This window comes from Candidatus Woesearchaeota archaeon (genome assembly GCA_016214075.1).
Lineage (GTDB): Archaea > Nanobdellota > Nanobdellia > Woesearchaeales > DSVV01 > JACRPI01.
Genome location: JACRPI010000024.1, coordinates 1 through 42,817, shown reverse-complemented (window position 1 = coordinate 42,817; position 42,817 = coordinate 1). Strand labels below are relative to the sequence as shown.

Sequence of the window (42,817 nt, the reverse complement as noted above, 5' to 3'; positions counted from 1 at the left end):
TACTGGTCGAAAGTCAAGTTCATCTACAACTTTACGTTTAAAATCTCTGGTAAATGCTCTGCGTGACCCCATTTTCAGACCTCCATACTTTGGTAGAAAATAGTAACTTAACTATGTGTCCTTTTTTAGGGGGTCAGTCCATCCATACTGTATATGTTATGGTTTATAATACTACTAATTATAAAATAGGATATACAAACGATTTGAATTCAAGACTTATTGAGTTAAAAATGAGATATCCAACAAACAGACTAGTATATTTTCGAGAGTTTTCTAATGAAACCCAAGCAAGAAGATTTGAAGCTTGGCTCAAGACATTAAAAGAGAGAGATTTGTTAAAATTTATTTCAGGCTTTCAAGATAAAGTTAAGAAGATAGAATTATTATCCTAAGCAAATAAGACTTACTCTTCTTCCGCAAACAACGAATAAATATCAATGCTGTAGAGCACAGTCGAAATCTCCGCTTCTTTGACAAAACTATCAGAACTAAAAGAAACAAGCCCTTGATCAACAGCGTCAGAAATCTCCAAATCCCCTTGCTGTAATAAAACAAGCGTATCATAGGTCGTCGTCATTTCAAAAGAAGGATCTTCTTGCTCGCCGTTTTCAAGTTCAATAAGTTCCCCCGCATCAAGCACAGCATAAAGATGATGATCAAGATCAGTAAGGTAAACATTCACCACATCATCGCCAAAAAAAGTAAAAAGAATATCAGGAAGTCCGTTAGCTTTCTCATTATACGTCTCTTTGTAAGTAGAAAGAAGATCATTGGTAAAAATCTCCTCAGCAGTAACCGCGCCAGTAACCCCATTCATTCCGTTTGCGACACTGACGATATAGAGTCCAAGAAGAAAGATACCAAAAAAGAAAAATGCTTGAATATGTTTTGGCTTTTGCTGTTTCTGTTTTTTTGCCATTTTAAACCTGTTTACCGCATTTTATCTATATATAGCTTTGGATTTTTAGTGCCATCCTATCTTTCGAGCGAGATATTGTTTTTCTTCCATTTCTAAAAAATACCCCATTCACCGAATTTCTCTTCCATATTTCTTTTTTTTCATTCGTTATAGTGAACGCACCAAATTATTGTAATAAAAATAGTGCGTTCACTATTCCGCAGACGCAAACAAGTGATGATAATTTATTGCGTCTGCTATACTTCGGTTCATGGGTCCCCCTGACAGTAAAAAGTCTTGTTGGTGCGTGTATTTTTTTGTTGCTGAGCAAATAATCGCCTTACAGTCCTTGAAAATCCCTATGTATCCTTATTTTTTATGAAAAGTAGATATTTTCATTTTCTGAATCAGATGACACTTGAAGAGGCAAACTATATATACGACAAACCAAAACAAAGAAACATGGAACTCGTCTTTTTAGGAACAAGCGCGATGGTGCCCACAAAGGAAAGAAATCATAGTAGTATCTTTCTCAAATATGAAGGAGAAGGAATATTGATTGATTGTGGAGAAGGCACCCAGCGGCAGTTCAAAATAGCAGAAGAAACCGCAACAAGAATAACAAAAATTCTTATTAGCCATTGGCATGGAGACCATGTGCTTGGTCTTCCAGGATTGTTACAAACATTGAGCGCGTCAGAGTACGCAAAAAAAGACAGTACATTAGAAATTTACGGACCAAAAGGCTGCAAAAAACAGATAGAAGCAATGCTTATCGCATTTCCGTTTGACAACAAGCTCAACATGAGTATTAAGGAAGTAAGCAATGGAATATTCATCAAAACAGAAAATTTTGAGATAGACGCGTTTCCCATGGAACACAGTATTCCCTGTCTTGGATTTAAGTTCAGAGAGCGAGATAAAAGAAGGATTGACATTGCAAAAATAAGAAAGCTGGGAATTCCAGAAGGACCATTACTTGGAAAGCTCCAGCAAAACAAAGCAATAACACAGGGAGGCAAAAAAATTTCTCCGAAAGACACCACATACATTGTACCAGGAAAACATATTGGGTTTATTACAGACACAGGGCAGTGTAAAAATTGTCTGGAAATTGCAGAAGGAGTGGATGTCTTAATCTGTGAGGCAACCTTTATGGAAAAAGAAGCGGAAAAAGCAGAGCAGTATAAACATCTCACCATCAAACAAGGAGCATTGATTGCGCACACCACAAATGTAAAAAAACTCATCCTCACCCATTTCTCACAGCGATATAAAGAAAAAGCAGAGATTGAAGAAGAAGCAAAAGATGTTTTTCCAAATGTTATTCTCGCGTATGATGGAATGAAATTGACTGTTTAAGGACTTTTCAATGCAAGCTTCACATCGCCTGCCTTAACTGTTTTTCTTCCTGCGTGATGGGCAAACTTGATTGCGTAGCTTGCTATTTCAGTTGCCTGATTCTCTACTATTTTTTTGAGTGCCATTTTCGCGTCATCGCTCACTCTATCGGCGCCTGCTTTTTTGATGAGGACGTCAATTGCTGCGAGAGGAATGCCACGTTTTGTCATAGTGCATAAAAGAGCGAACAGCTATATATAATTTGTTGAAAAGAACAATAAGTATGTAAAGAAAGTGAAAAACCAAGCAAACATGGATGTTGAGATAATTTGCCTAGAAGAAGCAATTGCGCTTGCACAACGCGACAGTAAATATTGGCTACTCCTTGCGCATATGTATGGAAAGAGTATTTTTGATCCAGAAGGAGCAAAGCTGATGAGAGCCGCGTACTTTTTCTGCAGACATATCGATGACGTTCTTGATGGAGACAGAAAAATAACAGAAGACCCAAAAGGATATGTAGAAGAAATAAAAGACGCAATGAAAGGAGGAAAATCAAAAAACAAAATAATAGAATTATACAAATATGCAATAAAAGGAATAGAGAAAAGAAAGAGAGGAGGAGACAACCCTGAAAATGAGTTTGAAAGAGTAACAGATGCAATGTTATTTGATTATGAAAGAAGTCAACGCACACAGTTCCTTTCAAGAGAAAGAATTGAGCAATATTACGACGATACATTTACGCCAGTAGTAAATATCTCATTAATGATTGCAAGAGCGAGTGTTCGAGGTGATGAAATTCCTGAGATAGTATATAGTATGGGACATTTATATTCTATAAGAGATATGGAAAGAGACATTAGCGAAGGAATTGTAAATATACCGTATGAAGAAATAAGTGCTGGAAGATTTGATGTGAGAAGAATCATTTCTTATGAGAGAGTAAGAAGAAACCAGAACGTGAGACACTGGATGGATGAAGAAGTAAGAACATATGGGCAAGAAATAAATAAGTGGAAAAAAGAAGCAGGAGAAGAGATGGATATAGGAACAAGAAGAGTGTGTCATCCTTTAATAAGAGGAATGGAATCCTTTTGTAAAAAATACTGGAAAGAAAGCACATATAAATAAGAAAAACAAGAATAAGGAGATGAGCAGAAAAAGCAAAGGTATTTCTTATGAACGAGAGCTGATCCATCTATTCTGGGGAACAAAAGAGTGGGCAGCAGTGCGAGTAGCTGGCTCAGGAAATACACAATATCCTTCTGCGGACATTCTTGCGGGCAATGCGTTAAGAAAGTTAGTTATTGAATGTAAAAGCGTCAAAAATGAGTCTGTATACATACCAAAAGAAGACGTCGAACAACTCCAAACATTCGCAAAATTATTTGGCGCAGAACCATGGATTGCGGTCCGTTTCGCAAAAACTGCGTGGCATTTCATGAGCATGGAAAATTTAGAATTAACAGAACGATGCGCGGTAATTACCACAGAGAATATTAAACTCAAAGGATTACTGTTCAACGAAGTGATAGGAAAGTTCGAGTAAAAAACAAGAACAGAAAAAATAGGAAGCACTAAATAATCTTCTTCTCAAGTAACACAGGCAAAATCTTATTGCGAATAATAGGAGAAAGAATAGTGGGATCATCGCCTTTTCCAAACCAGCGCTGTTCTTCAATTTCAGAAGAAATATGAGGAGCACCAATAATAGTGCCTAAGTAGAGATTGATGCAAACAACAGTATTAAGCTCATTTGCTGCAACATCTTCAAAGGATCCAAAGAAAGAAATACTCTTAGGAACTACTGTGCATTTGTGTTCTTCTTTAATTTCACGAATAAGGCACGCTTCAACAGACTCTCCTTGTTCAGGTTTGCCGCCAGGCATTAAAAATAATGTGGTTCCTTTTTTTCGGTTAATGAGAAATTTGTGATCGCGGACGATGACTAACCCATATTTCATTATTTTTTTCATAAATAACCGATGCCTAAGCACAATTATAAATTATTGCATCCAATTATACTTCTTCTTCACATCTTTCAAAAACACAGAAGGAGATTGCACACCAAGCTCTGTAATAAACGCCTTCACATCAGGCAGGATAATTGCTTCAAATGCAGGATCTTCAACAACAACCCCGCGAGGAGCATCCTGCCAAATCTCGTAAGGTGGTCGCATTTCAACCACTTCCTTATGCCGTTTGCTTGCGTGGCTGTCAAATTTCCATGCATCCGAACAAATATAAAGAGGAATTTTCCGTGCAGTTAATAATTCAGCAAAAATACCTGAACCAATTTTATTGTACACTGCGTACGAAGTAATCGCGTCGCTTCCAAAAAGCGCGAGGTGTGCTTCTTTCATTGCAATCCCTGCTGCGCTATCCACAAAATATTTGACAGGAATACCTGCTGCAACAAGCTCTGTTGCAGTTTTTCTTCCCTGAAAAAGAGGTCGTGTTTCTGTGTTATGAACAGTAAATTTTTTCCCTTGTTTTTTTGCAGCAAGAAGTATAGCAACAACAGTGGAAGAATGACAATGTGTATACACAATACTCTTGTGTCGAATCTTTGCGGCACCAAGTTGTGCTATTTTCTGTTTTGAGGTATCGAAAAAGAGAATAACCTCATTGATACGCTGCGTAAGCATTTGAAATAAAGAATGGTGTTCATCGTAAGAATAAATGTTATGAAAAACATAAGCGAGTGCGTTTCGCAGACAAGGCTCTGTTGGTCGTGCAGCAATAAGTTGATCACGAGCATGATAAAGCTCTGCAAGAACTGCTTCATGAGTGACTGCGTGAGACTCTTTTAAAACAAGAAGTAATGAACGTACTCCTTCGCGAGCTACCCCTTCTGCTCCTTGAATCCGCAATGTTTTAATGTCCTTAACTACTTGAGTAAATTTCATAGTGACCGCCTGAGCAAAGTAAAATAAATAAAAAGAGTAAAAAGAAGCAAACTATTTTTTCTTTTTGGATTTTTTTCCTACTTTGATGCCAAGCTTTTTCTCAATAACCGCTTCTTGGTGTTCAACGAGCAATGCGCCGTTCGAGAAGAACAAGAATGCGCAAACTGTAGACAATTGCTGCAAGCGTTCCAACAATAATAGCAAGGATAATGACTTCTAAAGATACTGCTTCTGTTGCCATAACGATAAACACCTCTTTCTAAAACCCGCTTAATATTTGTTTTTATATATAGTGGTATATAAAAAGCTTTCTTTTTACTCAACAAAGGTAACGAAAAAGGAGAAAAAAGAGAAAGTCTTCTTTTTGTAGCCCCTCACCCCATCATTTCTTATGGAAATACTATTTCTAAAAAAGAAAGTGGAATAAAAAAGAAAGAAGAGAAAGAAGGAAGGAAAAGAAGAAAAAGGAGTAATTGTGGTTTTGTCGACGAAAAAAAAGAAATAAATAAGAAAGAAATTAAAAATAAAAAGTGCTAAACAAAATAAAAAACAAAGAAAATTTTGATAATAGAGTTACGTTCATTATTTTTGTTTTCCATGAGAAATCAAGGATAATATAATAATATAATTAATTTCTATATAGAAAATAATAATAATATAATAGAATAATAAATAATAAAATCAATAGATGATAAAATTAATAATATAATAAACAATAAAATAAAATCAATAAATATAAAATTAATAATAAATAACAATAAAAATATAATAAAATAAATAGAATAATAAATAATAAAATCAATAGATGATAAAATTAATAATATAATAAATAATAAAATAAAATCAATAAATATAAAATTAATAATAAATAACAATAAAAATATAATAAAATAAATAGATAATGAAATTAATAATGAAAAAAGAATTATAGTGAAATTGTTAAATAATAGAAGTAAAACAATAAAATAATATTAACTATAAATTAAGAGTAACAAAAAAGGCAAAATGAATTAGATTATTTTTTGTTTGTTGTACTTTACTATTCTTTCATAATTTGTATAATGCTTCTTCGTACGTCTATCTTGTATATCTACACCACGTATCTATTTCATATATTTAATATTATCAACAAAACGCACCACCTCTAAACCGCGCCTTCTAAACAACACCTTCGAACCTCTCTAACTCCTCAACTTCCATCTCCAGTAGAAATCAAGGGGGGAGGGCCCATTACCTATTTTCCACGCTCTTGTTATCCTCGATAAGTTGTTGTGGAAAAGGGGTAAAAAAAATGAATTAAAAAACTATATAAACCTTGGTTTCCTATGGAATTATATGGAAGAAAAGGGGTTAAACAATATATTTGAGAAATTTTTAAGTCAGGTGTCTATTTTCAAAGATAAAAAAGTATTACAATCTTCTTATACACCAGATGCGTTGCTTCATAGGGATGAAGAAATCAATCAACTTGCAAAGATTCTTGCTCCCGCGCTGCGCATGGAACGACCATCGAATGTTTTTCTTTATGGAAAAACAGGAACTGGGAAAACAGTCACTGCGATATATACTGCGGCAGAAATAAGAAGACTCTCAGAGGAGCGAAACATTCCTTTAAAGACAGTATATATTAATTGTAAGTTGAGTCGAATTGCGGATACAGAATATAGGGTTATTGCGCAGCTTGCGAGAGAGTTCAATAAAGATATTCCGGCAACAGGACTTCCGACAGATGAAGTGTATAAAATATTTTTTAGTGCAGTGGATGACAAAGAACAGCTCATCATGTTGATTTTAGATGAAATAGATCAGTTAATAAAAAAAGTAGGAGATGAAATTATCTATAACCTAACGAGAATTAATACAAATCTCAAAAAAAGCCAGCTGTGTATTATTGGAATTTCTAATGATCTTGTTTTTACAGATCATTTGGATCCACGGGTAAAATCTTCTTTGAGTGAGGAAGAAGTAATTTTTGCGCCATATAATGCGCTTCAGCTTCAAGATATTTTACGGAGAAGGGCAACGCACGCATTTAAAGAAAATATTATTGAATCAGGGGTTTTGGAAAAATGTGCAGCGTATGCGGCACGAGAACACGGGGATGCGAGAAGAGCTCTTGAGTTGCTTCGTGTTGCGGGAGAAATTGCGGAGAGAAATGGAGAACAGACAGTAAAGATAGCGCACATAGACAATGCAGAAGAAAAAATTGAAAGAGATAGAGTTATTGATATTGTCAAAACGCAGCCGCGGCAGCAGCAGACCACACTCTATGCGATTTTTTCCTTGTATAATGAGAAGAATGCTATTATTTATACAGGGGATGTGTATGATGTCTACAAAACATTGTGTGTGAAAGTAGGTTTATATCCATTAACGCAAAGAAGAGTTTCTGATATTATTGCGGAGTTGGATATGCTTGGAATTATAAACGCGAAAGTTGTTTCAAAAGGAAGATTTGGAAGAACGCGCGAGATTTCTGTTGCTATTCCGCAAACAATTAAGCCAAAAATAATGACTATACTTCAGCAGAGTTTAAATGTGGAGTAGCGCATTTAGTGTAGTGTGAAGAAAATGACGACAAAAAAAGAGCTTGTGCAATTACTTCTTGCGAAAAAAATTCTTGTGACAGGAAAGCTCATGGCAATGATAAAAGAACAGAGTGACCAAAAAACAGAAAAATTATATGCAGACATACAAAATAAAGATGATGACAATATAAGGAAAATGATCTTCTCTTATTTACAACAAGAAAAACAAAAAGAACAAAGAACTACTTCCGCAGAAAAAGAAAATAACACGAACTCGCCGCCCGCTGGTACCCCAATCGCAGCAAGCTGCGGGGTATTTCCAGCTCGCAATACGGCGAGTTCGCGGGATTACGAAATTGGGTCACAGCAAGCTGTGGGGTATTCGACCCAATTTCGAAATAAAGAAGCAGACGTAGAAGCAACCACTCTCAACCAAGAAAAAAGTGAAGTACTCCTGGATGCCAAAAATGAGGAAGAAACAAAAGAAGGAATAGTCACAATTGTTTCAAGCTTTACCGCAAAGGAAGTAAATAAAGAGATTCAGGATTTTGTCTCTTATTTTAATGAACGATACAAAACACTTGAGCGGCTGTTGCGTGGAAGGCAGGAATTAGATAATGTCACTGTCGTCAAGCGCGCGTTGCAGAAAGAAGAGAGGGAGCCAGTAGCAGTCATTGGTCTTGTTAAAAAAATTGAAGAAACTAAAAATAAGAATATTATTATTGCATTAGAAGACAGCACAGGAGAAATAAAAGCGCTCATTTCAAAGAGTAAAAAAGAACTTTATGAAGGGGGAAAATCATTAGTGCTTGACGAAGTGATTGGAGTGGTAGGAGTTGCAGGAAAAGGAATTATTTTTGTCGAAAAAATAATCTGGCCAGAAGTTCCTGTCTATAATGAGTTAAAAAAATCACCTATAGAAGAGTATGCTATTTTTCTGTCTGATATTCATGTAGGGTCAAAACAATTTCTTACTGCGGCGTTTGAAAAATTCCTGAAGTGGATCAACGGCGAGATGGGTGATGAAAAGCAACGTGCGTTAGTAAATAAGATAAAATATATCTTTATTGTAGGAGATATTGTTGATGGAGTTGGAATTTATCCTGGGCAAGAAAATGATTTAGAGATAACTAATATTTATAATCAATATGCAGCATGTGGCACATTGCTTGCGCAAATTCCAAAACACATGAAAATAATTATGTGTCCTGGCAATCACGATGCAATGCGCTTGGCAGAGCCGCAGCTTCCGCTGTACGAAGATATGGCAAAACCATTGTATGATCTTCCGAACGCAGTGATGGTGAGTAACCCTGCACTAGTTAATGTAGGAAAGACAGAAGGATTTCCAGGGATTACTGTGCTGATGTATCATGGGTACAGTTTTGATTATTATATTGCGAATGTGGATGAAATTAGGAATAATGGGGGGTATGATAGGGCGGATCTCGTGATGAAATATCTGCTACAGCGCCGCCATCTTGCGCCGACCCACGCGTCGTGTATGTATATTCCTTTTAGAGATTCTGATCCTATGGTGATTGGAAAAATTCCAGATATCTTTGCGACAGGTCATCTGCATAAAACATCTGTTTCAAATTATAGAAATATTACATTGATTTGTGGAAGTTGTTGGCAGGGGAAAACAGCGTTTCAGGAAAAAATGGGGCACAATCCAGAACCTGCGCGAGTTCCACTAGTGAATTTACAAACAAGAGAAGTAAAAATCCTTAGGTTTATGGAGTAAGTACTATGACAGCAACATCAGAGCGCATGCAAAAATATTTTGAAAGTATTGAAAAAGAAGTTCTTTATGAGTATGATAAAGCGAAAGCTGCGAAAGAAATGGGGTTTGATGCTGATGACAGAGTAGACATAAAACTTGCAAAAAATATGGCAGAGCGGGTAGAAGGACTCATCAGCGTTGTTGCGCAGCAGCTCGTAGGTTCAGGAGTCACAGAGCGAATTATCGAGCTGGAAAAAGAGTATGAACCAATGGACTGGCGTGTTGCGCTCAAAATTGCGCTGGAAGTAGCGAGCGAAAAATTCTGCAAGTTCAAAGATAAGAAAGAAGCGATGGAAGTAGGAATAAGAACAGGTTTTGCGTATCAGACAGCAGGAATTGTTGCAGCACCGCTCGAGGGTTTTACAGGATTAAAAATACGACAGACATATGATGGGAAAGAATACTTTGTTCCTTGTTATGCAGGACCAATTCGTGGTGCAGGAGGAACAGCAGCGGCATTCTCATTGCTCTTGACAGATTATATTCGTGTGCAGATGGGTTATGCAAAGTATGATCCTTCAGAAAAAGAAATAAATAGATACAAAGGAGAGATCTATGATTATCATGAGCGAGTCACCAACCTCCAATATCTTCCTTCTCTGGAAGAACTTGATTTCTTAATGCGTCATTTACCAGTGCAAGTAGATGGGGAGCCAACAGAAACAAAAGATGTTTCTAATTACAAAGATACACCAAGAGTAGAAACAAATAAAATTCGTGGAGGAATTTGTCTTGTTCTCGCAGAAGGACTCTCACAGAAAGCGCCAAAACTCTGGAAGCGTCTCGAAGAATGGGGGAAAGATTTTGGAATGGATTGGGATTTTCTGGGAGAATTTCTCAAGTTGCAGAAAGACATTAAGGCAAAAAAGAAACCTTCGGGAGGAGAACAAAAAAAAGAAAAACTTTCTCCAAACTATACATTTATTGCAGATATGGTTGCAGGTCGTCCTGTCTTGACATTTCCTATGGCGAAAGGAGGATTCCGTTTGCGGTATGGAAGAGCGAGAACATCAGGGTTTTCTGCAGCAGCAATAAATCCTGCAACAATGCTTGTGCTTGACAAGTTCGTTGCGATTGGAACACAGTTAAAAGTAGAACGTCCAGGAAAAGCAGCAGCAATCACAGCATGTGATATGGTCCATGGGCCAGTAGTGTTACTTGAAGAGGGGTCTGTGCGAATTATAGAAACAATAGAAGAAGCAAAAGCATGCAAGGACAAAGTAAAACAAATTATCTATATAGGAGATATCTTATTTAATTATGGAGATTTTTCAGAAAATGGTCATGTGCTCGTTCCTTGTGGATACAATGAAGATTGGTATGTGCAACAGTTGCGAAGAGAAATGAAGAAGCAGCAGGAAGATCTTTCAGAAGAAATGCGAAATCATATCAGAGATCCAAAGCAGCAGAAAACATGCAAAGATATGATTGCGCTCAGTAAAAAGTATAATGTGCCGCTGCATCCTCGCTATACATATTATTGGACGCAAATAACGCAGGAGCAGTTTGAAGAGCTTGTGCATGCATTGCCAGAGATGAAAATGCTGGAAGAAAAAGTGACAATAAAAAACACCCCCTCTATAAAACAGACAATCGAGCTTCTTGGGATTCCTCATATTCTTGTAAATAATGAATTTATTGTGATAGAAAAAGATGACGCAGCTGCATTTTTATTTTCATTGGGAATAGAAAAGTATGAAGACATTGAAAAGACGCAAAAAGCGTATGACAAAGCAAAAACAGTGCTCGAAAATATTAACTTCTTTGCAAAAATAGAAATGAAAGATAAAGCAGGAACAACTATTGGTGCGCGAATGGGCCGCCCTGAAAAAGCAAAGATCAGGGAGTTAACAGGATCTCCGCATGGATTATTCCCTATAGGCAGTGAAGGAGGCAGGTTACGATCATTTCAGGCTGCCTTGGAAGCAAAAAAAGTAACAGCAGATTTTCCAGTATTTGTCTGTTCTTCTTGTGAGAAAGAGAGTGTTCATGGGTTTTGTTATGCATGTAACAAAAAAGCAAAACAATTTTTCTTTTGTCAGCTCTGTGGAAAAATTCCTGAGCCAATCTGCAAGGTTCATGGAAAAGCAAAACAGTATAAAAAAATAGAGCTGCCTATCGAACCAGAATTTTCAACTGCAGTAAAATATATGCAGTTGGAGAGTGTCCCTTCGTTGATCAAAGGAATTAAAGGAACAAGCAACGAAGATCACGTTGTTGAATATATAGGAAAAGCAATTCTGCGTGCAAAGCACGATGTCTATGTCAATAAGGACGGCACAATCCGTTATGACATGAGTGAATTACCTCTTACTCATTTTAAACCAGCAGAAGTAGGCACTTCTGTGGAGAAACTTCTAGAAATGGGCTATGAAAAAGATATTGATGGAAAGCTGTTGGAAAATCCTGAGCAAGTGCTTGAACTATATCCGCAGGATGTTGTTCTTCCTGCAGCAACAGATGCGCTTAATGAACCAGCGGATGCAGTATTATTTAGAACTGCGCAGTTCATTGATGATTTACTAGTGCGAGTCTATAAGCAGAAGCCATTTTACAAACTCAGCAAAAAAAGTGATCTTGTAGGTCATTTAACCATCTGTCTTGCGCCGCATATTTCTGCAGGGATGGTGGGGAGAATTGTTGGCTTCTCTAAGACGCAAGGATTCTTTGCGCATCCCCTGTTTCACGCTGCGCTGAGAAGAGACTGCGACGGCGATGAAGCAAGCGTCAGTCTGCTGTTAGATGGTCTTCTCAATTTTTCAAGAAGATATCTTCCTGCAAGAATTGGCGCACGAACAATGGACGCGCCACTCGTGCTTACCTCTCGCCTAATTCCAACAGAAGTAGATGATCAGGCGTTGGGGCTTGATGTGATGTTTGAATATCCTATTGAGTTGTATGAAGCAGCAGAAGAGTATCAAAGTGCAAAAGCAGTCAAAGTAGAGCAAATAAAAAATAGAGTGAACACGCCGCTGCAATATGAAGGAGTGGGATTCACGCATGGCACAACAAGTATCAACATTGGAATAAGTTGTTCTGCGTATAAGGAGCTTCCTTCAATGGAAGATAAAGTAAATGGTCAGATGCAGCTCGCGGTGAAAATCCGTGCAGTGAGTGAGCGAGATGTTGCACGATTAGTTATTGAAAAGCATTTCTTGAAAGACACCAAAGGCAATCTGAGGAAGTTTTCTCAGCAAGGATTTCGTTGTGTGAAGTGTAATGAGTCTTATCGCCGTCCACCATTATTAGGAAAGTGCCTAAAGTGCAGTGGGAAAATTATTTTCACAATTTCAGAAGGTTCAGTGATTAAGTATCTTGCGTTAAGTATCAAGCTCGCAGAAACCTATGATGTTTCTCCGTATCTCAAGCAAACGTTGGATTTGTTGCAGCGTAGAGTTGATGCAGAGTTTGGTAAAGACAAGGAAACCCAAGAAGCGTTGGGGAAATGGTTTGGGTGAAAGGATCGCAAGAATAACTTACTATCCCTTAAACTCGCTAAGGTTCTCCATTACTCGCTTAGCAAAGTCCTATAATACAATTCATCTATTTATTATAAAATAAGAAAGAGATAAATTGTGATCAAACAAAAGGCGAATAAACAGGAGTAAGGCGATTAAGAAAAAGTGATTAAATCATATCTTCGCATTGACACTCTGTCGTGCACCACATGCCATGCATTTCATGAAAACAAAAGCGCCTTCTTTGATTAGTTTAGTGTCTGGTTTTTTACATTCTTTGCACAAAACAAATTCTTCAACGTACTGTTCAATTTTTTCATTAATTCGGGAAGCAGCAATCTTTGTTCCCATAATGACTCCATTTTTTTTCAACTCACCTGGAGCTGCAAGTTCTTTGAGAATATATTTGAGAATGTGTTGTGGTTTTCTTCCAAGTGTATCTGCAATCTGATGAAAATTACTAATAATTGTTCTGTTTCCTTGAAGATGCCCGCGAACTTTTGGAACAGTAAATCGCTCTTCTTTCACAACTGTTTCAGGAAGCACTTTATACGCTTTTTCAACTAATTTTTCATATCCTTCAACCATACACTAAGAAAAGAGGGTTTGTTTTTAAACATTTCGAATTCAAGGAATGTTCTAGCTGTAGTGAGCAGTTGCACTAACAATAATCCACTTGTAATCTGTTTCATCAGGGACCATTGCAGCAAAATAGAGTTTCAATGCGCCATCTTCAAGCAAAATAAATTTAGGGTCATTTAATGAACGAACTTCTAAATCTGAATAATCTGTATAATCTAAAATTTCTCCTCCTTCTGCAAATGTTCTTCCTCCATCAGTGCTTATGAAAAGATATAATGTTCCTGTTTTTCCTAAAGGAGGTTTGGGTCCAGGTTTTTGATGCATAGTAATAAGTAAAATTGTTCCATCTTCTAATACAATTGCATGTGGATCAGCAAAACTTAGCGGGATTCCATCACTGTTTTTTATTTCAAGAACATCGTCGTCTTCAAAAACAAAATCTTCTCCATTGTTCTCTGGTTCAGAATATGCTCTTCGAACATAAATAATTTCATTCCCATTTTCATCTATAACATCACTGTTATACAAAAGAACAACCCCTCCTTCTGCATCAACAAAAAAAGTTCTTACTCCCATCCGTCCTTGATCATATTCATTTAAATTATATCGTGTTCCTGCATCTTGATAAAAAGAAAGACCATCTGAAGAGCTTTCACTCACAACATATCCTTCATTATTTTCCCTGTATCTTTTATATGTTCCATCAGCAAGTTGAATAAATGGTCCACGAGATTCTTCTGAAGTAAATCTCCTTCCTTCTGAAAATTCTAAGCCATCCTCTGTTGTTGCGAGATATCCCCTTTCGCTAGGAGCATTTTTTAACTCTTTTGTCTGATACTCATATCCTAAACTTAGAATCCCATCTGTGTAACCCATAATTAAAGGATTTGAGGCATAATCTATTCTAAACTCAGGATCTGGGCTAAATTGATATTTTTTTGCAAGTTGTTCTCCTCTTTCTTTTAATGTTTGATAAATAAGATCTTCTGCAGATCCAGATTGTGAGTCAACTATTTTATTATCTGTAATTTTTATTTGTTTTTCAATCTCTTGGTTGGAACAACCAAAAAGTATAATTATAATCAAAAAAAAAGGAGTTAAACTTTTCATAATTTGAAAATAAAATAAGATCATTTAAACTTTTCGCTTTATTTTTTAATCCAAAAAAATGTGAACCTTTAAATACTTGGAGCAATAAAAAAGAACAATGGTTCTGGAATCATTAGTAACCCCATTGACTGCAGAAGAGCGGCCATGGCAGATGTTTTTTCTTGGCATTTTATTCTCATTGGTGGGTATAGGCTTCAGTGTCTGGGTGTTTGAAGGACAATCCTCATTAGTCATGGTTTTTCTCATAGTCATGGCATCCATCCCTATTGTTTTCAATACCATGCGATTGGAAGAAAGAAAAGATGAAATGGACTATTCAGAAACGTATTTGTTAAAAGAGCACGCAAAAGCACTCTCTTTGTTCATGTTCTTGTTTGCGGGGATTGTCGTTGCAAGTGCTGCGGTGTATGTGTTTGCTCCGGAAGAAAATTTAGATGCCTTGTTTAATGTGCAGACACAGGCAATTATGGATGTAAACAGCAGAGTATCTGGAAGTGTCATAAATCCTGATGCGCTTCCATTAATATTCTTGAATAATCTCAAAGTCCTCATCTTTTGCATCTTGTTTGCGTTTGTGTATGGTGTCGGTGCAATTTTCATTTTAGTGTGGAATGCAACAGTTATTGGTGTGGCGCTGGGGGATTTCATCCGTTCGCAGCTAGGTTCAGTTGCTTCTGTGTTTGGCTACTTGAGCACTGCGCATTATTTCCAAGTTATTTCTTTGGGGGTTCTGCGCTATGCAACACATGGAGTCTTAGAAATTCTTGCGTATTTCATTGCAGGGCTTGCGGGAGGGATAATCTCCATTTCTGTCGTTCGCCATAATTTCGGAACACCAAAGTTTGATCGCGTTTTGTTAGACTCAGCAGGATTAATGATTATGTCTTTAGTCGTGCTGTTTGTTGCCGCAGTAGTGGAAGTCTATGTAACGCCGTTGTTCTTTATTTAATCAAGCAACTTAACTCGTCCTGGACGTATCTCGAAAATTTCTCCTGTTTCAAGAAGGTGATGAATGAGCTTTTCGCTGTCAGAACCAAGCAGTTCAATAATGTGTTCAATCCCTGCGCCATCTCCTATATCAAGTTCCTTAATCTTGGAAATGACATCATCAAAAGGAGTATGTGGTGTACTGTCATCAGCATCAATGGGGATTTCATCAACAGCTTCAGCAGAGATGATTTCTTCTGATGCAAGTTCAGTAGTAGGAACAGAGTGTCCCGGAAGTACATGTTCCTCATGCGCTTCAAGAAATTGAAGTGCAAGCTTGTGAAAGGTCACAAATTGCTTGTTGGTTATTTTCTTAACAATTTCTGGGATAAGGTATTGCTGTTCGTTAAATGCGCGAACTTTTCCAATAACGCGGACAATGTCGCCAAGATTAAATGGAGAAAAGAGCGTAGGGTTGTCAAAGCTTCTGCAGGTAATTTTCCCAGAACCGTCGTCAAGTGTTGCTTCATTCCCTTCTCCAAATCCAACGATTACTGCAATGATATGAACCCTGCTCATTTCTTTTCCAGATGCAGTGCGCAGAAAGCTTGGCTGCATATGCGCTTCTGCTTTGATAAAATTACCGTTAAGAAGCGTGCTTATTGTGGTAAGGTATGCAGTTTGTCGTTCAATTGTTGTTGCCATGCTTTCACGTCGTTACTAATTTATTAGTCAACCAAGTCTTGATATAAATCCTTTTCGCGGTTCAAAAATATCTCCGCTTCTTTTGAGTTTTTCTATAGATTCATTGACTTTCTCATCGTTGAGTCCTTTTTCTTGTGCTACTTTAATAATTTCTTCAATAGGAATTTGTTTTGTGTTTAGTTTTTGTTCAAGTTCTCCAATAATTTCACGAATACCAACGATTTTTGCGCGTTCTGAAGTAGTAATCCCTGTGCTGATTCTGTCAATATCAATTTTCCCTGTTTCAGGATCAAGCCCAATCTGTTCAAGGCAATAGTGAAGCAGGTTGATTGCGTTTCGCGCGTCTTTTCTGGTGATGGTGGAGGAAAGCCGGACTTTTGCGCATGCCTCTGAAAGTCGAACAAGTGCTTCAAGTTGTCGTGCAGAGATAGGGATTGCTTTAAGACCTTTGTCATCTGAAGAGCCAGAAGAACGCATTTTCACATAATATTCTTTGATTTCTTCAAGTGCCTGGTCAGTAAGTCGCGGAACAACTTTTTGACGTGCGTAAATAAGATATTTTCGAAGAAGCTCTGTTTCAATTTCAACATTCTCTGTCTCATGTTTTTTGTGCATCGTGAGAATAAAATGCGCAAGTTCTTCATCTTTTTCTTTGTCAGGAAGATCTTTGATGCTAAAGATAAGATCAAATCGGTTGATGAGTGCAGGAGGCATGTTAATCTGTTTTGCAATAGGCTCGTAGGGATCAAAGCGTCCAAGTTTCGGGTTTGCTGCAGCAAGAACAGTGGTTTCACAGCGCAGCGTTGCTTGAATGTTTGCTTTGGAGATAGAAATGGTATTATGAAGAATCATGTTTTGAGAGACAAAAGTGTGGTGAGGTTCAACAGTGATATCGTAGCTCCATTCTTGATTATGGTTATGAATGGTGCGAACGTTTCGTACGCTTTCAAAACCAATTTCTCCGAATGCAAGTTTCTTCAAAAAAGAAACTTTTTCTACATCTTCATCTCTTGTCTTTTTTTCAAGTAAAACAACAATCTTTTGGAGGTGTCTTCTTGAAATATTTCTTTTTCGTTTAAGGTAATCATGTTTCATCGTTGCGAGAGTATTTCTCCCTACTAATGTGATATTGTGCTTTTCTAAAAGAGTAATAATTTCTTCTTGTATATTTGGGATTAGATCTTTAACAGTTCGTATAATTTCTCTATTGTTTGATGAAACATAGTCCTCAATTACACTATTCTTCCGTTTTGTAATGAATCCAATGCTATGATAAAACCTAAATATATTTTCATACCCTGTAATGAGGACTTTCCATACTTTTTTATGTTCAATAAGATTACTTCGTACTTTAAATCGTAATAATAAATCTTGAATTTGTTCACAAAGTATTTTGCTTGTTGAGGTATAGCCAATTCGAATTGTTCTTTGTTTTTTTGTTGCATGGCCATCTCCTTCAAACATACAGGAAAGCATTGTCGCAATGTCCTCTTTTCGCCCTTTCATACAAAGCGCAGGAATTTCTTTTTCCCTTGAGTGACGAAGTGCTTCAGGCGTAGTTTTTTCTAAAAATACAAATAACTCTCGAGAAACATACCTTGTCATCCAGCAGCTCTCCCCTTTTTTAGTTGTTTTCTGAATATAGGGGTGAATCTTGAACACATCATAAACAGCAGCATTAAAATCTTTTATAAGGGAGAAATCATTGTTGGTGAAGTTAATTCCTATAGGTTTACCTCTATTTACTTCTTTAGACCCTTCTGCAAGAAGATAACCAATCATTTTGTAGAAATTTTTGTCATTGTGCATAGGAACAGCAATGTGTTGTGTTGCTCGTGCATTATAGAATTCATTCTCTTGAACATTGAAGAGTTGCTCTTCTCCTAAAATAGGAATGTTTAGGGGAATAGGAAGCCAATCAGTTTGAGTAATATCCTTTGCTTCTTTAGTAATGATTTTGCCTTGTTCTATACAAAAGACTGGATGTTCAGGGGTGACAATAATTTTTCTGCCATTCATAAGGTTAATCTCAATGAAAGAAGCTGGTGCAAGGTGTTTGCTTACTCTGTCTATTGAAGTTTCCATAATCTTTTCCCAATCTGTAGTCAGCATTTTTTTATCAAACGCGCTGAGTTTAAGGATAAAACAATCTTTTCCCTTGACAACTTTTTCAGGATGTTTCTGGAAGAGGGATTCAATGTACTCCCCTATCTTCATCTCGCTGCCATCTGCAAATTGGAAAAGAGTGTCGTAGTGGAAACTCTGCTGTTCCATTCCTTCATGCATTGCGCTTCTATCTTCGTCAGTCATTTTATCCATCTCATCGATCATAAGAATTCCTTTGTTTGCAAGAACCATTGCTCCTGCTTCTAAACTCCAACCCTGAAGAAATTCATCTTTGACAACAGCAGCAGTAAGTCCGGCGCCGCTGACTCCTTTTCCAGAAACAAACCGTGCTTTTGGTGCGACAACTGCTGCGCGCTTCAACAATTGGGAGTTATGAACATAAATAGAGTTTGCAATGAAGTTATGGGTTTCCGCAACCTCAAGATCATAAATGTAAGGTTCATTTGTGTGATAAGGTTCAATAGATACTATTTGATCCCAGAAGATGTTTGAAGTAGAAAGAAGTGCAAGATTGTTCAGTTGTTTGAGAAGAATTTCATCATCAAGAAGAGTAAACACTTTCTGTTTCAATGTTGTGTAATCAAATGCTTCCTGTTGTTGCATTTTATTCGTTTCGTAGTGTGAAACAAGAGTTTGGGAACAGCCAAGGATACTGCTCATCTCTTCTTGACTTGCGTTATAGAGTTCTCTGTTAGAAAAGACAGAAATATCATCAGCTTTTTGTAAAACAAGAAGCAGTTCGCAAACTCTAATTTGAAGACCAGCGACTATTCTTTGAAGAGATGTTCGTGATGGATTTCTGTCTCCTCTCTCAAAATGCTGATACGTGCTTCGTGGAATATTCATTTGAAATTGTGTCATCCGTAGTTTTGCACGAACTGTTTTGAGAACTGAAGAAAGCTGAGGAATGACATCAACGTTTGTATTTTCCTCTAAACTCCTTATTTTTTCCAAAGCTTCATTCTTTCTCATTGATAAAAAACCTATCTCTTTGCCAAAGATTCGTGCATTTGTTCCATAAATGAAAAGTTTCCAGTAGGTCCTCTTTGTTTTTTTTGCGGTGTTTGTCGCGCACTTTGTAACAGCAGCACAATGAGAGATAATGCCAAAGCGAAGAAGAAGGTGCTGAATTTGGTCAATCATCTCTTTGCTTGCGAGGGTTATTCCTACTCCTTTATTTTTTTCAACATAGCCATCACATTCAAAAAAAGCAGCTAAAAAAGAGGAAATAATTGGAAGAGGGGAGCGCATGATGAAGGAGGGGATTTTTTTATTGAAAGAAGTTGTAAAAATAGCAGGCTCAAGACTATAAAACGCTTTTAAGATATTTTTATTCATGAAATATATCTTTTTACAGCTCTTGTTCTTGTATTGTTTTGTCTTTTGTCCAAATAGTGTTTCAGAAAGGGAAGCAAAATCAGAAAGAAGAGCGTCATCAGTATTTGTAAACTCAATAACATATTTTCCTTTATCAGGTGCATAGACTGCGTATGATTCAGCGAGAACGTATGCAAAGAAACGCGCAACAGCAGGGGTAACAACAATAGTTTTTCCAGAGATAGAAAGTGTTTGTTCTTTGCAATCGAGAGAGATTTTGCGTGGAAGAGCAATCCAGTCCTGACGAGAAAGGTCTTTTGTTTTTGTTACTTGAACATATCCCGATGACGTAGTAAAAAGGGGATTTGTTTCAGTGCAAATCAGTTCTTTTCCTGTTTTTGTTTTTATTTTGTATAATGCAGTTGCTTTTCTCTTCCAAAGTCCAGTAATAGGATTATTGATTTCTAGTCCAAGCCCATTGAGACTTGGCACTGAATTTACCGTTCCTGAGTAAGTAGAGTATTCGTCAGATCCTTTAAAAGATTTTTCTACAAAATCTTTAATGCGACAATAAGTCCCGTCAGAAAGAACGATCTTACTGTCACCATGAATCGTTTTCCCCGATCCTGGATCACCAATCAATAAAATGTGAATATCCCCTCTGCTCATGACTCCATCATTTTTAAGTTTCTTAACTCCTCCGACAAATTGGAGAATAAGTGCTTCTTTGATTTTTTGATGACCATAAATCCCTGGCGCAAGTGCAGCAGCAAGTTTTTGTGCGATTTTTGGATCCTCAGAAAGCTTTTTGATTTGTTCTTCTTCTTCTGGTTTGATTTGAATGTTACTGTAGTCTTCTTCAAGAGGAATAATGTTATTTGCCTCAATAAGGAGATCATATTTTGTGGATTGTCCGCCGCTGCGAAGAATGATGGGAATTTCTTTCAATACCCCCACTATTTGGAGTGTTGTTCCAGGATTTGTCTTTTTATCAGACATCGGACTAACAAGATCTTGTTTGAGAAGAATGTTCATGCGTTTTGGCTGCGCGCCACCTTCAAGATCTTTTGTCGCTTCTTCAAGAACAATTCCCTGAACATCGATAAGTTCTTTGCTGAGAAGCCTGAATTTTCCTTTTCTTCCGCAGCCACATCTGCTCGGTTCTTTGAATTTGCTGTCTAGCTGGAGAACATTCATGACATTTCCACAGCTGGGGCATTCAAAGCGTGCAGAAGTAACTTGTGGTCGAACATCAGATTTCTGTCTGATCGTTCCTTCAATAACGAGAAGTTTGTTGAGATGTTCGCTTCTGATGTTTCGAACAAACATTTTATGTTGGTCAGGAAGATTCCTGAAGCGAATATGAAAGTTTTTTATTTCTTTAGGAAGGTCAAAGTTGGAAAGAGAAAGTTCGCAAGCCTTAGTCACTTCTTCTGGCTGTTCAAGGAGCAAATCCGCAAGTTCAGGGGAGTGTTTGCTGAGTATGGCAAAATCAATGTTAAAATGCGTCTCTCCAACGCGGACTGCTTCTAGGAGGTCTGCTAAGTAGTGAATCTCGAGAAATTCCTGAAATACCTTGATTTGTTCTGTTACTTCCATAGCGCTCCCAAGAAAAAGGGTTTTTCTGCCCATTTAATGTTTTGTGTTTAGGCGTTGACAAAATGTATAGTTTTTGGCAATTATAGTGAAGTTCTTCGCAAAGAGTTTCATATAATGGGTGTTTTGCGTAATTTTTTTGTCACCTTATTGCACAACTTTCTCGATGAGTTTTTGCTCTCCCATACAAAGCTCGAGCAAAAGAAAACTATGTTTTCCCCCTCTTCGAGAAAGCAGGGGATAAATCCGAAAATCTTAACATTGGCGGCTTCGTTAAATCTTCAAACAAAACAACCAAGAAATGCTTCGGACTATCCTCTAACGTTGATTTAATGGCTCGTTTCACTCGACTAAAATTTTTCAGAGTTAAATAAAACACTAAACAAAATAAGGGCAAAAATTATTTATGACGAATTAATCTATCAGCAAAACTAGCAACTTGGGAAAGTTCTTCACAAATTATATCTTTAACTTTACTTTGGATTGATGAAAAATATCTCTCATTGGTCGTTATTAAAGCGGAGACATTTTGAGGGTCATCTATTGGCTGTCCAATTCTGGAGAGTAAATAAACCTCTACATTTTCTACCTGTGGTAACTCTCTCACAATTCTTTCGGCAATTTCAAAAGCAAGAATGGAATAAATTTTTCCAGTATGACTCACTGGATTCTTACCAGCAATCGCTTCGAGTGTCATAGGTCTAAATGGAGTAATTAAACCGTTTGCTCTATTCCCTCTTCCTACACTACCATCATCACCCATTTCAGCACTTGTTCCACTTACAGTCAGATATATTGATCCTGCCTCTACACTGTCAGCATGATTTACTTTAACATAAACTTTCTTATCTGTTTGAGTTTGAGCAAATCCAGTCGCTTCTTTTTCCAGTGTTCTTTTAGCTTCAATATAATTCTCCAAACTTCCAATATAACGAGAAATTAACGCAACTGCTACTGTTAACTCAATTGCATCATTAGTCCTTAGACCCATAACTTTTATATCTTCTCCTGTCCATGGATATTTTGCTTTAAATGCAGGAGAATTCAAATATTCTTCAATCCCTAAAACTAATCTTTCTGTATCGGTTAATGGCGCATATCCTATTCCAAAACTAGTGTCATTAGCCAGAGGAACCCTAGATCGCTCTGTTACTTCATTCCAACTTGGCCAAATTTCGGTGATTGTAGATTCTACTACTACATCTGTATCAAGATTAAGATGAGGAACTGCTCTTCTCAGGTAATCACGTGCTGCTCTTTGGGCAATTTCTTCTATTGAAATTCCACCATAAGCACGACCACTTAATATTACTTTAATTGGCTTGGTAAAATGACCCCCACCAAATTCAACTTTCGTGGCTCCTCCACAGAGAAGTCCTTTATCTACATTATGATGTCTTATTTTTCCATACTTTACTGAATATTCCTGACTTAAATATAGGCTTACATTTTCCATAATTCCATCTATTAGCGTATCGGGATGACCTCTCCCTTTTCTTTCTACCATTTCTACAGGAAAATTCTGTACGAGATATTTCTTGGATTCCTCAATAATTATATTTTTCATTCTCTCTTTTCTCCTGACTCGTGAATGACCATAAATGACCTATTCCTTCCAAAATAGACATTAACTCGCAAAGTATTATCTTTTAGTACTTCAGTATAATGTAACATTCCTCTTTCTATTCTTTCATAATGCAAGCCCATTCTTACAGGCCCATCATCCTCTATGTAAAAATTCACAACGGCATCACAACCAAGCTCGGCTATTGTTTCGACTGCTTTTGAAGCTCTTGATGGACAAATTCTGGCATTGCAAGCATCACAATAACATAATTCAGCCTCCAAACCAACTTCATTAAAGATATAGCTTCCAGTGTTTCTCTGCGTTCCTTGTTTCAGAAGACCTCTAAAAGTACCTAATCTTTCGTGATACATTTCTATAAGTTTTACTCTATCTAATCCATGTTTAGAAGCAATCTTTTCATAATCTTCCGTCAGGTAATCATCTAAACATAAAGCAAGCAATGGTTCGACACCTTTTTCTTGTGCACAATTTGCCAATAAAAGCCCTATATTAAACATAAAATTGACTGTTCTGCAATAATATCTGGCAAAGTCTAATCTTGATATTCCTGAATCGCAATCCGTCGAAAAAGCTCTAAAGATTATAGCCTCATCTTGGCTAAGCTGCTGATGAGCTTCGATCTTATCTTTGGCAGTTTCATATATTCTTTTATACCTAATCAAATCCAATTGTCTGGGGAGAGACGGATTTGCTGCTTGAATTCCTAATTTAGTTCCAGAATTTATTCTATCTAAAACCGGTTCCAAGTCTGTAGCTCTGACTTCACATGCTCTTTTGAATTGGAAATCCTTATCCACCATAGCAGAAGTGTGTGTACTCAAAGTTTCTTCTAACTGTTGTGAAGAAAGAGAATCTAAAACAGCACCAAGTATCTGTGGAGAAAAAAGATACTTTAATTTTGCATTAGGACTTTCTTCTTCTACAGGACCTTGTTTTCCAAAGCAATAAACTCTTATCTTTCCATCTGCACAGAGTTCTCTTGATTTTAATACTGCTTCAGCTAACCCCATATTGCACCCCTTAGAGTATGATTCTCATCAAAATAAATTCCAGAACCGCTATTAACTACCAAAACAATCTCATTTTCAGGAACATTTATCTTTTTGGCAGCAGCAAATGCAACTGCCGCACTCGGTTCAGCTTTAATTCCACATTGCTGAAGAGCAAAATAAGTCGGCATAATTTCTGTTTCTTCTACAACGATAATCTCTCCGTATTCACCAATGGCTCTATTTATTTTTGGAAACAATTCTGAATAGGGTGTTACTAATTTATCTGCAATTGAATCTTCTTGTGTTCTACCCCCATACACACTCGCTTTAATTGTTGCTGCGATTAATCGTGGTACTTTCCTTCCAGTCTTACTAATGGTTTGGAAAAGATTCAAAGTTGAGTTTATTGCTTCCCCACCACCTAATGGCATGAAAACATAATCGGGACTACAAGCTAAGACCTCTTTAGCGAGTTGATTATAACTTAAATCGTAATTTTCAATATCAATACAGTCTCTTTCTGTTTCTCCAACTGTCTTAAGAACTATTTCTCTTATCTCTTCTCTTGAATAAATTCTATCACTTAAAGAAATTTCAACTAATTCTGAACAACCAGCCAATAATCTTTTAACTCTTTCATCTAATCTTTGGTCAATTATACTCATTACTTTAACTCCGTTCTCTCCATCCATGCCATTTAGCTGATTGTATTCTCGTGCAATATTTCCTAAACTATAGCCTGCTGTAGTATAAACGATTGAATATAAAACAGGATCTCTTTCTCCAAAATCATTAACCAATCTTGAACTACGATAATCTTTGAATGTTCCAGAAGAAAAACCATCCAGAGTTCGTACTTTACTGCAATCTTTAATTAATACATTCCGTTTCCTACAAAAATCATCAATTGTTCTACTTTTAACTATGGGTGCTGGTTCCAATATAATATTTTCTCGTACCATAAATTTTTCCACGTGTTAATTTAATTACCACTATATAGTTAAAATCATAAAGAGTATATTAAATGTTTTGGGAAAAATCGTGCAATAAATGGAAATACTTATAAATTAAACCACTTTTGTCAGTTAAAATGACTTATAAATTAGATTTAATAAACAGAAAAATTTTATATGAACTAGATAAAAATTGCCGAATTAGTGATAACCAGCTAGCCAAAAAAGTAAACTTATCACGTGAATCAATAAGAAACAGAATAAAGAAATTACAAAAAGAGGGCATAATTCAGGGATTTATTACCTCTATTAACCCTAGTAAATTTGGTTACATGTTTTTCAAGCTTTACTTCCAATTGGCTAATAATCCAAAAGAAAGAGAAAGATTTTATGAATACTTCAAGAAAATCCCTGGTCTTTATTGGTTTGGAGGTAATGATGGAGTCTGGGATTTTCATTCAACAATTTACGCAAGAAATGTTAAAGAATTTAATGATCTTAAGAACAAAATTTATACGGAATTTAGGGGTTTGATAATAAAAAGAGATGTTGGGATTCTAGTTAATGTTCGTCAATATACAAAAAGATACCTCCACGAGAAATTTAAAGAAATATCTGAACCAGCAATCTTTGCTGATGATATTATCGATAATAAGCTGGATGAGTTAGATCAAAAAATTTTAAATAACCTTGCTCAAAATGCCAGAATTGGTTTAGTCGAATTATCTAAAAAAATAAAATCTACAGTGGATATCGTGAGAAACAGAATTAGAAAAATGGAGGAGAAAAAAATCATTCTTCAATATCGTATTGCAGTTGACCATACGAAATTAGGTTATGATATGTTTAAAGCATTTATTTATTTTAATAATTTATCCGAACAGGATGAAAAAAGATTATTTGAATATGCAAAACAAAATAATAAAATCCTCTATCTAATACGACAACTATCCGCTTGGGATATTGAACTAGAGATTATGGCTGAAAGTTATGAGGAATTTAGCAGTCTTATGGACGAGATTAGATTAAAATTTGTGGATTCATTGAGAAACTACGAATTTGTATTAATGAGAGAAGATATTTGGGTCTTTGGTGAAAAAGACATTTTCTAAATTTTTACCCCCATTACGCGTAAACGGGGGAAAATCTTTGCTTTCAGGACTTCGTTAAATTCCAATGTTATGTCCAATTGAAAACAGGCAAATCTGTGGTAGGGGTACTGCTAAAAACCAAAACTATTTATATGGGTAAGTTACACCTTACTTTGGTGGTAATATGGAATACGCAATAGCAAAAGTAAGCACAAAGGGGCAAATAGTCATCCCTTCATCTTTAAGAGATGATGTAGAAACAGGAGATGAATTTCTCATGATAAAAGATGATGGAAGGTTTATACTAAAAAGTATGAAATCCCTTGCTTCAAATCTTCGAGAAGACCTTGCCTTTGCGGAAGAAGTAGAGAAAGCATGGCAAGAATATGACAATGGAAAATTTCAGAGAAAATCTAAAGAAGACTTTCTTAAGGAGTTACGTGCATGTTAGAAATAGAACATAGAGAAAATTTCCTTAAGAAAGTGAGCAAGATAAAGCACCGAGCCACTAAAGAACAAATCAAAAAACAAGTTGAGAAAATAATAGAAAACCCCGAAATAGGAAAACCGATGATGTATAGCAGAAAAGGAACTCGTGAATTATATGTGAAACCATATAGATTAGCATATGCATATTTCCAAGAAGAAGAAAAGATTGTCTTCATTGATTTATATCATAAAGACGAGCAGTAGCTTCCTACTCTCTCTTCTTATGCTTAAGAGAACTTTGTTCTTGAGAGCATTTGACCCCTTCGCAACTTCTCGGTTTAATGTTTTCACTTCGTTCAAACTTAAACCTCAATCCTAACGGACGACATAACAGCGGATAAAGAGTTCGGCAAATACTTCGTGTTTCACCACTACATTTATAGGATTAATCTTCTTTTATTTATTATATGAAGCGATTTACTGAACGCAAGACAGAAGAATACTATGACGCAGAGGATAAAATTTATTTATCATTTTGGGATGCGAAGGGAACGTGTCATTTTGGGCTTTTTACCGATGATGAAAGTCATATTTTGGCAGCTGAGAACTTAACTTATTTTATGATCAAAAATGCAAGTATTAACGCACATTCTATTGTTTTGGATGTTGGGTGCGGGGATGGTGAAGGAGATGTTCAAGTTGTAAGAAAAACAGGATGTAAGCTCGTTGGTATAGATGTAAGTGGTGTTCGTATAGCGCATGCAAAACAGAAGGCGAAACAGCAAAAACTGGACCATGTGCTCAAATTTTTCAAATCATCAGCAACAGACCTTAAATATAGGGATAATAGTTTCACTCATGTCATAAGTCAGTCGAGTATTTATCATGTTCATGATAAGATAAAAGCGTTGGGCGAGATATATAGAGTTTTGCAACACAAAGGCATTTTTGTATTTGATGATTTAATAAAGCCCCAAAAGCAAATAAGCAAAGATGCGCAAAAATGGGTGTATGAACGGCTTCTCTTTGATACTCCTTTTTCTTTTACGTCATATCAAACACAATTAAAAAAGACAGGTTTTGAAATTATTCAAGCGATGGACATATCACAACACATGAGTAAGACATATAAAAAATTAATAAAAATACTTCAAGATAAAATTGCTAACGGAGAAAACAGCAAATATCATGAGAGGTATGCGTATCTTATAAAAGCGTATCAAAAAACAATTGAAGCAACAAATAAAAAAGAAATAGGGTGGGCAATCTACGTTTGTAGAAAACCATAACGCATCGAACATTTTCATTTTGAGTCTTGCACCAAGACCTCATCCCAACTCCTTCAACAACAAAATGTTATTAAAATAGCGAAACTTTTATATAGTAACTCATAGTTTCTATGTGGTAACTTAATGTTACCATGACAACTTTAACTCAGAATGAACGAAAAATTGTGCTGATCCTATTTAAAGAGTACACTGTTTTTTACAATGCGAATTCAATAAGTAAAGTTTTGAATATCAGCCACGTTGGCGCCCAAAAGATATTGAAGAGACTTCTTCAGGAAAATCTAGTAATTAGTAAAACAATAGGGAAGTCCATAATTTACAAACTCAATTTTAATGATCAGTATGTCAGCCAGCTGGTCGCTTTTTTGCTCGCAGATGAAGCCAATAAATTCAAACGATGGAAAGAAGAGTTTAAAGAACTTTTTAAGAAAGAGAGAATAGTCCTGCTTTTTGGCTCCGCTGTTAAAGATTATACTCATGCCTATGATATAGATATAATGATAGTTATAGAAAATAAAGAAGTCAAAGAAGTAAATGCTATCTTAAAGAAAAAAGAAGAAATACTTCCTAAAAAGCTTCATGATATTAAATTAACTCAGCAGGATTTATTGGAAAATCTTAAAAAGAGAGATAAAGCATTCGTTGATATTATCAAAAATGCAATTATTCTTTATGGTCAAGATACATATGTGGGGATAGTAAAAAATGTCGCAAGCCTCTAAGCATGTTGAATGGTGTTTGAGCAAAGCTGAGAAAGAGATTGAAGAATGTAAAAAACATGGCAAGAGAACAAAACATAGAGGATTGGTAAAAACCTACTCCAACATTGACGAAGCTAAAAAACATCTTGCCAAAGCGGAGCATAATCTTAATGGAATAACAAAATTCAAAGAAATTGGTTTTTCTGATTGGTCTATGTCAGCTGGCTTTTATTGCATTTATCATTGCTTTTTGGCCATTGCCGGCAAATTCGGCTACGAATCCGCAAATCAAACCTGCACAATCTCTTTAATGAGATTCCTCAAAGAAACCAACAAAATACAGCTTGGGGAAAAATTCATCGAGTTGTTGGAATATGAAGAGATAGAAGAAATCAAAGAGAACAGTGTTATTGACATGAGAGAAAATTACACATATGGTGTGCAAATTTCAGTCAAAGACGAAGCAAAGATCAATGAATTGAAAAAGATCTGCAAAGAACTTATTGATATCACTAAAGAAATAATATACAAATAGTTATGCTCCCAACTCCTTCAACAACATACACGCCTTGCAATACTCCCCAACACAAGGTTCATCACAGGTCTGACAATGACGGAGTAAAGGAACATTGCGCAATTTCTTTTTCAACAACGGCAATCGTGAAACAAAATGCTTGAGCAACCGCGCCTTCCCTCCTGGATACAATCTCTCAAGATCATTCAGCGTATCTCCTACTTTTGCTCGATATGCGCCAACAGCGTTCGGACATTCTACATATCGCACTCCTAATCCTTGCAAAAACGCGTACGCAGCAATTTCTTTTTCTGTCACAAAATACAGGGGCTTGATCCGTGGAACAAAAGCGGTATCTTTCACCATGCCTGTGATGGGACCAAGGCGAGGCAATAAATCAACTTGATGTTTCAATAAATTCATCAATACCGCCTGTGATTCATCATCAAGGTTGTGCCCAGTGACGAGTTTTGTCGCGCCAAGTTCGCGTGCTTTCTTATTCAATAAATATCGACGAAATGCCCCGCAGATTGTGCACGGCTTTTCTTTCAAAAGCACTTTCATTTCATCAAGCGTTTTGCCCAATGCTTCTTTATAGGAAACAATAGTATAAGGCACATGATATTTCTCACAAAATGCTTTCATATCTTCAATAGTGCTTGGTCGGTAGCCTGCAATCCCTTCATCAATGCAGACAGCGATCACTTTATATTTCCATTTTTGAAGTAAATAGAGGATAGTGAGAGAATCCTTGCCTCCGCTCACTCCAACAACAACTTTATCTTTTGCAGTAATGAGTTTATGTTTCTTGATAGTGTCCAATACTTTTTTCTCAACAGAAGCGATAAAGTGTTTTTTACAAAGAGAAGAAAAAACAACAGGTTGTTTGCATGTGAGACAGCGCATTTAGCCACCAGAAATAACAGAAAGAATCTTAATGCTATCACTATTTCTAAGTTTCTCTTGTTCTGTAACGAGTTGATCATTTCGTACCACGAGAACAGTTTCAGGATTGAGTTTAAGGTGCTCTAAGAGTCCTTGTGCTTTTCCTTGATAAGTCAGTGTAAGCTTTTTACCCGTTCGTTCTATAAAAACATCCATAACAGAAATAAGTGATCCTCATTTATATATTTTGATCTCAGGAATCTCTTTGTACAAATCAGGAGTCGTTGTAAAAAGAGCATAATTGTTTCTGGCTGCAAGAACGCCAATGAAGATATCGCGCAAATCCACTTTTTTCCCTTCTTTTTGAAATCGAGTAAACATCTTTGCTGCTTCTGCGCACGCTTCTGGTGTCCATTCCAGCAGGGTCATCCGATGAAGGAGATCCCAGACAGCAGCAGTGTTCTCTGTAGGCTTTTCTGATGCTTCTGCGATGCAAAAAAGTTCAAACAAAACAAAAGGTGCAACTGCGATGTTCGCAGTTTTCTCTATCTTTGCAATCTGCTCGACAATCTCTGTTTTATTTGCGAGAAGATCGCAGAGTATTTCTGTTGTCACACATACTTTATCCATTGTGCACCTTTATTATTGCTTCTTTGGTTCTGCTTTCTGAGGAATATAACGGAGACGCCAGAGCTTCCAGCGATCTTTGAGTTCTTTAGTAGTTCCAGAAATCTGTTTTTCAGATTCTTTCCACGAGCCAGCAAGTTCACTAATGTTCCTGCTTTTGTGAAGAGAAGTAACTGCAGAATCAATAGAAACAGGATGTCCTGCTTCATGTTGGAGTTTTCCAGCGATTTTTGTGAGCCAAACATAATTTTCATCGCTGATTTTGATCGTTTTTACCATAAGTTACTAAGTAGTAAAAGTGGTATATAAAAGTTTTGTTTTTGAGGATTTCTGTTGAAAATGGCGTTATTTATAAACAAAAAGAGATAACTTTAAATATAAAATGGGTCAATGAGATTACTGATCATACAACATATCTAGGCTAAACATATGATCAAATCAAACAAATGTGAGCATCCTGCTTACATTTGCTTTTTTTTATTTTTTAATTCTCTTGTTTTTAATGAAGGCAGAGCAAGTTCTAACTCCAAAAAACAGGTCGACGTGTTTTCTTCCAAGAGAAGCAGATGTACCTCTTTTCAGTGAGAAGAATAAATCCCTCCTTCCTCTGAAAATAGGTCTTTAAAAAAGAAGTATTTATAAATAAGAACTATTTATATACTCTAATTAGGGGTTTATATATAAGTGAGGGGGAGATTATATGCCAAAAGCAAAACCAACGAAAGCAGCAAAGTCGAAAGAATCTATTAAAGGGACAGAGCCTGCAAAACGCGATATTCAGATAGTAAACATTGTTGTTTCTACTTCTTTGGAGCATGACATTCCATTAGAGAAGATGGCTGCGACATTGAGTAATACAGAATACAATCCAGAACAATTTCCAGGTTTAGTCATAAGAATTAGAGAGCCAAAAACAAGTGCGCTCATCTTCAGTTCAGGAAAAGTAGTATGCACTGGCGCTCGAACATTGGAAAAAGTAGAAGAATCCTTGCAGCAAATTATCAAGAGCCTTGAAAAAATTAACATTAAAATCAAGATCAAGCCAAAAATCAATGTGCAGAACATTGTTGCGTCAGGCAGTGTGGGTATGGATCTCAATCTGAACGTGCTTGCGATGAAATTGGAAAACACAGAGTACGAGCCAGAACAGTTCCCAGGTCTTGTTTACAAGTTACCGCAGGCAAAAGCAACCTTCTTATTGTTCAGTAACGGAAAGATTGTCTGTACAGGAACAAAGAGTGAAGAGCAGGTTAATGATGCAGTGGATAAGCTCATCGAAAACTTGAAGAAGACAAAAGGGAAGTAAATTTTTGTTTTTTCTTATATTTTTATTTCATTTCTAATACCATTATCATTTCTAAATAGTTGTATTTCTCTTTACATAAAACCCCATTACTGCGGTAATGGGTCCCCCTGACATTTTTTGCTTTTGCTGGTGCGTGTATTCGCCTTGCAGTGCTTTTGAATCCCATTGTCTTTTTTTGAATAATTTATTGAAACTTTCGAAAGAAACAAAATGAAGGGGAGTTTTTTAAAATTTTCGATAAGAACTTTTAAATAGGAGAAACACATACAATCATTCATGGCAGAAGTAATCATTGACCAAAAAACGAGACATGGAAAGCCAGTAATTAAGGGAACTCGAATTACAGTAGATGAAGTGCTGGAAATGTTAGAGACAGGAATGACGTATGAAGAGATTCAAAAAGAATATGGTTTGACAAAGGAACAAGTTCTTTCGGTCATACGATACACTTCTTCAATAATTTCAGGGGTAGAGGTTCATAAAATCCCTGCATAAAATGAAGCTTTTTCTTGATGAGAACATATCTTTACTATTAGTTTTTGAACTTCAGAAACTTGGATTTGAAGTGGAGCATGCAATCAGTGTTGGATTAAGGGGTGCAAAAGATGGAGAGATAGCACAATATGCAAAAAAACAAAAAGCAATTTTAGTAACAAAAGATATTGAGTTTGGGAGCTTGCTTTTATACCCAAAAGGCACTCATTATGGTTTAATCATATTACGGTTTCCTTGTTACTTCACTACTCCTCTTATTCTTAAACATCTTAAAATATTTTTAATAAATGGAGAAGAAAAAGATTTAATGGGGAAGATGGCTATTGTTGAGATAGGAAAGTATAGAGTGAGGGACATAGAATGAAATCCATCGACATCGTATTCCCTAAAAATAACGAAGAAGCGTTTATTAAAACAGCGAAAGCGTTGGGAACAAAAGAGTTGATCTTCCTTTACCCTTTCACCGCATATCAGGCAAAGACATTCAATGAAAAAGGCATTACTATAAAAACAGGAATTTGTGCGCTTCCAAAGCAAGTCCGCGACGCGCAAAAAAAGGCAGAAATAGTAGTCGTCAAAGCAGCAGGAGAAACAGATTTACATACATTGGAACATTTCCCACCCACTATTATGTATGGCTTTGAATTCTCAGAAAGAAAGGATTTCATGCATCATCGAAATAGTGGGATGAATCATATGCATGCGGCAATGATGGCAGAGAAAAACGTTACATACGCATTTCCAGTTTCGCAATTAATCAGTGCAGAAGAGAAGCTCAAAGGAGAGATAGTGGGAAGATTGCGGCAGAATATCGAGCTTGCGAAGAAGTATAAAGTAAAAGTAATTCTTGCGTCCTTTGCGGCAGAACCAACAGACATGAGAAATGGGAAAGATGTGTGGTGTTTGGTTTAGAAAGAAGAAATAACCTATTTACTAATAGTCACTTGTTGCAGAGTCATCAATCGTATCTTCTTCAGTATCTACTCCTCTGATTACAATAACACCGTCGTTATTATCATCACGATCAGTTTCATCACTCCCAAAGATGTAACAAGTAACAACAGCTGTATTGCTGTATCCATCACAACTATTTCTACCATCATCCGCGCATGCGTCAATCTCAATATATTTACCACTGCATGCATTATAATCTATTGCATGATGATAATGGTGTGTAATCCAGTTTCCTTCGCCATTGATACTAAATGTAGAGTCGCTTTGGAAAATAAGGGGGAAAAAAGGAGTAAGGCCCACTGCACCATAAGCAGTAAAACTTTTCATAAGATTGCTCCCAAAAACACTGTCATATTCATACCAAGGGAAAAAACGAAGTTGAGCAGTTCTCCGATGTGAACCTTCATCTTCATAATCAGAATTTTTATTAAAATAATAAACTTCAACAGGTTCATCATTGTTACTATCCACATATTCTAGATACCACCTGCTTGTGGTGTGATCATTAGTGTTATCAAAAACAGTTGCAGTAATCTCTGCGCGAAGTGTATATTCAATATCTGTGTTAGGATCAGTGCAGGTGACATAACATTCATCAGTACCTATCGTTGCAATATCATCTTCATCATCATCTGCGCCAGTTTCTCTGGTTGTCCACTCATCTACTAAAAATTCTGTGTAAGTTATCGGATCAAGACCTAACCCAACACTAAAAGGCAGTAACAAAAGGAAGAGTACGAAGATGGAAAAAAACCGATTGAAGTGCATTGCAGATCTCCTCTTTATTTAGATTGAATATTCTTATTTAATAATTTATCTATTTTTTCTTTTTCATCATTTATAAACACTGATCCAAACAAATCTCTTCTACTTTATGACAAATTTTTACCAAAATAAAACTTCTGGATGTAGGTATGTATCGTCATCAATAGTATCTTCTTCAGATAATTTTAGAAAAAATCACCTGCTAAAACTTAAAAAAATGATTTTTTCAAAATTCTCTAAAATAATAAACTTTAACTGGTTCATCATTGTTACTATCCACATATTCTAGATACCACCTGCTTGTGGTGTGATCATTGGTGTTATCAAAAACAGTTGCAGTAATTTCTGCACGAAGTGTATATTCAATATCTGTGTTAGGATCAGTGCAGATGACATAACATTCATCAGCACCTCTCGTTGCAATATCATCTTCATCATCTGCACCAGTTTCTCTCGTTGTCCACTCATCAATAAGATATTTTTCTAATGCTAATGTAACAGAGGAGAGAGATATAAAGAAGAATAAACAAAATACAAATAATTTAATCAAGTGCATTACAAATTTCCTCTGAGGTTGTATCGCATCCAAGTATTTCTAAACAAGTAGTTTTTTTATTACTTTCAGCAATCGTGATACAAAATGTTGTATTTTGTGTTTCATAAACTATTGCAAAAAGGCAGAAATCATAAGCATCTAGCCCGTATGTATTGAAGAGAGAAGTATATTCTTGCGATAATGGGTTCCAGAACTCACAGGCAATGGGTTGTTCTTTCTCAACAGCAAATTGAAGTATATTTTCTGCAGTAGCACCAAGTTCAACATTCTCCAACTTTTCTGTTAAATATGCTCTAATTTCATCTGCTGATGCGTTAGGATTGTAACCACAATAAAGGTCTTGTTTACTGCAGTATGTTGCATCTCCAGTAGAATCATAAAAAAGGAGAATACATTGATCTTTTTTTGACTCTTCAAGCTCGAGGCATAATGTAGCATCATTTTTTGCAACAGCAAAAGCAGCTGTGCAATATGTTCCTTTTTCACAAACAGTAATATTATCTTGTTGTAGTGCAAGCTGTGTAATGCAAAATCTCCGATCTTCTGCAAATCCACAAGAAAAGATTTCTTCTTCAATGCCTTCTGAAATAATTAAGGATCCTTTTTCCCCTATGCTTTCCATATCCCCTTCATACAAATAAATCAAATACCCAAAGACAAGAACAAGAAGAACTGCTAAAATCCCAAACACCCATCTACTCCATTTGAGGTGAAATTCCATGTGGGGCATTTCAATAGATTTTCGTCTTAATAATGGTTCAGCGCTCTTCAAACTTTGGAAGCTCTCACTGATTTCTTGTTGACTATAGCCAGCCTGCAAAAGCTTCTTACTAATCAAATCTTTAGAGAAACCTTTATCGAGTTCTTTTTGAATATAGTTTGTCAGCTGAGACATAACAGAAAAACCACCACTTTATCTTTATAATCCTTTGTTTTCACTAAAGGGGAGTATGCTTGGTTTGTCATTTTTCATCTTGTTTCTTCTTTGTTCTCTATTTTAGGTATTCAAATAAAAATAGATTGCGTAGACAGACAAGGACTTTGCTGAGCGAATAAACAATAAACCAGGGAGTCGCTCGGTCTCAAAAGAATCGCCAAGCAAAAGTCCTACAACACAATTTATCTCTTTATATTTAGGTGTAGGAATATAATCGACTAAAACAAGCGAGTCTAAAAAAGAATAACTCAACACCCAACAGTGCTCTGGTTCGTCAAAATCAAGAAGTTGCAGTAATTCTTGTTCCAGACCTCTGTTTTGCATTCGTATTTCATCACTTTGCTGGTCATATTCGTGCAAAAAGAAGTATCTTGAGTAAATGCTGCAACTTTCATTAAACAGCGTTCTTTGTCGCGATGACTGAATATGCTGCAATCGCTTTCTTGCTGTGGTTCAACAGCAACAGTTTTTTCAGAAGGAAATGCGTTTTCCAAAACTGTTGTCCAGTCAAGAGAGAGAAGCAGCGTCACGATGAAGAAAACAGTAAGAATAATAAAAAGCACAGCAAGGATTGCGAAAAGCCATTTATGTTTTGCTTCTTCTTCAACAATTTTGTCGATGAATTTGTGATAATGCTGTTTGGTGTGATAATCGCGAAGGCCGAACGCAATCTCCTGTTCACTATAGCCGGACTGCACGAGCTTCTCTTTAACAAGGTCTTCGGAGAATCCTTTTTTAACTTCTGTTTCAATATATTTGACAAGCGGATCCATGCAGATTCTCTACATCTGCACTTATATAAACCTTTGCCGACGCAAGCTTTATATACAATAATGCTACAAAAAAAGGTAAACTGACGTAGGGCATATTTCAAGTTTCCGTCTTCAAAGAGAAAATGTAGCGAGGTAGATGATGAAAAAAAATCTTTTAATCATACTTTCTTTTATGGTGTGCATTTTTGTTATTACAGAAAGTGCCTCTGCGTATGAGTGGGGTGGCGGGGGCTATAATTACGATCCTTCGAGCACAGGAGGAGATTCCGGAACAGACGGGGGAAGCGATATTCCTGATGAAGGGGATTCTGAATTTACATTAGAAGAATGGTGTCTTGATAACCATAATTGTACTATTGTTCGAATAGATACAGGGATTGCATGCTACAGGGGAGCGAGAGATGATTTAAACACAAGAAAAGTTTTGCAAGATGTAAGAAGTTATTATGGCTATGGCTTTGAATATGAAGAAACAGATACATCCTCAGGGTATAAAATAAGTGATATTGTTCCAACAGAGATTTTAATTAAAGAAGCATTCTTTGGGGGTATAACGTATAATTCAGGCCTTGCTGATTTAGATGCAGTTCTCCCTTATACCGCAGATTGCAGTGAGGACGCAGAGAGTGGCTATGACTGCTCTTATGAATGGAGTAGTGTTCACGAGTATGCAGCGTACATCCCGTGGATTATTCATAGCGAAGCAGATGACCCAAGATTGTATAGGTATGAAGGCCAAGGTATAGAAGGGGATGATCGTTTTAGTGCAAACATGGGTTGTAGGGCGTATGGGGGATATTTTGTTAAATATGATATTGCTGGTGTTCCTGTGGGAATGGATCAGAATAAAGAACAGTTTTATTCAGGGTCAATATTCTCTACAGAAGATATGTTTTCTATTCCCTCATGGGATGGTACATTCGCAGACTATGGGACTGATGTAGTTTGGGATGAAGATCCAGTGGACTGTGCAAATATAGGGGGGACATGGTCTGAGGATGAAACATATGGAAACCAACAGTGTTGTGGGGATGACTATGTTTGGGTTATGAATCGACCGTTGACAGAAGACGAGAGGGGAAATTCGTATGATTTAGAGTATCTTGATGAACAAAAAGAGAGTTTAGCAGAAGATGATGTAGAAGGGTTAATTGCACTTTCAGTTAATTATTGTCTTTATGGAACAAAAGATGAAACTACTGGAGACGCATTAGAACCAGTGAATATGGGGTTGTATTATACTTGCCCAGGAACAGAATTTGATGCGTATGATGATGATGTAGAAGATGCAGCTGCATGGTCCGCAGCAAATGAAGATACTTGTTATGATGATGAAGGAAACCTTCTTTCAACGTGTGCATATCAGATTGCAACAGTAATAGATCCGCAATCAGATGAACAACCCACAGATTTAGGAAAATGGAGTTCTCTCGATGGTACTACTTCAAACCCGCAAGTTTGTTATGTTGAGACTGATTTGGAAGAAACAAGTACAATCCCTGCATTTGCATGGGCTGATGTAAATGATGTGGGTGATCTTGCCATAACAATAATGGGAGAAGAAGTCACCGAACTATACAAAGAAGAGAACCGAGCAACAACCATCTGTGAAAAATATCTTGGGGGAAAGTGGACAGGAGGCCATTGCTGCGGAAACAAGTATGATTATGGCGGCGATTTTGGAACAGTGGGATATTATGATGAATCTTTCTCAGAAGCAACACCTATCACGTATGATACAGGAGATGTAGTATATCAATATGCATGCTTGCAAGGAGAAATTTATGATGGAGAAGGTGCTGGAACTCCTGCACGCTACACAAAAGACAATGGCACAACAGTAGAACTTCTCAATGCAGAAGGAACATGGTATGGTTGTAATATGGAATATATTAATGATGCAGGAGAAGACTGGTATAAAGTACAAAATGGAGAAACATCCACTTCATTAATCACAGATACCACAAACATCGCATCGTGCACAGTGCAAGGAAGTTATCTCTGTAATTATAACTACACTGATTCGGATGAAGATGGTACGCCAGAGAGCGAAGAATGGGAATGGTACTCTCTTAACATAGGTGATGAAGGAGACTATGTCGAAAACGTTTTAGGCTACAAATCAGGAGACACATTCACCTCAAATCCTCCAGTAACGCCGTGGGCAGAAGATGAAGGATTACAGCCATACGGTTGTTGCGCGGCAAATCGTTGTTGGGATGGCACAGCGTGTGTCGATGAATATTCAGAATATAGTTATGATGATGATGCTGTTGAAGAGACACCAGAAGTCGTCGCAATTTGTTCTCAAGGATCATGGAGTGGTCCAAAAGAAACAAAATATGATTGGTATGCGAACACCGACGCAGCAGCAGTGGATTATTGTTTCAATAATTATGCGTGTGTCTGTAGCACAAGCGAAGATGATGAAACCTACTGCACAGATAATGAAGAGTATGTGGTTTCTGGCTGTACCATGGCGCAGGACTTTTACAGCAATGATCATTTCTGTGAAGCGATAGATGGAGATGATGATGGAACTGAAGATTATGATGAAGAAGGAGACACATCACAATGGACATCGCGAACAAAGTTCCTTGCGTTCCAGTTATTAGAAATGGCAGATGGAACAGAATATACATTGTTCTGTGATAAGTATGATAGCGCAGTAAATAATTATGTCGATCTTGAACCAATTGCAGAAGAAATCAACAGCGTTTGTATTTTGAAACAAGACGATGAAGTTACTGTGGGAATAACGCTCAACAGTCAAGATATGTCCTATCCAATGGGAGCGGATCTTGAAGAAACGTTGTTTGACTCCAATGGTTTTATTGATGCGGCAGTAGAAGAAGAAGTGGATAATTGCGATGATGCGCTTGCAGAAACACAAACAGAGCGCTTTGGAGAATTCTTTAGTTGCGATGGCTCCACAACTGTTTGGTACAATTCTGTTTTGAATGCGACTATTTACAGCAGAGACGGATTAAGCGCAAGTCCAGCGTATCCCGATGTAGATTCTTGGCAGGGAATTCTTGATGAGAAAAAAGATACAGTAATCGCATATATCACTGATAATGAACTCACCACACAAGATGGTTCTATCGAGTTGAATGAAGAGTTTATTGGTACAGAAGAAGAAACAGTGGGTATGGAAACAATTGCAGACTACAATAGATTCTATTACAGCACAGAAAATAGCGCAACAATTATTGGGGTCGAAGATATAAAATACAATGGAGATGGAGACAACAGATATTATATGGCAGTACTATACGATGGTCCAACACTCGATTGCGAGCAAGTCTATGCGCCGTATGAAGATACTGCGACAATGTTCTGCGACAGCACCAACGGAATTGTTCTCGAACGATCTCCAGAAGGATCAGCGTACTGGAGAAGTCTCACCGCAGGATTCAGAGCAGAAGAATAATTGTTTTTTAATTTTCTTGCAATCTTTTGATAACTTGCATGATATAAAAATAAATAATAAAAGAATAGGGACTCTCAAGGACTATCAGGCGATTCAAACAACACCAAGAAAAATAGTTGCTCAGCAATAACAAACACGCGCACCAGCAAAGAAAAAAATATCAGGGGGACCGATTGCAGCAGCAATGGGGTTTTATGAGGTTATATCTCATTATAATATCAATAAAAACAAGATCGAAGGGACATGAGCGAGTATTTCCCATGATGGAGGTACAGAAATACTGGCAAAAGCCGAAACATTTAAGTATTACTTAAAGTAATAACATTATTACTTATGGTAATAACTAATGCGGCAAGCGAAATAATTAAATTTTTTGTCGCTGATCCAACAAAAGCGTATAATATCAGGGAAATAGCAAAAAACACCGGCATTAATTATCGGTTGATATATAATGCGGTTCTTGCTCTTGAAAAAGAAAATTTTTTGGAAATAAAAAACGTGGGAAATATTCGTCTCTGTTCATTTATTTCTGCGGGGAATATTCCTCTCTGCACGTATGCTGAAGCCGAAAGAACAAAGAAGGTTCTTGAAAAAAATGTCGCTATAAACATCATCAAACAAGAGATTGATAAAAAAACAAATACTGTTTATGATACAATAATAGTATTTGGAAGCTATGCGAGAGAGAAACAAAAAACAGAGAGTGATGTAGATATTCTGTGTATTATTCCAGAAGGGAAAAAGAGAGAGCAATATGAACAAGAAATGCATTCCATTCTCAAAATCCTCCATTATAAAATAGATGTAAATGTTCTAACAGAAAAGGAGTTCATCGATGGGAAAAAAGAACAAACCATAAACATAATAAAAGAAGTAATTCCAAATCATATAATCTTGCGAGGTGCAGAGCAGTTTCATTATCTGCTAGGAAAATGATCACCGGAAAAGAGATTTTAGAATCGAGAAGAGTAATAAAAGAACTGATAGAAACAGAGAAAATTGTCTCAGCAGATAAAAAATTTGTTTCTTTTTTCATGCAGAAGGCAGAAAATGCATTAGAAACAGCACTAGTTCTTGATACTCTCTCATGCAATGAACAAAAAAAGAAAGAATTCTCGCTTCATGAAATGTATAATGGGTATGTTTGGGTAATAAACACTGCGTATTATGCGATGTTTTATGCTGCAACAGCGCTTCTTGCAAAATATAACTGGCGAATTAAAGAAGAGAAGGGAATACACGCGCTTACGTATCACGCGCTTGTGTATTATTTTTTAGATAATGATCAAAAGCTGAAGAAATATTATCTTGAACAATATAAAGAAGCAGAAAAAGAATCATTTGAAATACTTCAAGTTGCAGAAGCAGAGGCAAAGCAACAAATTGAAAATGTAAGGTTAGAGTTAGAAAAGAGAAGAATATTCACGTACGAAATGGGAAAAAGCGCAGAAGAAGCAAAAGCACAATCATCAATAAAGAGAGCAAAAGAGTTCCTCACAATCGTGAAAGAGTTGCTGGTGAAATAATGAAAAAAAATGCACAAGTCACTATCTTCATTATTCTCGGCATTGTTATTTTTACAGTCATTGGTCTTCTTTTTTATCTCACCACAACAATCAAGAGTAAAGAGTTCACAGAAGAGAAACAAGAAGTAACGGATTTATTCACCGCGCAGGGAAAGTACACCAGCTACATGCAAGGCTGTCTTGATCAAACAACAAAGCAAGGCATTGCGTTGTTAGGAATGCAAGGAGGAGTTATCTGGGACTATCAGGCAAATGACACAAAACCATTTTTAGGGCCAAGAAAGTATGAGTACGGGCAATATGTCCTCCCATACAAATATGAAAAAACACTCAACACTTATGATGGCACTGCAACCATATTCAACATTTCCTATGGAATTATTGCGCCAGATCTTTCGTTAGGAATAGAAGGTCATCCTGGCGTTCCAGATTATCCGTATGGATTGACAAAGCTCATTGAAGATCCGATGAACATAAGTAGAATATATTCTAATCCATTCGGCAACATTTTGCTGAACCCATTTCCACCATTATGCGACTATTATGGTGCAAATGCGCCAGGGCAAGAAGGCGCAGTTTTCTCGTGTGAAACCTACGATTCAAAAAGAAAATCAGACAATGATAACGTACAAGAGTACTTAGAAAAGTATATCACGAAAGCATTCAAAGAATGCGTTTCGCTGGAAACATTGCCGGAGTTTTCAAACACCTCTATTCATTCAGGGAATATAACGATAAGCGCGACATTTTCGCCAACAAGTGTTTCGATCAATGCAGAGTATCCAATTATCGCGGATGTTTCTGGAAAAGAAGGAGTGCTTGCGTTGCAAAAATTTCACACAACAGTCGATGTGCGATTAAAAATGATCCATGAGCTTGCGAGCAGATTGATAGAAAATGATGTCAACAACATCTTCTTCAACATAGCAAGAGACGCGAATGAGTTGGTGGATTGCAAAGAGCCAGGAAAAGAAGCAAAAGTCACCCGCTGTCTCAAAGATGGAATGCAAGTCATAAAATACAGGGATGTCTGTCAAACAAACGGGTTGTGCAAATCTTATGGATTATATGATGATATTGTGATGATTCAAGACAATAAATCCACAATCAATGGTCGTCCGTTTGTGTTTGCGTTTGCAGTGCAGAATCGGTATCCGGCTTTGGAAATAATTAGAAATGAATCCGCACAAGATCAATATGAATATGTCGTAACAGAAGGAGACATTATTTCCATTAATCCGTACGGCTATGATCCTGATGAAGATGATCATACAGCGCAGGATTATATGGAAAATAGGTACATCTATGGTCTTTGGAAAGTGGATTATAATGAAGTTGCAGGAGTAAAGACAGTAGGAGTGACTGATGGGTTTAACGAGTCAACAACATGGCAAACAACGCAAAGAGCAGCAGAATATACAACACAAATTGGCGACAAAGGAGAACATACACTCCTCGTCCAAGTCTGTGATAATGAAGGGCTTTGTGATTTCCAGAATATTAATATTTTAGTGGAAGAGTATTCTCCATAATTGCTTACCTGTATCAATAATCTTAACTCGATTTTTTATTGCATTTCTTAGAGCCTATCCCATTAGATTGACCTCCATGTAATTATTCCACATGCGAGATGCAATAATCCTATGTAAGCATCTGGTCTTTTAGACCAACGAATCAATAACCCTCTAAATCGGTTGAACCAACTATGTGTACGTT

41 protein-coding genes are annotated in these 42,817 nt (G+C 36.7%); 22 read left to right on the top strand and 19 right to left on the bottom strand.

Features of this window, described 5'->3' with window-relative positions; all coding sequences use genetic code 11:
- The first annotated feature begins 230 nt into the window (after positions 1-230).
- Complete coding sequence (locus HZC31_05130) at positions 231-392, top strand: hypothetical protein (protein MBI5002744.1); 162 nt, start codon at positions 231-233, stop codon at positions 390-392.
- Between the two features lie 11 nt (positions 393-403).
- On the opposite strand, the gene HZC31_05125 is transcribed toward HZC31_05130, so the two are convergent.
- Positions 404-919, bottom strand: a complete 516-nt coding sequence (locus tag HZC31_05125; protein ID MBI5002743.1) for a hypothetical protein — start codon at positions 917-919, stop codon at positions 404-406.
- A 441-nt stretch (positions 920-1,360) separates the two neighbouring features.
- Between HZC31_05125 and rnz the strand changes: the two genes are divergently transcribed.
- Positions 1,361-2,260: a ribonuclease Z gene (gene rnz, locus HZC31_05120; protein MBI5002742.1), complete on the top strand. Its 900-nt coding sequence runs from the start codon at positions 1,361-1,363 to the stop codon at positions 2,258-2,260.
- On the opposite strand, the gene HZC31_05115 is transcribed toward rnz, so the two are convergent.
- The gene (locus HZC31_05115) at positions 2,257-2,469 is read right to left on the bottom strand and encodes a histone family protein (GenBank protein MBI5002741.1); all 213 of its coding nucleotides are present in this window, start codon (positions 2,467-2,469) and stop codon (positions 2,257-2,259) included. The genes rnz and HZC31_05115 overlap by 4 nt on opposite strands.
- A gap of 82 nt (positions 2,470-2,551) precedes the next feature.
- Here HZC31_05115 and HZC31_05110 point away from each other — a divergent pair, with 82 nt between their 5' ends.
- Together HZC31_05110 and HZC31_05105 are read left to right on the top strand one after the other, a co-directional pair.
- A complete protein-coding gene (locus HZC31_05110) occupies positions 2,552-3,373 on the top strand; it encodes a squalene/phytoene synthase family protein (protein ID MBI5002740.1) in 822 nt (273 codons plus the stop codon).
- 19 nt (positions 3,374-3,392) lie between these two features.
- Positions 3,393-3,791, top strand: a complete 399-nt coding sequence (locus HZC31_05105) for a Holliday junction resolvase (protein ID MBI5002739.1) — start codon at positions 3,393-3,395, stop codon at positions 3,789-3,791.
- A 28-nt stretch (positions 3,792-3,819) separates the two neighbouring features.
- Here the strand turns inward: HZC31_05105 and HZC31_05100 are convergent, their stop codons facing one another.
- Together HZC31_05100 and HZC31_05095 are read right to left on the bottom strand one after the other, a co-directional pair.
- A complete protein-coding gene (locus tag HZC31_05100; protein ID MBI5002738.1) occupies positions 3,820-4,218 on the bottom strand; it encodes an NUDIX domain-containing protein in 399 nt (132 codons plus the stop codon).
- Between the two features lie 30 nt (positions 4,219-4,248).
- The gene (locus tag HZC31_05095; protein ID MBI5002737.1) at positions 4,249-5,151 is read right to left on the bottom strand and encodes a translation initiation factor eIF-2B; all 903 of its coding nucleotides are present in this window, start codon (positions 5,149-5,151) and stop codon (positions 4,249-4,251) included.
- 1,335 nt (positions 5,152-6,486) lie between these two features.
- Between HZC31_05095 and HZC31_05090 the strand changes: the two genes are divergently transcribed.
- From HZC31_05090 to HZC31_05080, 3 genes are read left to right on the top strand one after another with little or no spacing between them, the layout of a single operon-like run.
- Positions 6,487-7,698: an ORC1-type DNA replication protein gene (locus tag HZC31_05090; GenBank protein MBI5002736.1), complete on the top strand. Its 1,212-nt coding sequence runs from the start codon at positions 6,487-6,489 to the stop codon at positions 7,696-7,698.
- Positions 7,699-7,722: 24 nt separating this feature from the next.
- On the top strand, positions 7,723-9,426 hold the full coding sequence (locus HZC31_05085; protein MBI5002735.1) for a DNA-directed DNA polymerase II small subunit: 1,704 nt from the start codon (positions 7,723-7,725) through the stop codon (positions 9,424-9,426).
- 5 nt (positions 9,427-9,431) lie between these two features.
- Positions 9,432-12,923, top strand: a complete 3,492-nt coding sequence (locus HZC31_05080; GenBank protein ID MBI5002734.1) for a DNA polymerase II large subunit — start codon at positions 9,432-9,434, stop codon at positions 12,921-12,923.
- A gap of 174 nt (positions 12,924-13,097) precedes the next feature.
- On the opposite strand, the gene HZC31_05075 is transcribed toward HZC31_05080, so the two are convergent.
- Positions 13,098-13,511 carry a translation initiation factor IF-2 subunit beta gene (locus HZC31_05075; GenBank protein MBI5002733.1) on the bottom strand — a complete coding sequence of 138 codons (414 nt, stop codon included), beginning with the start codon at positions 13,509-13,511 and terminating at the stop codon, positions 13,098-13,100.
- A gap of 51 nt (positions 13,512-13,562) precedes the next feature.
- Positions 13,563-14,615, bottom strand: a complete 1,053-nt coding sequence (locus tag HZC31_05070; GenBank protein ID MBI5002732.1) for an exo-alpha-sialidase — start codon at positions 14,613-14,615, stop codon at positions 13,563-13,565.
- Positions 14,616-14,712: 97 nt separating this feature from the next.
- On the opposite strand from HZC31_05070, the gene HZC31_05065 reads away from it, so the two are divergent.
- The gene (locus HZC31_05065) at positions 14,713-15,564 is read left to right on the top strand and encodes a stage II sporulation protein M (GenBank protein ID MBI5002731.1); all 852 of its coding nucleotides are present in this window, start codon (positions 14,713-14,715) and stop codon (positions 15,562-15,564) included.
- Here HZC31_05065 and HZC31_05060 read toward each other — a convergent pair.
- The 5 genes from HZC31_05060 to HZC31_05040 all read right to left on the bottom strand — a co-directional run bounded on the left by HZC31_05060 (position 15,561) and on the right by HZC31_05040 (position 24,829).
- On the bottom strand, positions 15,561-16,247 hold the full coding sequence (locus HZC31_05060) for a hypothetical protein (protein MBI5002730.1): 687 nt from the start codon (positions 16,245-16,247) through the stop codon (positions 15,561-15,563). The genes HZC31_05065 and HZC31_05060 overlap by 4 nt on opposite strands.
- A gap of 27 nt (positions 16,248-16,274) precedes the next feature.
- Positions 16,275-21,290: a hypothetical protein gene (locus tag HZC31_05055; GenBank protein MBI5002729.1), complete on the bottom strand. Its 5,016-nt coding sequence runs from the start codon at positions 21,288-21,290 to the stop codon at positions 16,275-16,277.
- Between the two features lie 397 nt (positions 21,291-21,687).
- Positions 21,688-22,854 (bottom strand): methionine adenosyltransferase, encoded by a 1,167-nt coding sequence (locus HZC31_05050; GenBank protein ID MBI5002728.1) that lies wholly within the window; start codon positions 22,852-22,854, stop codon positions 21,688-21,690.
- Positions 22,851-23,885 (bottom strand): hypothetical protein, encoded by a 1,035-nt coding sequence (locus tag HZC31_05045; GenBank protein ID MBI5002727.1) that lies wholly within the window; start codon positions 23,883-23,885, stop codon positions 22,851-22,853. Before HZC31_05045 ends, HZC31_05050 begins: the two co-directional genes overlap by 4 nt.
- Positions 23,876-24,829, bottom strand: coding sequence for a pyridoxal-phosphate dependent enzyme (locus tag HZC31_05040; GenBank protein MBI5002726.1), 954 nt, complete (start codon positions 24,827-24,829; stop codon positions 23,876-23,878). Before HZC31_05040 ends, HZC31_05045 begins: the two co-directional genes overlap by 10 nt.
- Positions 24,830-24,957: 128 nt before the next feature.
- Between HZC31_05040 and HZC31_05035 the strand changes: the two genes are divergently transcribed.
- The 6 genes from HZC31_05035 (at position 24,958) to HZC31_05010 (ending at position 28,865) form a co-directional block, all read left to right on the top strand.
- Positions 24,958-25,932 carry an Lrp/AsnC family transcriptional regulator gene (locus HZC31_05035; GenBank protein ID MBI5002725.1) on the top strand — a complete coding sequence of 325 codons (975 nt, stop codon included), beginning with the start codon at positions 24,958-24,960 and terminating at the stop codon, positions 25,930-25,932.
- Positions 25,933-26,095: 163 nt separating this feature from the next.
- Positions 26,096-26,362 (top strand): AbrB/MazE/SpoVT family DNA-binding domain-containing protein, encoded by a 267-nt coding sequence (locus HZC31_05030; GenBank protein MBI5002724.1) that lies wholly within the window; start codon positions 26,096-26,098, stop codon positions 26,360-26,362.
- Positions 26,356-26,604: a type II toxin-antitoxin system RelE/ParE family toxin gene (locus tag HZC31_05025; protein ID MBI5002723.1), complete on the top strand. Its 249-nt coding sequence runs from the start codon at positions 26,356-26,358 to the stop codon at positions 26,602-26,604. Before HZC31_05030 ends, HZC31_05025 begins: the two co-directional genes overlap by 7 nt.
- 203 nt (positions 26,605-26,807) lie before the next feature.
- Complete coding sequence (locus HZC31_05020; GenBank protein ID MBI5002722.1) at positions 26,808-27,629, top strand: methyltransferase domain-containing protein; 822 nt, start codon at positions 26,808-26,810, stop codon at positions 27,627-27,629.
- Positions 27,630-27,760: 131 nt separating this feature from the next.
- Complete coding sequence (locus HZC31_05015) at positions 27,761-28,351, top strand: nucleotidyltransferase domain-containing protein (protein MBI5002721.1); 591 nt, start codon at positions 27,761-27,763, stop codon at positions 28,349-28,351.
- Positions 28,335-28,865, top strand: coding sequence for a hypothetical protein (locus HZC31_05010; protein ID MBI5002720.1), 531 nt, complete (start codon positions 28,335-28,337; stop codon positions 28,863-28,865). Before HZC31_05015 ends, HZC31_05010 begins: the two co-directional genes overlap by 17 nt.
- On the opposite strand, the gene HZC31_05005 is transcribed toward HZC31_05010, so the two are convergent.
- From HZC31_05005 to HZC31_04990, 4 genes are read right to left on the bottom strand one after another with little or no spacing between them, the layout of a single operon-like run.
- Positions 28,866-29,750: a TIGR00269 family protein gene (locus HZC31_05005; GenBank protein ID MBI5002719.1), complete on the bottom strand. Its 885-nt coding sequence runs from the start codon at positions 29,748-29,750 to the stop codon at positions 28,866-28,868.
- Entirely contained in the window at positions 29,751-29,945 is a 195-nt protein-coding gene (locus HZC31_05000; GenBank protein MBI5002718.1) for a MoaD/ThiS family protein, read from the bottom strand. It abuts the gene before it with no gap.
- Positions 29,946-29,963: 18 nt separating this feature from the next.
- The gene (locus HZC31_04995) at positions 29,964-30,359 is read right to left on the bottom strand and encodes a type II toxin-antitoxin system VapC family toxin (GenBank protein MBI5002717.1); all 396 of its coding nucleotides are present in this window, start codon (positions 30,357-30,359) and stop codon (positions 29,964-29,966) included.
- Positions 30,360-30,371: 12 nt separating this feature from the next.
- Positions 30,372-30,635, bottom strand: coding sequence for a hypothetical protein (locus tag HZC31_04990; GenBank protein ID MBI5002716.1), 264 nt, complete (start codon positions 30,633-30,635; stop codon positions 30,372-30,374).
- Positions 30,636-31,056: 421 nt separating this feature from the next.
- On the opposite strand from HZC31_04990, the gene HZC31_04985 reads away from it, so the two are divergent.
- From HZC31_04985 to HZC31_04970, 4 genes are all read left to right on the top strand, one after another.
- Positions 31,057-31,662: a TATA-box-binding protein gene (locus HZC31_04985; GenBank protein ID MBI5002715.1), complete on the top strand. Its 606-nt coding sequence runs from the start codon at positions 31,057-31,059 to the stop codon at positions 31,660-31,662.
- 276 nt (positions 31,663-31,938) lie between these two features.
- Positions 31,939-32,157, top strand: coding sequence for a DUF433 domain-containing protein (locus tag HZC31_04980; protein ID MBI5002714.1), 219 nt, complete (start codon positions 31,939-31,941; stop codon positions 32,155-32,157).
- Between the two features lies 1 nt (position 32,158).
- Complete coding sequence (locus tag HZC31_04975) at positions 32,159-32,521, top strand: DUF5615 family PIN-like protein (GenBank protein MBI5002713.1); 363 nt, start codon at positions 32,159-32,161, stop codon at positions 32,519-32,521.
- Complete coding sequence (locus tag HZC31_04970; GenBank protein ID MBI5002712.1) at positions 32,518-33,069, top strand: hypothetical protein; 552 nt, start codon at positions 32,518-32,520, stop codon at positions 33,067-33,069. The genes HZC31_04975 and HZC31_04970 overlap by 4 nt, the downstream gene beginning before the upstream one ends.
- 21 nt (positions 33,070-33,090) lie before the next feature.
- Here HZC31_04970 and HZC31_04965 read toward each other — a convergent pair whose 3' ends face one another.
- The 4 genes from HZC31_04965 to HZC31_04950 form a co-directional block, all read right to left on the bottom strand.
- Entirely contained in the window at positions 33,091-33,879 is a 789-nt protein-coding gene (locus HZC31_04965) for a hypothetical protein (GenBank protein ID MBI5002711.1), read from the bottom strand.
- A gap of 223 nt (positions 33,880-34,102) precedes the next feature.
- Positions 34,103-34,432, bottom strand: coding sequence for a hypothetical protein (locus HZC31_04960; GenBank protein MBI5002710.1), 330 nt, complete (start codon positions 34,430-34,432; stop codon positions 34,103-34,105).
- On the bottom strand, positions 34,419-35,327 hold the full coding sequence (locus HZC31_04955) for a hypothetical protein (GenBank protein MBI5002709.1): 909 nt from the start codon (positions 35,325-35,327) through the stop codon (positions 34,419-34,421). Before HZC31_04955 ends, HZC31_04960 begins: the two co-directional genes overlap by 14 nt.
- Positions 35,328-35,617: 290 nt before the next feature.
- Positions 35,618-36,142, bottom strand: coding sequence for a hypothetical protein (locus HZC31_04950; GenBank protein MBI5002708.1), 525 nt, complete (start codon positions 36,140-36,142; stop codon positions 35,618-35,620).
- Between the two features lie 139 nt (positions 36,143-36,281).
- On the opposite strand from HZC31_04950, the gene HZC31_04945 reads away from it, so the two are divergent.
- The 4 genes from HZC31_04945 (at position 36,282) to HZC31_04930 (ending at position 42,633) form a co-directional block, all read left to right on the top strand.
- Complete coding sequence (locus HZC31_04945) at positions 36,282-39,575, top strand: hypothetical protein (GenBank protein MBI5002707.1); 3,294 nt, start codon at positions 36,282-36,284, stop codon at positions 39,573-39,575.
- Between the two features lie 333 nt (positions 39,576-39,908).
- Positions 39,909-40,511, top strand: coding sequence for a nucleotidyltransferase domain-containing protein (locus HZC31_04940; protein MBI5002706.1), 603 nt, complete (start codon positions 39,909-39,911; stop codon positions 40,509-40,511).
- On the top strand, positions 40,508-41,101 hold the full coding sequence (locus HZC31_04935; protein MBI5002705.1) for a hypothetical protein: 594 nt from the start codon (positions 40,508-40,510) through the stop codon (positions 41,099-41,101). The genes HZC31_04940 and HZC31_04935 overlap by 4 nt, the downstream gene beginning before the upstream one ends.
- Entirely contained in the window at positions 41,101-42,633 is a 1,533-nt protein-coding gene (locus HZC31_04930; protein MBI5002704.1) for a hypothetical protein, read from the top strand. Before HZC31_04935 ends, HZC31_04930 begins: the two co-directional genes overlap by 1 nt.
- Positions 42,634-42,817: the final 184 nt, after the last annotated feature.

Coding starts and splice junctions, on each gene's coding strand:
- HZC31_04940 (MBI5002706.1), top strand. CDS start 39,909: ATGGTAATAACTAATGCGGCAAGCGAAATAATTAAATTTTTTGTCGCT.
- HZC31_05110 (MBI5002740.1), top strand. CDS start 2,552: ATGGATGTTGAGATAATTTGCCTAGAAGAAGCAATTGCGCTTGCACAA.
- HZC31_05070 (MBI5002732.1), bottom strand. CDS start 14,615: ATGAAAAGTTTAACTCCTTTTTTTTTGATTATAATTATACTTTTTGGT.
- HZC31_05075 (MBI5002733.1), bottom strand. CDS start 13,511: ATGGTTGAAGGATATGAAAAATTAGTTGAAAAAGCGTATAAAGTGCTT.
- HZC31_04945 (MBI5002707.1), top strand. CDS start 36,282: ATGAAAAAAAATCTTTTAATCATACTTTCTTTTATGGTGTGCATTTTT.
- HZC31_04990 (MBI5002716.1), bottom strand. CDS start 30,635: ATGGTAAAAACGATCAAAATCAGCGATGAAAATTATGTTTGGCTCACA.
- HZC31_05005 (MBI5002719.1), bottom strand. CDS start 29,750: ATGCGCTGTCTCACATGCAAACAACCTGTTGTTTTTTCTTCTCTTTGT.
- HZC31_05080 (MBI5002734.1), top strand. CDS start 9,432: ATGACAGCAACATCAGAGCGCATGCAAAAATATTTTGAAAGTATTGAA.
- HZC31_05125 (MBI5002743.1), bottom strand. CDS start 919: ATGGCAAAAAAACAGAAACAGCAAAAGCCAAAACATATTCAAGCATTT.
- HZC31_04930 (MBI5002704.1), top strand. CDS start 41,101: ATGAAAAAAAATGCACAAGTCACTATCTTCATTATTCTCGGCATTGTT.
- HZC31_04935 (MBI5002705.1), top strand. CDS start 40,508: ATGATCACCGGAAAAGAGATTTTAGAATCGAGAAGAGTAATAAAAGAA.
- HZC31_05000 (MBI5002718.1), bottom strand. CDS start 29,945: ATGGATGTTTTTATAGAACGAACGGGTAAAAAGCTTACACTGACTTAT.
- HZC31_05065 (MBI5002731.1), top strand. CDS start 14,713: ATGGTTCTGGAATCATTAGTAACCCCATTGACTGCAGAAGAGCGGCCA.
- HZC31_05115 (MBI5002741.1), bottom strand. CDS start 2,469: ATGACAAAACGTGGCATTCCTCTCGCAGCAATTGACGTCCTCATCAAA.
- HZC31_05030 (MBI5002724.1), top strand. CDS start 26,096: ATGGAATACGCAATAGCAAAAGTAAGCACAAAGGGGCAAATAGTCATC.
- HZC31_05015 (MBI5002721.1), top strand. CDS start 27,761: ATGACAACTTTAACTCAGAATGAACGAAAAATTGTGCTGATCCTATTT.
- HZC31_05025 (MBI5002723.1), top strand. CDS start 26,356: ATGTTAGAAATAGAACATAGAGAAAATTTCCTTAAGAAAGTGAGCAAG.
- HZC31_04975 (MBI5002713.1), top strand. CDS start 32,159: ATGAAGCTTTTTCTTGATGAGAACATATCTTTACTATTAGTTTTTGAA.
- HZC31_05045 (MBI5002727.1), bottom strand. CDS start 23,885: ATGGGGTTAGCTGAAGCAGTATTAAAATCAAGAGAACTCTGTGCAGAT.
- HZC31_05105 (MBI5002739.1), top strand. CDS start 3,393: ATGAGCAGAAAAAGCAAAGGTATTTCTTATGAACGAGAGCTGATCCAT.
- HZC31_05020 (MBI5002722.1), top strand. CDS start 26,808: ATGAAGCGATTTACTGAACGCAAGACAGAAGAATACTATGACGCAGAG.
- HZC31_04960 (MBI5002710.1), bottom strand. CDS start 34,432: ATGCACTTGATTAAATTATTTGTATTTTGTTTATTCTTCTTTATATCT.
- HZC31_05010 (MBI5002720.1), top strand. CDS start 28,335: ATGTCGCAAGCCTCTAAGCATGTTGAATGGTGTTTGAGCAAAGCTGAG.
- HZC31_05085 (MBI5002735.1), top strand. CDS start 7,723: ATGACGACAAAAAAAGAGCTTGTGCAATTACTTCTTGCGAAAAAAATT.
- HZC31_05060 (MBI5002730.1), bottom strand. CDS start 16,247: ATGGCAACAACAATTGAACGACAAACTGCATACCTTACCACAATAAGC.
- HZC31_05095 (MBI5002737.1), bottom strand. CDS start 5,151: ATGAAATTTACTCAAGTAGTTAAGGACATTAAAACATTGCGGATTCAA.
- HZC31_04985 (MBI5002715.1), top strand. CDS start 31,057: ATGCCAAAAGCAAAACCAACGAAAGCAGCAAAGTCGAAAGAATCTATT.
- HZC31_05055 (MBI5002729.1), bottom strand. CDS start 21,290: ATGGAAGTAACAGAACAAATCAAGGTATTTCAGGAATTTCTCGAGATT.
- HZC31_04955 (MBI5002709.1), bottom strand. CDS start 35,327: ATGTCTCAGCTGACAAACTATATTCAAAAAGAACTCGATAAAGGTTTC.
- HZC31_05100 (MBI5002738.1), bottom strand. CDS start 4,218: ATGAAAAAAATAATGAAATATGGGTTAGTCATCGTCCGCGATCACAAA.
- HZC31_05090 (MBI5002736.1), top strand. CDS start 6,487: ATGGAAGAAAAGGGGTTAAACAATATATTTGAGAAATTTTTAAGTCAG.
- HZC31_04995 (MBI5002717.1), bottom strand. CDS start 30,359: ATGGATAAAGTATGTGTGACAACAGAAATACTCTGCGATCTTCTCGCA.
- HZC31_05130 (MBI5002744.1), top strand. CDS start 231: ATGAGATATCCAACAAACAGACTAGTATATTTTCGAGAGTTTTCTAAT.
- rnz (MBI5002742.1), top strand. CDS start 1,361: ATGGAACTCGTCTTTTTAGGAACAAGCGCGATGGTGCCCACAAAGGAA.
- HZC31_05050 (MBI5002728.1), bottom strand. CDS start 22,854: ATGAAAAATATAATTATTGAGGAATCCAAGAAATATCTCGTACAGAAT.
- HZC31_04950 (MBI5002708.1), bottom strand. CDS start 36,142: ATGGATCCGCTTGTCAAATATATTGAAACAGAAGTTAAAAAAGGATTC.
- HZC31_05040 (MBI5002726.1), bottom strand. CDS start 24,829: ATGGTACGAGAAAATATTATATTGGAACCAGCACCCATAGTTAAAAGT.
- HZC31_04965 (MBI5002711.1), bottom strand. CDS start 33,879: ATGCACTTCAATCGGTTTTTTTCCATCTTCGTACTCTTCCTTTTGTTA.
- HZC31_05035 (MBI5002725.1), top strand. CDS start 24,958: ATGACTTATAAATTAGATTTAATAAACAGAAAAATTTTATATGAACTA.
- HZC31_04980 (MBI5002714.1), top strand. CDS start 31,939: ATGGCAGAAGTAATCATTGACCAAAAAACGAGACATGGAAAGCCAGTA.
- HZC31_04970 (MBI5002712.1), top strand. CDS start 32,518: ATGAAATCCATCGACATCGTATTCCCTAAAAATAACGAAGAAGCGTTT.